Source organism: Spirillospora sp. NPDC000708 (assembly GCF_040299565.1).
Taxonomy (GTDB): domain Bacteria; phylum Actinomycetota; class Actinomycetes; order Streptosporangiales; family Streptosporangiaceae; genus Spirillospora.
This window is the reverse complement of sequence record NZ_JBEPCJ010000049.1, coordinates 1-57671: the sequence shown is the minus strand read 5'-3', so window position 1 is coordinate 57671 and position 57671 is coordinate 1. Positions and strand designations below refer to the sequence as shown.

General features: G+C 73.5%; 47 protein-coding genes, 1 tRNA gene and 1 pseudogene (1 of these 49 running past the window's edge). 23 read left to right on the top strand and 26 right to left on the bottom strand.

Annotated features, from left to right (window positions below; all coding sequences use genetic code 11):
* The 7 genes from ABT299_RS30160 to mscL form a co-directional block, all read left to right on the top strand.
* Positions 1–713 carry the 3' portion of an NAD(P)-dependent oxidoreductase gene (locus ABT299_RS30160; protein WP_500252788.1) on the top strand. 277 nt of this gene lie to the left of the window's left edge, so 713 of the gene's 990 nt are visible here — the last part of the coding sequence; the start codon falls outside the window, past its left edge; the stop codon is at positions 711–713.
* Positions 714–816: 103 nt separating this feature from the next.
* Positions 817–2304, top strand: a complete 1488-nt coding sequence (locus ABT299_RS30155) for a potassium/proton antiporter (RefSeq protein ID WP_190854955.1) — start codon at positions 817–819, stop codon at positions 2302–2304.
* Positions 2305–2490: 186 nt separating this feature from the next.
* Positions 2491–2853 carry an FmdB family zinc ribbon protein gene (locus ABT299_RS30150; protein WP_190854958.1) on the top strand — a complete coding sequence of 121 codons (363 nt, stop codon included), beginning with the start codon at positions 2491–2493 and terminating at the stop codon, positions 2851–2853.
* A gap of 234 nt (positions 2854–3087) precedes the next feature.
* Entirely contained in the window at positions 3088–5217 is a 2130-nt protein-coding gene (locus ABT299_RS30145) for an MMPL family transporter (protein ID WP_500252787.1), read from the top strand.
* Between the two features lie 156 nt (positions 5218–5373).
* Positions 5374–6192 (top strand): S-methyl-5'-thioadenosine phosphorylase, encoded by an 819-nt coding sequence (locus tag ABT299_RS30140; protein WP_190854975.1) that lies wholly within the window; start codon positions 5374–5376, stop codon positions 6190–6192.
* The gene (locus ABT299_RS30135; protein WP_500252786.1) at positions 6189–6809 is read left to right on the top strand and encodes an SAF domain-containing protein; all 621 of its coding nucleotides are present in this window, start codon (positions 6189–6191) and stop codon (positions 6807–6809) included. The genes ABT299_RS30140 and ABT299_RS30135 overlap by 4 nt, the downstream gene beginning before the upstream one ends.
* Before the next feature lie 252 nt (positions 6810–7061).
* Complete coding sequence (gene mscL / locus ABT299_RS30130) at positions 7062–7472, top strand: large conductance mechanosensitive channel protein MscL (protein WP_190868316.1); 411 nt, start codon at positions 7062–7064, stop codon at positions 7470–7472.
* Between the two features lie 4 nt (positions 7473–7476).
* On the opposite strand, the gene ABT299_RS30125 is transcribed toward mscL, so the two are convergent.
* Together ABT299_RS30125 and ABT299_RS30120 are read right to left on the bottom strand one after the other, a co-directional pair.
* Positions 7477–8508: a D-alanyl-D-alanine carboxypeptidase family protein gene (locus ABT299_RS30125; protein ID WP_190868317.1), complete on the bottom strand. Its 1032-nt coding sequence runs from the start codon at positions 8506–8508 to the stop codon at positions 7477–7479.
* Positions 8509–8589: 81 nt separating this feature from the next.
* On the bottom strand, positions 8590–9021 hold the full coding sequence (locus ABT299_RS30120; RefSeq protein WP_500252785.1) for a hypothetical protein: 432 nt from the start codon (positions 9019–9021) through the stop codon (positions 8590–8592).
* Between the two features lie 177 nt (positions 9022–9198).
* Here ABT299_RS30120 and ABT299_RS30115 point away from each other — a divergent pair.
* Positions 9199–9271 (top strand) — tRNA-Arg (locus ABT299_RS30115).
* A 707-nt stretch (positions 9272–9978) separates the two neighbouring features.
* On the opposite strand, the gene ABT299_RS30110 is transcribed toward ABT299_RS30115, so the two are convergent.
* Positions 9979–10221 carry a hypothetical protein gene (locus tag ABT299_RS30110; RefSeq protein ID WP_190868323.1) on the bottom strand — a complete coding sequence of 81 codons (243 nt, stop codon included), beginning with the start codon at positions 10219–10221 and terminating at the stop codon, positions 9979–9981.
* Positions 10222–10481: 260 nt separating this feature from the next.
* The gene (locus tag ABT299_RS30105) at positions 10482–11141 is read right to left on the bottom strand and encodes a cutinase family protein (RefSeq protein ID WP_500252784.1); all 660 of its coding nucleotides are present in this window, start codon (positions 11139–11141) and stop codon (positions 10482–10484) included.
* Between the two features lie 193 nt (positions 11142–11334).
* Between ABT299_RS30105 and ABT299_RS30100 the strand changes: the two genes are divergently transcribed.
* Positions 11335–12855, top strand: a complete 1521-nt coding sequence (locus tag ABT299_RS30100; RefSeq protein WP_500252783.1) for an alpha/beta hydrolase domain-containing protein — start codon at positions 11335–11337, stop codon at positions 12853–12855.
* 206 nt (positions 12856–13061) lie between these two features.
* Here the strand turns inward: ABT299_RS30100 and ABT299_RS30095 are convergent, their stop codons facing one another.
* A complete protein-coding gene (locus ABT299_RS30095; protein ID WP_500252782.1) occupies positions 13062–13277 on the bottom strand; it encodes a hypothetical protein in 216 nt (71 codons plus the stop codon).
* A gap of 80 nt (positions 13278–13357) precedes the next feature.
* Between ABT299_RS30095 and ABT299_RS30090 the strand changes: the two genes are divergently transcribed.
* Together ABT299_RS30090 and ABT299_RS30085 are read left to right on the top strand one after the other, a co-directional pair.
* On the top strand, positions 13358–13738 hold the full coding sequence (locus ABT299_RS30090) for a YchJ family protein (RefSeq protein ID WP_190868327.1): 381 nt from the start codon (positions 13358–13360) through the stop codon (positions 13736–13738).
* 132 nt (positions 13739–13870) lie between these two features.
* Positions 13871–14521 carry a hypothetical protein gene (locus ABT299_RS30085; protein ID WP_500252781.1) on the top strand — a complete coding sequence of 217 codons (651 nt, stop codon included), beginning with the start codon at positions 13871–13873 and terminating at the stop codon, positions 14519–14521.
* A 71-nt stretch (positions 14522–14592) separates the two neighbouring features.
* On the opposite strand, the gene ABT299_RS30080 is transcribed toward ABT299_RS30085, so the two are convergent.
* The 9 genes from ABT299_RS30080 to ABT299_RS30040 all read right to left on the bottom strand — a co-directional run bounded on the left by ABT299_RS30080 (position 14593) and on the right by ABT299_RS30040 (position 26987).
* Positions 14593–15000, bottom strand: a complete 408-nt coding sequence (locus ABT299_RS30080; protein ID WP_190868330.1) for a cupin domain-containing protein — start codon at positions 14998–15000, stop codon at positions 14593–14595.
* Positions 15001–15822, bottom strand: a complete 822-nt coding sequence (locus ABT299_RS30075) for a phosphoenolpyruvate hydrolase family protein (protein WP_500252780.1) — start codon at positions 15820–15822, stop codon at positions 15001–15003.
* The gene (locus ABT299_RS30070; protein ID WP_500252779.1) at positions 15819–17108 is read right to left on the bottom strand and encodes a Tm-1-like ATP-binding domain-containing protein; all 1290 of its coding nucleotides are present in this window, start codon (positions 17106–17108) and stop codon (positions 15819–15821) included. Before ABT299_RS30070 ends, ABT299_RS30075 begins: the two co-directional genes overlap by 4 nt.
* 111 nt (positions 17109–17219) lie before the next feature.
* Positions 17220–17918 carry an ABC transporter ATP-binding protein gene (locus tag ABT299_RS30065; protein WP_190868333.1) on the bottom strand — a complete coding sequence of 233 codons (699 nt, stop codon included), beginning with the start codon at positions 17916–17918 and terminating at the stop codon, positions 17220–17222.
* Positions 17915–18850: an ATP-binding cassette domain-containing protein gene (locus ABT299_RS30060; RefSeq protein ID WP_190868334.1), complete on the bottom strand. Its 936-nt coding sequence runs from the start codon at positions 18848–18850 to the stop codon at positions 17915–17917. Before ABT299_RS30060 ends, ABT299_RS30065 begins: the two co-directional genes overlap by 4 nt.
* Before the next feature lie 57 nt (positions 18851–18907).
* Positions 18908–21559: an FtsX-like permease family protein gene (locus ABT299_RS30055; RefSeq protein ID WP_500252778.1), complete on the bottom strand. Its 2652-nt coding sequence runs from the start codon at positions 21557–21559 to the stop codon at positions 18908–18910.
* Complete coding sequence (locus tag ABT299_RS30050; RefSeq protein ID WP_500252777.1) at positions 21556–24891, bottom strand: ABC transporter permease; 3336 nt, start codon at positions 24889–24891, stop codon at positions 21556–21558. Before ABT299_RS30050 ends, ABT299_RS30055 begins: the two co-directional genes overlap by 4 nt.
* Before the next feature lie 141 nt (positions 24892–25032).
* On the bottom strand, positions 25033–26298 hold the full coding sequence (locus ABT299_RS30045; RefSeq protein WP_500252776.1) for an alpha/beta fold hydrolase: 1266 nt from the start codon (positions 26296–26298) through the stop codon (positions 25033–25035).
* A gap of 59 nt (positions 26299–26357) precedes the next feature.
* Positions 26358–26987, bottom strand: coding sequence for a TetR/AcrR family transcriptional regulator (locus ABT299_RS30040; RefSeq protein WP_190868338.1), 630 nt, complete (start codon positions 26985–26987; stop codon positions 26358–26360).
* Between the two features lie 72 nt (positions 26988–27059).
* On the opposite strand from ABT299_RS30040, the gene ABT299_RS30035 reads away from it, so the two are divergent.
* A complete protein-coding gene (locus ABT299_RS30035; protein WP_500252775.1) occupies positions 27060–27845 on the top strand; it encodes an ABC transporter ATP-binding protein in 786 nt (261 codons plus the stop codon).
* Positions 27842–28612, top strand: coding sequence for an ABC transporter permease (locus tag ABT299_RS30030; RefSeq protein ID WP_500252774.1), 771 nt, complete (start codon positions 27842–27844; stop codon positions 28610–28612). The genes ABT299_RS30035 and ABT299_RS30030 overlap by 4 nt, the downstream gene beginning before the upstream one ends.
* Positions 28613–28688: 76 nt before the next feature.
* On the opposite strand, the gene ABT299_RS30025 is transcribed toward ABT299_RS30030, so the two are convergent.
* The gene (locus tag ABT299_RS30025; RefSeq protein WP_500252773.1) at positions 28689–29630 is read right to left on the bottom strand and encodes a Sco1979 family transcriptional regulator; all 942 of its coding nucleotides are present in this window, start codon (positions 29628–29630) and stop codon (positions 28689–28691) included.
* A gap of 273 nt (positions 29631–29903) precedes the next feature.
* Here ABT299_RS30025 and ABT299_RS30020 point away from each other — a divergent pair, with 273 nt between their 5' ends.
* A complete protein-coding gene (locus ABT299_RS30020) occupies positions 29904–30257 on the top strand; it encodes a YciI family protein (RefSeq protein ID WP_190868343.1) in 354 nt (117 codons plus the stop codon).
* Between the two features lie 234 nt (positions 30258–30491).
* Positions 30492–31748 (top strand): RNA polymerase sigma factor, encoded by a 1257-nt coding sequence (locus tag ABT299_RS30015; RefSeq protein WP_500252811.1) that lies wholly within the window; start codon positions 30492–30494, stop codon positions 31746–31748.
* On the opposite strand, the gene ABT299_RS30010 is transcribed toward ABT299_RS30015, so the two are convergent.
* Entirely contained in the window at positions 31742–32911 is a 1170-nt protein-coding gene (locus ABT299_RS30010) for an FAD-dependent monooxygenase (RefSeq protein ID WP_387027636.1), read from the bottom strand. The two genes, ABT299_RS30015 and ABT299_RS30010, sit on opposite strands and share 7 nt — an antisense overlap.
* A 140-nt stretch (positions 32912–33051) precedes the next feature.
* Complete coding sequence (locus ABT299_RS30005) at positions 33052–33630, bottom strand: TetR family transcriptional regulator (RefSeq protein WP_190868345.1); 579 nt, start codon at positions 33628–33630, stop codon at positions 33052–33054.
* Positions 33631–33839: 209 nt separating this feature from the next.
* On the opposite strand from ABT299_RS30005, the gene ABT299_RS30000 reads away from it, so the two are divergent.
* Positions 33840–34778 (top strand): threonine/serine dehydratase, encoded by a 939-nt coding sequence (locus ABT299_RS30000; RefSeq protein WP_500252772.1) that lies wholly within the window; start codon positions 33840–33842, stop codon positions 34776–34778.
* Between the two features lie 7 nt (positions 34779–34785).
* Here ABT299_RS30000 and ABT299_RS29995 read toward each other — a convergent pair whose 3' ends face one another.
* The gene (locus ABT299_RS29995) at positions 34786–37305 is read right to left on the bottom strand and encodes a DUF7824 domain-containing protein (RefSeq protein WP_500252771.1); all 2520 of its coding nucleotides are present in this window, start codon (positions 37303–37305) and stop codon (positions 34786–34788) included.
* Between the two features lie 38 nt (positions 37306–37343).
* Positions 37344–38069, bottom strand: coding sequence for an SDR family NAD(P)-dependent oxidoreductase (locus ABT299_RS29990; RefSeq protein ID WP_500252770.1), 726 nt, complete (start codon positions 38067–38069; stop codon positions 37344–37346).
* Positions 38070–38116: 47 nt separating this feature from the next.
* Here ABT299_RS29990 and ABT299_RS29985 point away from each other — a divergent pair, with 47 nt between their 5' ends.
* A complete protein-coding gene (locus ABT299_RS29985; RefSeq protein WP_190868349.1) occupies positions 38117–38662 on the top strand; it encodes a MarR family transcriptional regulator in 546 nt (181 codons plus the stop codon).
* Positions 38663–38665: 3 nt separating this feature from the next.
* On the opposite strand, the pseudogene ABT299_RS29980 reads toward ABT299_RS29985, so the two are convergent.
* Positions 38666–39607: pseudogene (locus ABT299_RS29980) on the bottom strand (RNA polymerase sigma factor); the annotation flags it as partial.
* 218 nt (positions 39608–39825) lie between these two features.
* On the opposite strand from ABT299_RS29980, the gene ABT299_RS29975 reads away from it, so the two are divergent.
* Positions 39826–40449, top strand: a complete 624-nt coding sequence (locus tag ABT299_RS29975; protein WP_241756553.1) for a TetR/AcrR family transcriptional regulator — start codon at positions 39826–39828, stop codon at positions 40447–40449.
* Here the strand turns inward: ABT299_RS29975 and ABT299_RS29970 are convergent.
* A complete protein-coding gene (locus tag ABT299_RS29970; protein WP_387027631.1) occupies positions 40439–43810 on the bottom strand; it encodes a pyruvate carboxylase in 3372 nt (1123 codons plus the stop codon). The two genes, ABT299_RS29975 and ABT299_RS29970, sit on opposite strands and share 11 nt — an antisense overlap.
* Before the next feature lie 188 nt (positions 43811–43998).
* Positions 43999–44571, bottom strand: a complete 573-nt coding sequence (locus ABT299_RS29965; protein ID WP_500252769.1) for a TetR/AcrR family transcriptional regulator — start codon at positions 44569–44571, stop codon at positions 43999–44001.
* A gap of 106 nt (positions 44572–44677) precedes the next feature.
* Here ABT299_RS29965 and ABT299_RS29960 point away from each other — a divergent pair, with 106 nt between their 5' ends.
* From ABT299_RS29960 to ABT299_RS29940, 5 genes are all read left to right on the top strand, one after another.
* A complete protein-coding gene (locus tag ABT299_RS29960) occupies positions 44678–45871 on the top strand; it encodes an MFS transporter (RefSeq protein ID WP_387027628.1) in 1194 nt (397 codons plus the stop codon).
* Between the two features lie 84 nt (positions 45872–45955).
* Positions 45956–49429 carry an AAA family ATPase gene (locus ABT299_RS29955; protein WP_500252768.1) on the top strand — a complete coding sequence of 1158 codons (3474 nt, stop codon included), beginning with the start codon at positions 45956–45958 and terminating at the stop codon, positions 49427–49429.
* Between the two features lie 1781 nt (positions 49430–51210).
* Positions 51211–52194 carry a nucleotide-binding protein gene (locus ABT299_RS29950; protein WP_500252767.1) on the top strand — a complete coding sequence of 328 codons (984 nt, stop codon included), beginning with the start codon at positions 51211–51213 and terminating at the stop codon, positions 52192–52194.
* Positions 52194–52496, top strand: coding sequence for a hypothetical protein (locus tag ABT299_RS29945; RefSeq protein WP_500252766.1), 303 nt, complete (start codon positions 52194–52196; stop codon positions 52494–52496). The genes ABT299_RS29950 and ABT299_RS29945 overlap by 1 nt, the downstream gene beginning before the upstream one ends.
* The gene (locus ABT299_RS29940; RefSeq protein WP_500252765.1) at positions 52493–53440 is read left to right on the top strand and encodes a DUF6177 family protein; all 948 of its coding nucleotides are present in this window, start codon (positions 52493–52495) and stop codon (positions 53438–53440) included. The genes ABT299_RS29945 and ABT299_RS29940 overlap by 4 nt, the downstream gene beginning before the upstream one ends.
* Before the next feature lie 5 nt (positions 53441–53445).
* Here ABT299_RS29940 and ABT299_RS29935 read toward each other — a convergent pair whose 3' ends face one another.
* From ABT299_RS29935 to ABT299_RS29920, 4 genes are all read right to left on the bottom strand, one after another.
* Positions 53446–53670: a hypothetical protein gene (locus ABT299_RS29935; protein ID WP_500252764.1), complete on the bottom strand. Its 225-nt coding sequence runs from the start codon at positions 53668–53670 to the stop codon at positions 53446–53448.
* Positions 53671–54405: 735 nt separating this feature from the next.
* The gene (locus tag ABT299_RS29930; RefSeq protein WP_500252763.1) at positions 54406–55515 is read right to left on the bottom strand and encodes a S8 family serine peptidase; all 1110 of its coding nucleotides are present in this window, start codon (positions 55513–55515) and stop codon (positions 54406–54408) included.
* A gap of 93 nt (positions 55516–55608) precedes the next feature.
* Positions 55609–57021, bottom strand: a complete 1413-nt coding sequence (locus tag ABT299_RS29925) for a hypothetical protein (RefSeq protein WP_500252762.1) — start codon at positions 57019–57021, stop codon at positions 55609–55611.
* 22 nt (positions 57022–57043) lie between these two features.
* Positions 57044–57532: a DUF2563 family protein gene (locus ABT299_RS29920; RefSeq protein WP_190868973.1), complete on the bottom strand. Its 489-nt coding sequence runs from the start codon at positions 57530–57532 to the stop codon at positions 57044–57046.
* Between the last annotated feature and the right edge of the window lie 139 nt (positions 57533–57671).

Here is a 57671-nt window from a genome sequence, read left to right as displayed (position 1 = left end):
AGGCCGGCGTGCCTCTGGCGAACACCGCGGGCGCCAACGCGCGCGGTGTGGCCGAGTGGGCGGTCGGCGCCGCGTTCGCCCTGTGCCGCCACTTCGTCTGGGGGGACCGGCATGTGCGCGCGGGCGAATGGCCGCAGGCGGAGCTCCTGGCCCGGGGCACCAGGGAAGTCCATGCGCAGCGCGTAGGGGTCGTCGGTTACGGCGCCATCGGCGCGGAAGCGGCGCGGCTGTTCCAGGCCCTCGGCTGTGAGGTCTCCTACTGGACGAGGCACCCGCGTGCTTCGGCGCCGGTCACCTACAGGGAGCTGGACGATCTGCTCGCCACGTCCGACATCCTGGTGCTCGCCTTGCCGCTGACCGACGAGACACGCGGCCTCATAGGGCCGGAACGTCTCGCGCTACTCCCCGACAAGGCGCTGCTCGTGAACGTGGCGCGCGGCGGCATCGCGCCCGACGACGCCGTCCTCGCCGCACTGGAGTCGGGACGGCTTGCCGGGGCCGCCCTGGACGTCTTCGACGAGGAGCCGCCTGCGGCCGACCATCCCCTGCGCACGAACGAGAACGTCCTGCTGTCCCCGCATGCGGCGGGAGGGACGACGGAGTCGCAGCGGAACATCGTGACGATGCTGCTCGACAACGTCACCAGGGCCGTCCAGGGACACGCGGTGCAGAACGTTGTGAACGGGGTGGATCCGCAGGTCAGACGGAGATAACGGACGTTCTAGGCATCCCGTTCATCAACCGCAAGTATGCATTTGACACACGATTCTGTAGTATTGCTAAAAGTTCAACTTTGACGACCCCGAAGGGTGGGATGTGCATCTCGACATCTGGCTACTCCTCGGGGCCGTGCTCGTACTCAGCGCCATCGTCGCGGTCCGGCTGTCGCACCAGGCCGGCCTGCCGACCCTTCTGGCGTACATGGGCCTCGGCCTTCTCATCGGCGAGTCCGGTCCCCTCCACATCGACTTCGACAACGCCGAGCTGGCCGAGACCCTCGGCCTCGGCGCGCTCGTCCTGATCCTCGCCGAGGGCGGTCTCACCACCAGCTGGCGGCACGTGCGGCCGTCCGTGCCGGCCGCGCTCAGCGTGTCCACCATCGGCACCCTGATCAGCATCGTCGTGGTGGCGCTCGCCGCCATGTGGCTGATCGGCATGGACTGGCGCCCGGCGTTCCTGCTGGCCGCCGTCCTCGCCCCCACCGACGCCGCGGCCGTGTTCTCGGTGCTGCGCCGGCTGCCCCTGCCCTCCCGGCTGACCGGGCTCCTCGAAGCCGAATCCGGCTTCAACGACGCACCCGTCGTGATCATCGTGGCCACCCTCAGCGTCAAGCACGGCGGCGTCCCCAACATCGCCGAGCTCGCGGGCGTGATGGTGTACGAGCTGATCGCCGGCGGCGTGCTCGGGTTCGCGATCGGCTGGCTCGGCGCACAGGCACTGCGCCGCGTCGCCCTCCCCGCGTCCGGCCTGTACCCCATCGCCGTGATGTCGCTGTCCATCGGCTCCTATGGCGCCGCCACGCTGCTGCACGCGAGCGGCTTCCTGGCCGTCTACGTCAGCGCGCTGGTGCTCGGCAACGCGCGCTTGCCGCACCGTCCGGCCACGAGGGGCTTCGCCGAAGGCATCGGCTGGCTCGCCCAGATCGGGCTGTTCGTGATGCTGGGCCTGCTGGCCTCGCCCGGCGCGCTCCCCGGCCAGATCGTCCCGGCGCTCGTCATCGGGTTCGTCCTGCTGCTCGTGGCGCGCCCTGTGTCGGTCGTCCTGTCCTCGATCGGGTTCAAGCTCTCGTGGGGCGAGAAGGTGTTCGCCTCATGGGCGGGGCTGCGCGGCGCCGTCCCGATCGTCCTGGCCACCATCCCCATGGTGAAGGACGTGCCGGACGCCGACCGGCTGTTCTCCATCGTCTTCAACATCGTCGTGGTGTTCACGCTCTTGCAGGGCCCTACGCTGCCCCTGGTCGCGCGCTGGTGCCGCCTCAAGAGCGACGAGCAGACGCGCGAACTGGACGTGGAGGCCGCGCCCCTGGAGGAACTCCATGCGGACCTGCTCGAAGTCCGCATCCCGCCCGACTCCCGGTTGAGCGGAGTGGAGATCTTCGAGCTGCGGCTGCCCGCCGGAGCGTCCATTACCCTCGTCGTGCGGGACGGGGAGAGCTTCGTACCGGAACCCACCACGCCCCTGCAGAGCGGCGACACGCTGCTGGTCGTGACCACCGAGGCCGTACGCGAGACCACGGAACGCAGGCTGCGCGCCATCAGCCGCCGCGGGAAGCTGGCCGGATGGTTCGGCGAGACCGGCGCATGAGCGTCCTGCGGCACGGGCACCGAGACCCGGCCGGGCCCTTGGGGTAGGGCCGGGCTCGGGGGCAAGCTCGGGGCGGCTGGGAACAGACCCGCGGCGAATCCTGTTCCACGGGTGGGTACCATTAGCAGTCATCTAGAGTGAGTGCCAGTCCGGGACGGCGCCGGACTGAGTCAGCGAGGAGGAACCGTGCCGACGTATCAGTACGTTTGCACCGAGTGCGGCGAGCCTCTGGAGGTCGTGCAGAAGTTCAGCGACGACGCGCTGACCGAATGCCCGGCGTGCAAGGGAAAGCTCCGCAAGGTCTTCTCCGCCGCGGGGATCATCTTCAAGGGGTCGGGCTTCTACCGCACCGACAGCCGCGGCTCAGGCAAGTCGTCCTCCACCGTGGGGAGCTCGTCCAACGGCTCGAACGGCTCGTCGTCGAGCGGTGACTCCGGCAAGTCCGACTCGGCGTCCTCGTCGAGTTCGTCGGGCTCGTCGAGCGACTCGTCGTCGTCCTCGTCTTCCGCCTCCTCGTCGAAGTCGTCTTCGTCCGAGAAGGTGGCCTGACCCAGGGGCCACGCCTCACCACCGCGCTTCCCGAAGGCCGGAGGAACCCGAACGGGTTCCTCCGGCCTTCTGCGTGCTCTGGGGGGCATCCCTGAGGCCACCCCTAGCAGGACCCTGAGGCCACCCCGAGATTTCGCGATATAACTTGCCTTCTCTCGCCTTCCGAGAGACTCTGGTCCTGAGCAAGTTTTCGCGTCATATCGCGAGATCCACGGACCTCTCAGGAGATCGACCATGCGCGCACAGAGCCAGGCTCCCCCCCGAACACCGGCCCGCAGGCTCGCCGGGCTGATCGCCGGACGCCGCGGCAAGTGGGCCGTCCTCGCCGTCTGGATCGTCCTGCTGGCCGCGCTCGGCCCGCTCGCCGGGCGCCTGGGCGACGTGGAGGACAACGACGCGGCGTCCTGGCTGCCCGCGAGCGCCGAGTCCACGCAGGTCGTCAAGCAGCAGGACATGTTCCAGAAGGACGAGACGATGCTCGCCGTCATCGTGTACGAGCGTCCTTCCGGCATCACCGCGGCCGACCGCGCCAAGGCCGCCGCCGACAGGCCCGCCTTCGAGCGCCTCCCGGGCGCCGAGAAGGCGCAGGGGCCGTTCCCCTCCAAGGACGGCAGGGCCCTGGAGACCCTCGTCCCGATCAAGAGCGACGACGTGACCGACGCCGTCGACCAGGCCCGCGACCTCGTCAAGCGGGGACCGCCCGGCCTGTCCGCGCACGTCACCGGGCCCGCCGGCGCCGGCTCCGACCAGTTCGGCGTGTTCCAGAGCCTCGACGGCTTCCTGCTCATGGCGGCCGGCATCGTCGTGATCGTCCTGCTGCTGATCATCTACCGCAGCCCCGTGCTGTGGTTCATCCCGGTGCTCAGCGCCGTCTTCGCCCTCGGGCTCGCGCAGTCCGTCGTCTACCTGCTGGCCAAGTACGCCGACCTGACCGTCAACGGGATGAGCTCCGGCATCATGACCGTGCTGGTGTTCGGCGTCGCCACCGACTACGCCCTCCTGCTCGTCGCCCGCTACCGCGAGGAGCTCCACCGGCACGAGGACCGGCACGAGGCCATGGCGTTCGCCCTGCGCCGCGCCGCGCCCGCCGTCATCGCGTCCGCCGCCACCGTGGCCGTCGGCCTGCTGTGCCTGCTGCTCGCCGACCTGAACTCCACCGCCGGGCTCGGCCCGGTCGCCGCTGCGGGCGTCCTCACCGCGCTGGCGGCGATGGTCACGCTCCTGCCCGCGCTGCTCGTCATCTTCGGCCGCTGGGTGTTCTGGCCGCTCGTCCCGCGCTACGACGCCAAGTACCTCGAACCGGAGGCGTACGAGGCCGAGCACGGAATCTGGTCCCGCGTGGCGGGCCTGGTAGGCAGGCGCTCGCGCTTGCTCTGGGTCACCACCGGCATCGTCCTGGTCGGTCTTACCTTCGGCCTCGGCTCGCTCAAGGCGGACGGCCTCTCCAACGCCGGGCAGTTCACCGGACGCCCCGACTCGATCGCCGGGCAGGAGGCCGTGGCGCGGCACTACCCCGCCGGATCCGGCTCCCCGGCCGTCGTCATCGGCAGGGCGTCGGAGTCGACCCAGATCGCCGCCGCGGCCGCGCGCACACAGGGCGTCGCCCAGGTCGGTCCGCCCGCGACCGAGAACGGGCTCGTCATGTACGAGGCGACCCTGCGCGACCCGGCCGACAGCAAGGCGGCCGAGCGGACCATCGACCGGCTCCGGGACGCTGTGCACGCCGTCCCGTCCGCCGACGCGAAGGTAGGCGGCACCACCGCCACGTCCCTGGACACCAAGCGGGCCTCCGTGCGCGACAACAAGGTCATCATCCCGGTCGTGCTGGGCGTGGTCTTCGTCATCCTCGTCCTGCTACTGCGCGCGCTCGTGGCGCCGCTGCTGATGATGGGCACCGTCGTCCTGTCGTTCCTCGCCTCGCTGGGCGCGTGCGCGCTCATCTTCAGGCACGGTTTCGGCTTCGAGGGCACGGACACGGGGTTCCCCCTGCAGGCATTCACCTTCCTGGTGGCGCTCGGGGTCGACTACAACATCTTCCTCATGCACCGCGTACGGGAGGAGTCCCAGACGCTCGGCACGCGGCGCGGCATCCAGCGCGGCCTCACCGTCACCGGCGGCGTCATCACCTCGGCCGGGGTGGTGCTGGCGGCGACGTTCGGCGCGATGGCGACGCTGCCGCTGGTGTCCATGGTGGAGATGGGCTTCGTCGTCGCGTTCGGCGTCCTGTTCGACACTCTGGTCGTCCGGTCGCTGCTCCTGCCCGCCCTGTCGCACGACCTCGGACGGCGGATCTGGGCACCGGGCCGGCTCGCCGCCCGCGAGGCGCACGCCGGCCGGTCCCGCGTCCTCGACCGGGTGGGCTGACGCGAGATCCGCCCTGGTTCGCAGGATGTCCCGTTTCTGGGGATATAGAGGGGTCCGGTGCGGCACCGGGCCCCTCCGCCGCGTCGCCGATCAGGGAGTTATCCACATTTCGCGGCGGGTCGCACGCGCTCCGGCGGGCTGGTTAGTGTCGGCGGCATGTCCACCAACTCCCAGCCCACGGCCGAGATCGCGGTCATCGGCGGTTCCGGTTTCTACTCCTTCCTCGACGACGTCGAGGAGGTGCGCGTCGACACCCCCTACGGCCCCCCGAGCGACGCCGTCGCCATCGGCGAGCTCGCCGGGCGGCGCGTCGCGTTCGTCCCCCGGCACGGCCGCGACCACCGCTTCCCGCCCCACAAGATCCCCTACCGGGCCAACCTGTGGGCGCTGCGGGCGCTGGGCGTCCGGCAGGTCCTCGCGCCGAGCGCGGTCGGCTCGCTGACCCCCGACCTCGGGCCCGGCACGCTGGCCGTCCCCGACCAGCTCGTCGACCGGACGGCCGCGCGCCCGCAGACCTACTACGACGACGGCGCCGCGATCCACGTCTCCTTCTCCGACCCGTACTGCCCGGTCGGCCGGCGCGCCGCCGTCGACGCCGCGAACGCCGCCGGATGGGCGCCCGTCGACGGCGGCACCCTCGTCGTCATCGAGGGCCCCCGGTTCTCCACCCGGGCCGAGTCCCGCTGGTTCGCCGGCCAGGGCTGGACGCTCGTCGGGATGACCGGCCACCCCGAGGCCGTCCTCGCCCGCGAGCTGGCGCTCTGCTACACCCCGCTCTGCCTGGTCACCGACCTCGACGCCGGCATCGAGGAGGGCGAGGGCGTCACCATGGACGAGGTGCTCCGGGTGTTCGGCGAGAACATCGGGCGGCTGCGCGGCCTCGTCGCGGACGTGGTCAAGGCGCTGCCCGCCGAACGCGGCTGCCCCTGCCCCTCGGTCCTGGACGGCATGGACCTCCCGCTGGAGCTGCCGTGAGGGCACGCGCGGCCCGGCTGCGGCGGCCGCTGGCGGCGCTGTCCGCCGCGGCCGCCGCGGGCCTGGCCCTCACCGCGCTGCGGCCGGGGCCGGCGCCCTCGGTCCGCGTCCTGGGCGCGGCGCGGGACCTGCCCGCCGGCGCCACGCTCGGCACGTCCGACCTGCGCGCCCTCGACCTGCCGCCCCCGGCCGTCCCGGCGGGCGCGCTCCGCTCCGGCGCCGCCGGACGGGTCCTCGCGGGCCCCGTGCGGCGCGGCGAGCCGCTCACCGACGCCCGCCTGGTCGGCGACGGGCTCCTGCGCGGCTACGGCCCCGGGACGGTCGCCGCCCCCGTCCGCATCGCCGACGCCGACACCGTCCGGCTGCTGCACTCCGGCGACCGGGTCGACGTGCTGGCCGGCCCGCCCTCCTCCGGTTCGGACGATCTCCCCGGCGGCGGCGGCCGGTGGGGCGCGGCCCGCGTGATCGTGTCCGGCGTGCCGGTGGTGACCGTGCCGCGCCGCGGCGACGAAGGCGGCCGGGAGGGCGCGCTGGTGGTCCTCGCGACCGACCGGGCGCAGGCCCAAGCCCTTGCGGGCGCGGGCCCCGCCCTCTCGATCACCATCACCGGCCCCTGACCACCCGCCCGCCCTGGGCGCTCGGGGGATCGACTTGGCGCAAGGGGTGAACTTTCATTACCATCCGTAGCCGTTCCGTCCGGCTCCGGCCGGACCGGACATCAGTGATATGACGCACGCGGGAGTGAGAACCCCCTCCGATCAGGGCAGACCAGGCGCTGATCGGCCGTGCCCCTCCCCCGCGCCCACAGCCGATCACCGCCAGGAGGGCGTCCGACGGGACGCGCCCCACCGACCCCCAGGAGCACGCACATGGGCGGATTCAAGAAATTCCTCTTCCGCGGAAACCTCGTCGACCTCGCCGTCGCGTTCGTCGTCGGAGCCGCGTTCGCCTCGCTGGTGAAGGACTTCGCGAACTCCTTCATCACCCCGCTGATCGCGCTGATCGGCGGCAAGCCCGACTACACCCGGCTCGCACTGACGATCGACGGCACGAAGTTCCCCTACGGCGTCTTCGTCACCTCGGCGATCGCCTTCTTCATCACCTCGGCGATCGTCTACTTCCTGGTCGTGCTGCCGACCACGAAGCTGATCGAGCGCATGGACCGCGGGAAGGAGGCCACCGAGCGGGAGTGCCCCGAGTGCCTCGCCGAGATCCCCATCAAGGCGCGGCGCTGCCGGTTCTGCACCTCCGAGATCGTCCCGCTGGCACACACCCCCTGACGCGTCAGTACTGGCTCTCGGTGCCGTACTCCCAGTGCCAGGGCTCGAACGGGTTGCTGTAGGCCCACGCCGGGTGGAACCACCCGTACTTCCTGGAGTTGGCCTTCAACCAGTTGAACTGCACCGAGCCCTGGTTCTGCACCCCGCCGCAGACGTCGATGGCCTGGCCCTTGCCGTGGTTGCTCGTGCCGGGGACGGCAGCGAAGCCGGGCCGCCGCACGTAGACGGACTGCTGCTCGGCCAGGCTCCGGTAAGAGTCCGTCAGGCACATGTCGCGGCCGAAGTGCGCCTTGTACGCCGCGTTCAGCTTGTAGAACGCGAGCGCCGCATCCGCGCGCAGCTCGCGCCCCTTCTGCGGCAGCGGGCACAGGTACTTCTGCGGGATCAGTCCGTTGGGGAACTTCTTGGCGTCGGCGGCGAGGCTCTTGTCGCATCCGAGCTCCAGCCGCTTGCTCTGGGGCAGCTTCTTGAGCATCGCGTTCAGCTGGTCGGTGAGCTGCGCGGACCGCTGCCTGAGCCCGTCGATGTCCTGCTGCACGCGCGTCTGCGCGATCGCGCTGCGGGACTGCAGGTCCTGCGCCGTCGACGCCAGCTCCTGCTTGCGCTTCTGCAGCGCGTCGGCACGGTCCACAAGCGCCTGCTGCGACCGGGCGAGCATGCTCACGTCCGCGGTGGCGCGCAGCGCCTGCTCCGGGTTGCCGCCGCCGAACACCGCCATCGACCCGGCGGCGCCGGGCTGCTGGTAGGAGGAGTTCGCGAGCCGGGCCAGCGGCTGCCGGATCTCGTTCAGCTGAGCCTCGGCGTCCGCGAGGTCCTGCAGCGTCGCCTTCAGCTTCGTCTGCGAGGCCGCCAGGTCCTTCTTGCGGCCCTCCATGTCCTTGGTGGCCGACTCGAGTTCGTCGCGAGCCTTCGCGGCGGCCTCGCGCAGCGACTTGACGTCGTCCCCGCCATCGGCCGCCCTGCCGGCACCCTGCGGCACGAGCGTCGCCATCACCAGGACGGCCGCGGCCAGCGCAGCCGACCGGGGGTTCGGCACGGTGGTTTTCCTCCTGATGCCCGAATACGAACAGCGGCAGAACGCTACTACAGGTTCACAGTTGAACAGGGCGCAACCGCATCAGCGGCCGGGGTGACGATGGCGACGGCACCACTGGTCGAGATACGGCACGCCCGCCCACGGGCATGAGGGCCGCACGTCCGGCGACTGCGCGGGCTTCGGCGTCGCCTTCTTCGTCGGCACCGCCTGCGGTGTCACGACGCGCCGCGGCGCCTTGGTCTCCGCCTGCGGCTCGCTCTCCGGCGGGACGTACTGCCCGAACGTCGGCTCCGCCGAGGGCGACCCGTGCGCGGCCCTGGACGTCGACGTCGCCGCGCCGTCCGGCCGTCCCGAGGGCTCCTCACGCAGCGAGAGCGCCACCACGGTCGCCAACGCGACGGGCACCAGGAACGCCCCCGCGACCATCGCGACGCGTCTCCGCCGCGGCGCGCGCTTCTCCGTGGCCTCCCCGGCCTCCCGGTCCTTCGGCTGCCCTCGATGCCGACCCGTCACGGCACCGAAGCGTACCCACACCGACCCCACCCGGCCTAGAGCGCGCGTAAGCCTTATCCCGCCGCACTTTGGCGCTCTCTTGAGCCTCGGCCACCCCCATAACGGGGAGCGCCCAGCCCGCCCCTTCCCCTACCCTGTAGGTGCCGTCCGCTACGCTCTTCCGGCAAGCGACGACATGCCTCCGTAGCTCAGGGGATAGAGCACCGCTCTCCTAAAGCGGGTGTCGCAGGTTCGAATCCTGCCGGGGGCGCCCATCACCTGCGGAAACCTGGTTCCGCAGGTCGAACGCCGCGAGCTTGCCGCACCGTCTCGGCTGTTGCCCGCAGATGCGGTCCACCTCCAGGCGCCGGGGCGTTGTGATGCCTACGCTCGCCGACACCAAGGACAGGCCACGCGAGTACCTCTTTCCGCACCTCCGGCCGCTCGGGGTCGTGGTACTCGGGGCATGGCGCCCGGGGCCATAGCGCCCGGAACCGTGGCGCTCGGGGCCATGGCGCCCGGCTCATAGCGCTCGGGGCCATGGCGCTCGGGGTCGTGGCACTCGGAACCGTGGCGCTCGGAACCGTGGCGCCCGGGGTCGTGGCACTCGGGGTCGTGGCACTCGGGGCGGTGGCGCTCGCGGCGATGGCGCTCGGGATCGTGGGCTCGTGGCGGTGGCGCTCGGCTCCTTGCTGGGTGTTCGGGGTCGTTCGTAGGAGCGGTCTACAGCCGTTTGGCGTGGTGCTGGAGGGCGTCGTGGGCGGACTTCTCGCAGGCGGCGCACTTCCGGCCAGCGGGTGAGTTGAGCGTCCTGGCGAGGTCGACCGAGCAGGCGTAGGAGTGGCGGTCGCTGATCTGGCTGTGCGAGGTGCAGTGATCGAGGTCGGTGTCGTCTCCCTCGGTCGGTTCGCCAGGTCATGAGGCGTGGACACGAGGCGTGGGGCGGTCTTGCTCGTCTCGGGGCGGAGCGTGGGCCTTTCAGGTGCTGCGTGGCTTGGGGCCGCCCTTGCGGGGTTCGACGCCGCGTTCGCGGAGCTTCCGGCGGATGTAGCCGGCGGTGAAGGTCTCGGGTTTGGCGAGCTGGTCGGCGGTGCGGCCGGCGTTGGCGGCGTCGACGTAGGCGGTGAAGAGGTCCTCCAGGAGGGCGTCGGCCTCCTTCTTGGCCTTCAGGTACCTGGTCTCCGCGAGTTCGACTCGGGCGTCCGCTTCCTCGGGATTCATTCGACACAGAGTATCGATACTTAGGAGCGAGTGAAATGGCGACTTCGGGATGCGGGGGCTATTCGTCGCGGCCGTGGATGTACCGCTCGGCGCGGATGCGCGCCTCGGTCTTGCGGAGGGCCATGGGTCTGCTCGTCTTCGCCGGTGTGGGGGTAGCTGCTCCGGTGGGTTGCGATGTGGCCTGATCCGGCACGTCGGGCCGCGAGCGAGCCCCCGGCCTGGGTCGGGGTGGGCCGGGGGCTCGGGTGCGGGAGCGGGGGTCAGCCGTTGATCTTGGCGGCGGCGAACTGGGCGCCCTGGGGGACGGTGCCGTTCGTGGCGTAGGTGAGGTGGGCGGAGATGTCGACGCCGTTGGCGCAGACGGGGTCGCCGGTGTTGCAGAACTCCTTCGCCTTCGGGCCGTAGAGGGAGCTGGCGGTGTTGATGGTCTGGCCGTACAGGCGCAGCGGGTTGCCGTAGACGACGACGGCCTTCACGCGAGAGGCGAGGTTCGTCGGGATGGTGCCGCCGGTGCCGAGGAGGGTCGGGATGCCGATCGCGATGTCGGTGACGCTGGCGCCCTGCGAGTAGCCGCCGAGGACGAACGAGGTGCCCGGGCAGGACGCGGCGACGGACTTGACGTGGTTGCTCATGTCGGTGGCGCCGGGGCCCGCGCTGGTCTGCGCGAGGTCGGCGGCGTAGTTCACCGCGTAGGAGCTCACCGACTTGCCCGGCAGGTCGCCCTTGATGGCGCTGACGAACGGCGTGCCCACGATGCCGAGGCCGGGCAGCTCGCCGCTGCCGCGGGCGAAGACGACGTCGACGTCCGAACAACTGGCGGCGGACGCGGGGGCGGCGGACAGGGTGGCCAGTCCGGCGGCGCTCACGGCGCCGGCGAACGCGACGGCGGTGAGCCGCCGGAGGGACGGGGAGAGGGGCATGCGGGCCTCTTTCTGCTCGCCGGGCCCCGATCGATTCGGGGCCGGTCAGCGCAGGAACGTAGGGGCCCGGGGGGCGCCGCGGCATCGGCAGAATCACCGGCCGGTCCGCCGGACTGGCGATTTCCCCGATGCCGGGAGCAGGGCCGCGGCCGACACTGTGCTTCCCCCCGACCAGTGCTTCTAGGAGGCAACCGTGCGAATACCCCTGCGCTCCCCGAGACGGCGCGCCACCGCCGCGGCCTTGGGGGCGGTGCTCTTCGGCGCCTTCATCGGCGCGGCGCCGACCGCCCGCGCGGAGGCGGACGACCCGGCCGTCAGCGTCCCGCCCGCGGGGAGCCACGGCTTCCCGTTCCTCGCCGCCGCCGAGGACCTCGGCTCGTACGGCTACACCGAGAACGAGTACTTCATCTCCGGCACCGCCCACTCGTACGCGAAGGCGGGACTGTGGGGCCCGGACGGACGGTGGAGCGTGCGCGAGTCCGGCAGCGCCGCGTACAAGACCCGGCTGCTCGTCCGGCGGCCCACGGACCCGGCGAAGTTCAACGGGACGGTCGTCGTCGAATGGCTGAACGTCAGCGGGCAGCTCGACCTGTCGCCGGACTACTGGTTCGAGCGGGACGAGCTGCTGCGCGAGGGCTACGCGTGGGTCGGCGTCTCGGCGCAGGCGGTCGGCGTCAACGGCGGGCTCGGCGAGATCCACGGCCTGAAGGGCTGGGATCCCGAACGGTACGGGACGCTCGTCCACCCGGGCGACGCGTACTCCTACGAAATCTTCTCGCAGGCCGGGCGGGCGCTAAGGGCGCCGGACGGCCCCGACCCGCTCGGCGGGCTGAAGGCGAGGACGCTGCTGGCGGACGGCGAGTCGCAGTCGGCCGGGTTCATGACGACGTACGCGGACGCGGTCCAGCCGGTGGCGAAGGTCTACGACGGCCTCATGATCCACAGCAACAGCGCGGTGGGCGCGCCGATCAGCGGCGAGCTGGCGGACACGCTCACGATGCCGAACCCGTCCCGGATCCGCACGGACCTGCCGGTGCCGACGTTCGTGGTGCTCACCGAGACGGACGTCCCGCTGGCGTCGGCGGCGCGGCAGCCGGACACCGGCAGCGTCGTGCACTGGGAGCTGGCCGGCACGTCGCACGGCGACCAGTGGGCGTACGACCTGGGTGATCCGACGTTGAAGAAGTCGGCCGGGTCGGCGGCGCCGCAGGCGGACTGCACCGCGGGGACGGCGCCGTTCAACGACGGGCCGGGCCACTACTCGATGAACGCGGCGCTGCGCCACCTGGCGTCGTGGGCGCGGGGCGGGGCGCGGCCGCCGAGCGGCGCGCCGCTGAACACGGCGCTGCGCGACCCGCGCACCGGGCTCGCGACGGGCGGCGTCCGGCTTCCGGACATCACGGTGCCGACGCGCACCCTCACCGGGCTGCGGCACCTGGGCCTCGGCGACGGCGTCTTCTGCGGCCTCTACGGCGCCCGGGACCCGTGGAACGGCGACGCGGACGGGTGGGACCGGCACGACTCCGGCGACCCGTCCAACCCGTCGTTCCCGCCGGTCGCCGAGCCGGTGCTGAGCAGGCTGTACCCGACGCACGCCGGGTACGTGGCCAAGGTGCAGGCGGCGGCGCAGCAGTCCGTCGACGGCGGGTACCTGCTGCCGGAGGACGCGGCGGCCATGGTGAAGGCCGCGCAGGACTCCGGCATCGGCGGCTGACCCCGGTGGACGGCGCGCCGGCCGGCGCGGGCGCCCGGCGACCGGGCGTCCCGCCGGCCGGCGCTCGTGCCTGGCCGGTCCCAGCGAGAGCGGTCAGGTGGCGGCGCTCCAACGGCGGTGGCGCTCCAACGGTGGCGGCGCTCCGGCGGTGGCGCTCCGGCGACGGTGAGCCCGTTCCCGGGGCGAGGTCCGGCGCGGTGCTCTGCTCAGCTGGTGTCGATCGAGCGCTGCTGGCCCGGGTATCCGGGCTTCTGGGCGGGGAGCCCGACCATCTCGTCGTCGAGCGTTCCGGCGGTGAGCGGCTCGTCCGGCGGCTCGGGATCGGGGCCGTCGGGCTTCGCGCCGGACGGCGGGGCGTCCACGGGCCCGCCCGCGTTCACCCCCTGCGACTCGACGAGGTCGTCCTCATGCTCTTTGTGCATGTTCGTCCCTTTACCCGCCACGAAGCGGAATAGCCGGACGTCAGGCGGGGACCGCCGCGCGGCTGCGGGAGAATCGCCGCATGGCGAAGAAGTGCCCTTGCGGGACGGGGGCCTCGTACGGGGAGTGCTGCGGCCGGCTGCACCGGGGCGAGGCCGCGGCGCGGACGGCCGAGGAGCTGATGCGGTCGCGGTTCAGCGCGTTCGCCGTCCGGGACGAGGCGTACCTGCTGGAGAGCTGGCATCCGGCGACGCGGCCGGAGCGCGTCGACACCGATCCCGGGACGCGGTGGACGCGGCTGGAGATCGTCCGGACCGAGGACGGCGGTCCCGGCGACGCCAAGGGCGTCGTGGAGTTCCGGGCGCACTACACGGCCGGCGGCCAGGACGGGGTCATGCACGAGATCAGCCGCTTCGTCCGGCACGACGACGCGTGGGTCTACGTCCGCGGCAAGGTCGCGTGACCCCCGCGCGGGGGAGGCCGGACGGTCCCTGAGGGGCAGCGGCTTCGGCCGCGCGGGGGAGGTCCGGGGCCCGCGGCGGCTGCGACGTTGGGGACGCGGGCGACGGTCGCCCGCGGCGAAGGGAGACCCCACATGTCGCATCGGAGGATCGCGGTCGCGGCGGCCGCGCTCGTGGCGGCCGGCGCGGTCGGCGGCGGGACCGCCATGGCGCAGGAGAGCGGCGGGCCGGCCCCGCGCGAGTCGCACGTCACCGGCGACGCCTGGCTGAAGTACCCGGGCGATCCGCAGTACCCGTACCGGCGGTTCGTCGTGGACGCGCACGGCGGGCCGTGGAAGTTCGTCAACGGCAAGATGGTCATGGGCGCCGCCCGCGGGACGGTCCGGTTCGACCATTTCGCTCCGGACGCGCCGGGCGGGCCGTCCACGCACCACTGGGGGACGATCAAGGTCGACTACCTGATGGCGTCCGGGCCGGTGGCGGTCGTGTCGGGCATCCGGCAGGACGACGAGCACGGCATCCCGCCGAACGAGAAGCGGGCCAACCTGACGTTCTACCAGTCGCCGCGCGGCCACCGGTTCGACCGGATGGGCTTCTCGTGGGGCGTGGTGTACGCGCAGTGCCAGCAGATGGGCGGCGGGCCCGCGCCGTTCAGCCCGGCCAGTGCGGGCCCGGACGGCCGCTGGCTGAAGGGCTACACGGTCAAGGCGGCTCCGCTGGAGATCCCCACCGGCCCGATCCAGTCGCCGGACAACCCGGCGGACTGCTCCTTCGCCGACGGGTAGCGCTCCCCCGGCGTCCCGGAACGGCGGCTCAGGCCCGGCGCCACTGCGGCTCAGGCCCGGCGCCACTCCGGTCAGGCCTGGCGCCACTCCGGGACGGTCCCGGCCTCGTGGAGGCAGAAGTCGGGCGCGCCTTCGAGGGCCTTCTCCTCACCGCCCGGCGTGTACGTGACGATGAGGCGGAGCGGCCGCCACGTCGTGTTGTAGGTGGAGTGCCACGCGCCCTTCGGGATGTGGACGGCGTCGCCCTCGCGGATCGTGAACGGCTCGCCGTCGTCCACCATCTGCTCCGCCTCGCCGGAGACGACGTAGATGACCTCTTCGGCGTTCGGGTGGTTGTGCCGCGCGTGCCCCTTGCCGGGGTTGACGATCACCTCGCCGAGGGTGCTGCCCGCGCCCTCGACGGTGGACGGGGTGACGAACCACTTGATCGAACCCCAGTCGAACGCCATCGTGGACACGTCGCCGGGCGTCACGTGCATTCAGATCTCCAGCTTCTTGAAGGCGGCCACCTGCTCGGTGATGGCCCGCTCGGTCGGCAGCCGTTCGACCGAGGAGGCCCCGAAGAAGCCCACGACGCCCTCGGTGCGGGACAGGACGTAGGCGGCGTCGTCCGGTTCGGCGATGGGGCCGCCGTGGCACAGGACGAGCACGTCGTCGCGGACCTCGGCCGCCGCGTCCCGCATGGCCTGCACCTTCGCGACCGCCTCGTCCAGCGTCAGGGCGGTGCCGGCGCCGATGCTGCCCTTGGTGGTGAGCCCGACGTGCGGGACGAGGACGTCCGCGCCGGCCTCCGCCATCGCCCGCGCCGAGTCCTCGTCGAAGACGTAGGGGGCGGTGACGAGGTCGCGTTCATGGGCGAGCCGGACCATCTCCACTTCGAGGTCGTAGCCCATGCCGGTCTCTTCGAGGTTCTGCCGGAACACCCCGTCGTAGAGGCCGACGGTCGGGAAGTTCTGCACCCCGGTGAACCCCATCGCCTTCAGCTGGTCGAGGAAGACGGGCATCACCCGGAACGGGTCGGTGCCGCACACGCCCGCGAGGACGGGGGTGTCCCGGACGACCGGCAGCACCTCGGACGCCATCTCGACGACGATCTGGTTCGCGTCCCCGTACGGCAGCAGTCCCGCGAGGGAGCCGCGGCCCGCCATCCGGTAGCGGCCCGAGTTGTAGATGATGATCAGGTCGACGCCGCCGGCCTCCGCGCACTTCGCGGACAGGCCCGTGCCCGCTCCGGCGCCGATCACCGGCTTGCCCTGCGCGACCGACGCGCGCAGGCGTTCCAGGACGGTCTGACGGTTCACTGCGCTCCCCCTGCGTTCGTCTCGTGCCCGGCGTTCGTCTCGTGCCCGGTGGATGTCTCGTGCCCTGCGTGCGGACCGTGCTCCGTGATCAGCTCGTGCAGCCGGTCGGCCATCGCGCGGCCGAACGACGGGTCGTTGATGTCGACGTCCAGCCGCTCCGTCGCGACGGCGCCGTCCATCGCGGCGAAGCAGGCGGCGTCGGCGTCCGGGTCGTGGAACGGCATGCCGGGCACGTCGAGCGCGGACACGCCGCCGAGCGGGAGGAACAGCACGGTCGGCCCGGTGGCGGCGGCGAGCTTCGCCGCGACCCGCCGCCCGAGTTCCGCCATCTCGTCCGGCGTCGTCCGCATCAGCGTCACGGTCGGGTTGTGGACGTACAGGTTGCGGCCGGCGAACCGCTCCGGGACGGTGTCGCGCGGGCCGAAGTTCACCATGTCCAGCGCGCCCGGCGCCACGACCTGCGGGATCCCGTGCCGTCCCGCCGCGGTGAGCCGGTCCGGGCCGGCCGACAGGACGCCGCCGACCAGGTCGTCCGCCAGCTCCGTCGTCGTGAGGTCGAGGACGCCCGCGATGAGGCCGCTGTCGACGAGGCCCTCCAGCGCGCGCCCTCCGGCACCGGTCGCGTGGAAGACCAGCACCTCGTAGCCGAGGTCGCCGAGCCGCTCACGCGCCGCGTCCACCGCCGGGGTCGTCACGCCGAACATCGACGCCGCGACGAGGGGCCGCTCGTCCGCGGGCTCCGGCGGCGCGTCCGCGCGGGCCTTCGCCATGCCCGCCGCCGCTGCCGCCGCGTTCCCTAGGATCAGCCGGGACACCCGGTTCACGCCCGCGATGTCGACGACGCTGTAGGTCATCGTCACGTCCTTCGCGCCGACGTACGGCGCCACGTCCCCGGACGCCATCGTCGACACGATCAGCTTCGGCAGCCCGATCGGCAGGTCCCGGACGGCGCGCGCCGCGATCGACGACCCGCCGCTCCCGCCGACCGCGAGGACCGCGTCGGCCCGCCCTTCCGCGACCAGCCGGGCGAGGACGACGGCCGCGCCCTCGCCCATCGCCGTGACGGCCGCGCCCCGGTCCCCGGCGCCGCGCAGTGCCGCGATCGTCGTGCCGCCCGCCTCGGCGACCCGTTCCGCGAGCACGTCGGCCGCGACGTCCGCCGCCGGCTCGCCGACCCCGGCGTCCACGAGGACGACCTCGCAGCCCAGCTCGCGGAGCCGGTCGCGCAGCCACGCGTACTCCGCGCCCTTGGTATCGAGCGTCCCCACCAGCACCACGGTCGCCACACCGCACCTCCCGTCCCTGACTCCACCGAGATCCTGCCCTCGCGCCGCTTCCGGCAACCGGCCGGACGCGCCATCCCGACGCACCGTCCCGACGCCCCACCCTGCCGCGGGTCACCCCGCCGCGGGCACCGGCGCTTCGCTGATCTTGCCGTCCTCCAGGTTCAGGACGCGGTCGGCCTCCGACAGCAGCGCCTGGTCGTGCGTGGCGACCAGCACGGTGACGCCCTCCCCGGCGACGATCGCGCGCAGCAGCGGCATGATCGCGGCGGCGGTCTCGGAGTCGAGCTGGCCGGTCGGCTCGTCGGCGAGCAGGAGGCGGGGCCGGTTGGCGAGGGCGCGGGCGATCGCGACGCGCTGCTGCTGGCCGCCCGACAGCTCGTAGGGGCGCTGCGCGGCGTGGTCGGCGAGGCCCACGAGCGCGAGCAGCAGCCGGACGCGCTCGTCCCGCTCGGCAGGCGCGGTCCGGGTCAGCCGCAGCGGGACCTCGACGTTCTCGGCGGCGGACAGCACGGGGATGAGGCCGTGCGACTGGAACACGAAGCCGATGTCGTCGCGGCGCAGCGCGAGCAGGTCGTCCTCGGACAGGGCGCCGATCTCCCGGCCGTCCACGCGGACGGTGCCGCCGTCCGCGGTGTCCAGGCCGCCGATCAGGTTCAGCAGCGTCGTCTTGCCGGACCCGGACCGGCCCCGGATCGCGACGAGCTCGCCGGGCTCGATCCGGAACGAGGCGCCGCGCAGCGCGGGCACCTCGACCTTCCCGGCGCGGTAGGTGCGGACCAGGCCGTCGACGGCGACCATCGGCTCGGTCATGCGTCCTCCTCGCGGGACCGGTCGGGCCAGACGCCGACGTGGTCGTCCTCCAGCGCCAGCCGCACGCGCTCGCGCATGTCCAGCGCCTCGGTGAAGCCGCGCGGGAGCTGGACGCGTCCGGCCCGGTCGAGGACGGCGTACTCCTCGGCGGTGCGGGTGCCGTCCGAGGCGTCGCGGCGGCGGACCTCGCTGCTGGTGCGGCCGTCGCGGATGCCGACGGTGCGGTCCACCCGCTCGGAGACGCCGGCGTCGTGCGTGACGATCACGGTGGTGGTGCCGAACTCCTGGTTGACCCGGCGGAACGCGGCGAACACCTCGGCGGCGGTTGCGGTGTCGAGCTCGCCGGTCGGCTCGTCGGCGAGCACGACGTGCGGCTCGTTGGCGACCGCGACGGCGATCGCGATCCGCTGCTGCTGGCCGCCGGACAGCTCCGCGGGGCGGCGGCCCGCGCAGTCGCCGACGCCGAGCATGCCGAGCAGGTCGGCGGCCCGGGTGGCGCGCTCGCGCCGGGACCGCCCGGCGAACCGCATCGGCAGCTCGACGTTCTGCACGGCGGTCAGGTACGGCAGCAGGTTGCGGGCGGTCTGCTGCCAGATGAACCCGACCTGCTCGCGGCGGAACGCGAGCCGCTCCTTCGCGGACATGGTGAGCAGGTCGGACCCGGCGACGCGGGCGACGCCGGCGGTCGGCACGTCCAGCCCGGACAGGATGTTCAGCAGCGTGGACTTGCCGGACCCGGACGCCCCGACGAGGGCGATCAGCTCGCCCGGGTCGACGAGGAGGTCCAAGCCCTGCAGCGCGACGACCTCGATGCCCTCGCTCTTGTAGATGCGCACGAGGTTGTCGCAGACGATGTGCGCGCCCTCGCCGTAGGCGGGGCCGCGTTCGACGGCGCGGCGTTCGAGTTCCGCCAGGTCCGGTGCGTCTACCACGGCTCCGCCTCCATGCGGGGGCACGGCCCCCGCGCTCCCCGGTTCGCTTCGCTCATCTCAGTCCCCCGTTCTCAGGACGTCGCCCAGGTCCGTGCGGTCGAAGGCGCGGTCGACGGCGAGGGCCGCCGCGGCGGCGAGCAGCAGCGCGGCCAGCAGCCCCAGCAGCGCGGCGAGTCCGGGCGTGTGGCCGGTCGCGGTGAACCCGGACGTGTAGGAGCGCAGGTCGACGACGGGACCGGTGATCTCCGGCAGCAGCAGCCCGAGGACCCAGCCGGCGGCGACGGCGCACAGCAGCACCGGGGCGATCTCGACGAGCGCGAGGGCGCGGCTCTGCCGCCGGTTCAGGCCGAGGACGTGCAGGTGCGCGACGGTCCGTCCGCGTGCGCGCGCGCCGACCACCAGGACGAGCAGGACGGCGAGCAGCCCGTACCCGCCGCCGATCAGGGCCGCGTTCCGGAACGTGCGGTGCACGAGGTCGACCATCGGGACGGCGGTCATGCCGTGCAGGACGTCGCGTCGCAGCTGCACGTCCCTGGGGGCGCCCTTGGGGGCGGCGGCGTCGAGCACCTTGCGCAGCGCGGCGATGTCGACGTGGTCCCCGCGGACGAAGAGCTCCGTGGGGTAGTTGCCGGATCCGAACGTCTTGTACGGGACGACCACGAAGGCGGATCCGGTGTCCATGGACGGGAACCGCTCGATCGTCGCGTCCGGCTTGAACCGGAACGGGTCGATGTAGTGGCTGCTGAGGGTGACCGCTTTGGACCCCGAGTCGAGGATCCCGGCGGCGCCGGGCGAGACGAGCTGCCCGTGCGGCGCGTCCGGGATGCCGGGAACGCCGGGGAACGCCGCGCGGTAGGCGTCGAGGTCGATGCCGAGGACGGTGATGGGGGCGGGCTCGCCCGGCCCGGTGACCTGCGGGACGGCCCGGGCCGGGACGACGGCGGTGACGCCCTTGACCGCGCGCGCCTTGGCGACCACGCCCGGGTCGAGACCGGTGGAGCCGACGCGGACGTCGCCGCCGACGACGCTGTAGGAGGCGCGGACCTGCCCGTGCCGCAGCGCCGTGTCCACGGTCGCGCTGAATCCGGCGACGGCGGCGGCGAGCAGCAGGATGACCAGCGGCAGCGCGCCGATCACGCTCTGCCGGGACGCGCGCGCGAGGCCGACGAACCAGACGGCGCCGCGGCCCCGGCGCAGCAGCGGCGCGGCGGCGCGCAGCAGGTACGGGTAGCCGCGCAGGACGAGCATGCCGAGCGCGGCGCCGAGCAGCACGGGGACGGCCGCGACGAGCGGATCGTCGCCGGACGCGCCGCCGCGCTGCCGCAGCACCACGACACCGGCGACGGCGACGACCACCAGCAGCAGGTCCAGGACGAGGCGGCGCGGCGACGGGCGCGCGGTGGTGAAGTCGTCGCGGCGGGCGCCGCCGGCGGAGCCGAGGCCGCCGCCGCGTTCGCGCAGCACCATCGCGCCGGACAGCGCGAGCACCACCACGACCAGCGCGGCGACCGCGGAGAACGAGCTCGCCTGGGGCGGCCCGGTGTCGAGCAGGAGCCCGGCTGCGGTGCCGAGCGCCGCGGCGGGCACGACGGCGAGGGCGGTGAGGCCCCCGGCGTAACGCGTGAGCTGGCGGAGCGAGGCGCCGCGGGCCCGCATCGTGCCGAGGACGGGCCGGAGCCGTTCGCCGAGGAGGCCGGCGGCGAGCAGCAGCACCCCGGCGCCGACGGCGAGCAGCCCCGCCAGCGCCATCCCGAGAACGGACTGCGCGGTGCGGAGCCGGCCGAGGAAGGCGCCGAGCCGTGCTTCCAGCGGGGTCTCCACCGTGCACGCGAACAGTCCGGCGTGGCCCTGCACGGCGGCGCTGTAGGAGTCGAGGTCGGCGGCGATGGCGCGCGCGCGGCCGGTGTCGACCGAACCGGTCCGCACCGGGAACCGCCAGGTGAAGGTGAAGCCCCGCCGGGAGTCGGCGGCGATCATGGTGTAGCCGCCGGCGTCGGTCAGCGCGGTGCCGCGCAAGACCCTGGTGCCGTCCCTCCCGACGATCCGCTCGATGGGCTGGAGCAGGGAGGCGCGCGACGCCCAGTAGGCGTCGCGGGGGTTCATCGGCGCGTAGAGCCCGGCGATGCGGACGTGCAGCGGGTCGGGGATGTCCTTGTCGGAGAGGTCGAGCCGGGCGCCGACCTTGTAGCCCATGGCGTCGGCGTACCGCTGGGCGACCATCACCTGGATCTCCGGCGTGGAGGCGCCGGGGTTCAGGGGAGGCTGGTTCACCGGCGGGCGCCCGGCGGTGATCATGATGCGCTGGTCGGCCCCCGGGTCCCAGCCGAGGTCCAGTTCCCGCGGTTCGGTGAACTCGCCGGCGATCCCCTGCGGTGAGTCCAGGGCGACGGACGCCTCGGGCGGGCCCGTGACGGTCCGCAGCGCGCCCGGGAGGAGCTGCTGCCAGGTGAACGCGTTGGCGGTGAGCGCGCCCTCGTTCGGGACGGCGCTGGAGGCGCCGGTGCCCTTCGCCTTGCCGACCACCCTCAGGTCGGAGTCGGTGCCGACGGTGGAGGTGGCGTCGCGGTCGTACCCGGCGGCGGTCGCGGCCGGGACGGCGACCGCCAGCACCGCCGTCACCAGCGTCAGCGCGGCGAGCGCGGCCAGCGGCGCCCACTGCGTGCGGGCCAGCCGGAGCCAGGGCCCGGCGTGCAGGGCTCGGCGCATCATTCCTCCCCCGCGCGCAGTCCGGCGCCGACGTCGCGGCGGCGCAGGACCCGGATGACCGGCGGCAGCACGAGCCCGAGGACGGCGGCCGTCCCGGCGAGCATCGCCGCGACCAGCGGCCACTGGACGATCAGGACGGCCGGCGGGTAGGGCTCGGTGGCCTGCACCCCGACGACCAGGTGCGGGACGACCAGCCGCGCGACGATCAGGCCGAGCGCGGTGCCGCCGGCGAGGCCGAGCACGACGAGGAACGCCTGCTCGACGGCGAGCATCCCGGTGACCTGGCGGGGATGGACGCCGAGGGCGCGCAGCACCGCGAACTCGCGGGACCGCTGCCCGGCGGTGACGGCGGCGTTCACGACGAACGCGATGACGGCGAAGGCGAGCGCGGAGCCGAAGCCGAGGACGAGCGCGCCCTGGAGCGCGGCGCCGAGCGGCGCGTCGCGCAGCCGGGAGCGGAGCGCGGCGCGGTCGCCGGTCACCTCGCCCCATTCGCGGTGCGCGCCGGCGGCCTTGGCGGCGGGTCCGGTGCGGTCGCCGCGGACGGACGCCCACCATTCGCCGGGCCGGGTGCTGTCGGGGCCGGCGCGTCCGGCGGCGAGCCGCTCCTGCACGAGGGTGGGCAGGTCGACGAGGACGCCCGGGGCGCCGGGCGCGGTCGTGGGCAGCGCGCTGACGATGCCGATGACCTTGACGGGCTGGTCCCCGTCGACGGTGCTCAGGGTGAGGGTGGCGCCGACGCCGACCTTCGCGCGGGACGCGGCGGCGCCGGTGATGATGCCCGGCACGACCGGCTGGAGGTGCTCGTTCTGGTCGCCGTGGGACGGTGGCGCGCCGGTGCCGAGCACCGCGTGGACGTTCGTCCCGCTGGCGAGCCGGAGGCTGCCGAACACGACCTCGCCGGGCGGGCTCGCGGGGATCGCGATCTCGGCGAGGCCGGGGCCCTTCTCCAGCTTCGGGCGCGACGGGTGGGCGGGGTCCGCCGGCTCGGCGAAGACGTCCCAGCGCGCTCCGGGGGGCATCGCGGCGTCGCCGGTCCCCTCACCGCGGACGTGCTCCAGGGTCAGGTCGAGGGGCCCGCTGTAGCCGTTGTCGTCGTAGGAGTAGTGCAGGGCGCGGACCGACAGGGGGTAGCTCAGCACGCCGCCGGGTCCGGCGAGGGCGGCGGTGTCGACCGCGACGGTGTGGGTCCTGCCGTCCGCGGGGATGCCGGTGAGCTGGACGCGGGCGGTGACGCCGCGGGCGTCGGCGACGGTCGCCTGGGCCTTGTACGCGTCGACCGGCGGCGGGACGGTGCCGTCGGGCAGCGGCGGGGCGGAGCCGGTGCGCTTCAGCCGGACGTCGAACAGCAGCCGTGCGGGCCTGCCGGGGACCGTGAGCGCGGGCGCCTTGGGGCGGGCCGCGGCCAGCTCGCTGAGCGCCAGGCCGTCCCGGAGGTCGGAGCGGATCCGCAGCATCGTCCCGAGGCGCTCGGCGTCGGCGGCGAGCATGGTCGCGGACGCGGTGCCGACGGCGCCCTCGACGCGCAGGACGCCGGTCACGGCGGTGACGCCGGGCAGCGCGGCGACCCGTCCGCCGCCGCCGAGCGCGGTCGGCGCGAAGACCCCGACCGGCGCGCTGACGCGCAGGTCGGCGCCGCTCTGGAAGTCGGCCTGGTCGGTCTGCGAACGCCGCCAGGTCGCCATCGTGGTGACCGACAGCACCCCGACGGCGATCGCCATGACCAGCAGCAGGACGGGTCCGGCGTAGCGCAGCGGGCGGCGGCCGACCTGCCGGGCGCCGAGCGCGGGGGCGAGGCCGCGGCCGCGCGCGGCGACGCGTTCGGCGGCGCCGGACGCGACGGGCACGACGCGCAGCAGCAGGACGGCGCCGGCGAGCAGCCCGAGCGCGGGCCCGGACACGATGACCGGGTCGACGCCGGACGCGCCGCCGGACGCGCCGGTCCCGTCGACGCCGTACCGGGTGAGCTGCCAGATCGCGAGCGAGGCGACGAGGAGCAGCGCGAGGTCGGCGCCCGATCCGACGAGCCCGCCGCGGCGGGTGCGGCCGATGCCGGCCTGCGCCTCGACGAAGGTGCGGTTGGCGCCGCGCAGCGTCGGGACGGTGAGCGCGACGGCCCCGGCCAGCGCGGTGGCGACCGAGACGCCGTACAGCGGCGCGAGGGGCCCGGCGTCGAGCCGCAGCCCGGACGCGCGGATCGCGGGCGCCCATCCGGCGAGGTGCAGCAGCGGCCCGGCGAGCAGCGGACCGCACACCGCGGCGGGCAGCACGATCAGGGCGCCCTCGGCGACGCCGAGCGCGGCGAGCTGGCGCATGCCGAGGCCGCGGGTGCGCAGCAGCGCGACCTCGCCGCGCCGGTGGTCGGCCAGCAGCCGGGCGACGAGCATCCAGGCGCACCCGGCGAGCAGGATCAGCTGGAGCACCGGGATCAGCATCGTGGACCGGGTGACCCGGACCGCGTCGGCGAGCTGGGAGGCGAGCTTCGGCAGGCTCGTCACGACGGTGTACTGGGCGCCGCCGGCGGCCTTCTGGACGATGGCGGCGCTGCGGGCGGCGCGATCGCCGAGCCCGTCGAGGTCGCCGGTGTCGATGCGCCGGAGGTCCGGCATGACCGTCCACCGGACGTCCACGCCGGTGCCGGTGAGGCGGGCGGCGAACACGTCCTGCGGGACGACGAGCGGCCCGTAGGTGGTGTAGTCGCCGTGCTCGGCGCCGGTGGTGACCAGCTGGTCGCCCTGCCAGAAGTAGTCGTCCGGGCGGGGCACCTCGAACAGCCCGACGATCCGGGCGCGCACGACCGACTTCTTGTCGACGCGGCCGTGCAGGGTGAGGACGTCGCCGACGGAGGCGTGCACGGACCGGGCGGCGGCGGCCGGGAGGGCGGCCTCCATCTCGGCGTCCTTGCCGGCTCCGGCGCCCGGCGAGGGCCAGCGCCCCTGGGCGAGGCGCGCGTGCCGCTCGATGCCGGTGTAGGTCGCGAACGCGGTCAGCTGGGGATGCTCGATCTTCTCCTGCCCCGGCAGGGTGTAGGAGTCGCTGCGGACGCCCATCGAGACCGTCAGCGGCACGTCCCGGTAGATCTGCTTGAGCGCGCCGTCCACCTGGTGCTGGGCGGTGGTGAGGCCGCCGGCCGGGACGTTGGTGCCGAGCGTCGTGCCGACCGTGGCGAACGTCGCGTCGGCGAGCGTGCGCCGCAGGCCCTCGCGCGTCACCGAGCCCGCGTAGCCGACGAGGGCCGCGAGGACGGTCGTGGCGAACAGCGCGGTGGCGCACGCGGCCAGCACCAGCGTGCGGTCCGCGGCCATGCGCCTGACGACGAGCCCCCGTTGCCCCATAGCCGCACATGATCAATGGGTGTGATCCGGACAACAAGAGCTGACGTTGTTTCTTTTACCTATCGCAACATTTCCGGTACTTCACCATGATCTGGACAGATCGCCCATGTCTCCGGCGGACCGGCCCACGCGCGCGGGCGCTCACGCGTCGCCGTTGCGGAGGGCGATGAGGCGGTCCAGGACGTTCGCGTCCGCCGACAGGCCGTTGTGCGCGTACTCGCTGGTCACCCACGTCCGGACCCCCGGGATGGCGGCGGCCGTCGCCATCGACATCTCGCGGTCCACGTACATGTCGTCGTAGTAGACGGCCGCCGCGACCGGAACGGTCGTGGACGCCAGCCGTTCCGGGTCGTAAAGGGCGGGCCATTCGTGCGCCGCCACGAGGTCGGCGCACTCCCGTAGCGGGACCAGCGCGGGGTCCTCCTCGAAGAAGGACGGGAAGATGGTCTCGCCCAGGAAAAGGAACGGCTCGGCCTGCGGTGCGAACTCGGGGAACTCCTCGGCCACGCGGGCGGCCGACCAGTTCGACGCCGTCCCGTTGCTGACGCACGATTCGTGGATGAGCGCGTAGAGCGGCTGCGCGGCGAACGACACGATCGCGTTCACGCCGTGCAGGAACGTGTCGGAGAGCCGGCCGTCCGCGATGAACGCCTCTTCCATCAGGTAGTGCAGATTGTCGAACTGCGCGGAATGGCCGAGCCCGATGCCGACGCTCTGGAAGCGGCGGGGGGTCAGCCGCTCCCCGCCCGGCAGGCGCTCGTCGGCCCGGTCCAGGTGCGCGGCGATGCGGCGCGCGACGTCCTGGTCACCGGGATAGCGGGCGAAGTAGCGCGCGTTGGCCGCCGCGATCCGCCGGTACGCCGCCCGGTACCAGTCGTCGGGCGTCGCCGTCAGGCTCGGCAGCCCGCCGGTGACGAACGCCTCGCTCAGCCCCTCCGGCGCGATCGACAGGTACGTCACCGTGCAGAAGCCGCCGAAGCTCTGCCCGAGAACGCTCCACGGCCGGTCCCCGGCCAGGTGGCGGCGCAGCAGCTCCGCGTCCCGGACGATCGAGTCGGCGCGGAAGTGCCGCAGGAGCTCGGCGGCGGCCTTCGGGTCGGCCGGGAGCGTCTGCCGGTTCAGCGGCGTGCTGCGCCCGGTGCCGCGCTGGTCGAGCAGCAGCACCCGGTAGTCCTGGAGCGCGCGGGCGAGCCACGCCGCGGGCATCGCGCCGGGGCGCGGCGACTTGTTGCCGGGCCCGCCCTGCAGGTAGAGCAGCCACGGCAGGTCCGCGGCGCGCTTCCCGGGCGCGACGACCTCCCGCGCGTAGATCCGGATCGCCGGACCGGACGGGTCGCCGTGGTCGAGCGGCACGTCCAGGAAGTGGTCCGTGCACGCGTACCCGGGCCGGGTGAACGAGTTCGACATCCCCCCACTATCGCCGACCGCCGTGCCGGGGCCGACCGCCGTGCCGGGCGGCGGGACGGTCAGGGGCGGCGGGCGTAGTCGAGGACGCGGGGGCCGAGGACGTCCTCGATGGCGTCGAGGAGGCGCAGGAGGGCCGCCGCCGTCCTCTCGGGGTCCTCGCGGGCGTCGGTGCGCCTGCCGACCTCGCTCAGGACGTGCGCGTGCAGCCAGCCGATCTGGCCGGCGACCAGCGCGGGCAGCGGGTCGCCGGAGGCGGCGCCGGTCTCGGCGGCCAGCAGGTCGGTGAGGGACGCGGTCATCCGCACGGCGATCTCGTCGAGCCGCGCGATGAGCGTCGGGGCGGCGCGCATCATCGCGTAGAAGCCGGCGAAGCCGGGGGTGAGGCCGAGGGACGGGTCGCGGCGCCCGACCTCCTCGCGGAGGCGCCGCAGGACGGCCTCGGCGGCGGACTCCCCGCGCTCGCGCTCCCGGACGATCCCGGCGAGCCGGTCGCCGTGGTGCGGCGGGAGGACGAGGTCCTCCTTGGCGTCGAAGTAGTTGTAGACGGTGTTGACGGAGACGTCCGCGGCGGCGGCGACCTCGGCGATCGTCACCCGGTCGAAGCCGCGCTCCACGAACAGCGCGACGGCCGCGTCCGCGATGCGCCGCCGCGTCTCCCGCTTCTTCCGGTCCCGGAGCCCCTCCGCCATGCGGACACTGTAGCGGGACGCAAAGTTTAAGTCGATTGCAAATTTGTAGTCCGTTATGGTTTTATCGCCGCCATGTCCACGCCAGTCATCAGCGCCCGCGGCCTGACCCGGACGTTCGCCCTCAAGTCCGGGCCCGTGCACGCGGTGCGCGGCATCGACCTGTCCGTCCCGTCCGGCGAGATCCTCGGGTTCCTCGGGCCGAACGGCGCGGGGAAGACGACGACACTGCGGATGCTCACCACGCTGCTGCCGCCGACCGGCGGCGAGGCGGAGGTGGCGGGATGCGACCTGCGCCGCGACCCGGCCGGCGTGCGCCGCGCGATCGGGTACGTCGCGCAGGCGGGCGGGCTCGACCCCGCCTGCTCGGCGCTGGAGGAGCTCGTCACGCAAGGGCGGCTGCACCGGCTGGGCCGCGCCGAGTCGCGGGAGCGGGCCGAGCGGCTGGCCGGCGACCTGGCGCTCACCGACCTGCTGGCCCGGCCGGCCGGCGCGCTGTCCGGCGGGCAGCGGCGGCGGCTGGAGATCGCGCTCGGTCTCGTCAACCGGCCGGCGGTGCTGTTCCTGGACGAGCCGACGACCGGGCTGGACCCCGGCAGCCGCGCCGAGCTGTGGGACCTCGTCCGCCGGGTCCGGGACGAGCACGGCACGACCGTCTTCCTCACCACCCACTACCTGGACGAGGCCGACGCGCTCGCCGACCGCATCGTGGTCGTCGACGCGGGGACGGTCGTCGCGGAGGGCTCCCCCGCCGCCCTCAAGGCCCGCTACGCGGGCGACCCCGCCGCCAGCCTCCAGGACGCGTTCCTCGCCATCACGGGGCGCGGCGCCCCGGACGAGCGCGCACCCATCGCGATATGAACCGGAGAACCCTGATGCGCGAGCTCCTCGCCGACACCGGCGTCATCTTCGGCCGCTGCATGCGGGCGACGACGCGCTCCAAGACGAACCTGCTCTTCGGCATGCTGCAGCCGCTGCTCTTCCTCGCCCTCTTCGGGCCGCTGCTCACCCGGCTCGGCCTGGACGTGGACGGATCGTCGTGGCAGGCGTTCGTCCCGGGCGTGCTCGTCCAGCTGGCGATCCTCGGCGGCTCGTACGTCGGGCTCGGCATCATCGTGGAGCGCGGCCAGGGCGTCATCGACCGGATGCGGGTCACGCCCGTGCGTCCGGCGGCGCTGCTCCTCGGCCGGACGCTGCGGGACGTGGTGCAGCTCGCGGTCCAGGCGGCGCTGCTGGTCCTGCTCGGGCTCGCGTTCGGGTTGCGGGCCCCGGTCTCGGGCGTGCTGGTCGGGTTCGCGTTCGTCGCCGTGCTGTCGGCCGCGCTGTCGGCGCTGTCGTACGGGCTGGCGATGAACGTGCGGACGCCGCCGGAGTTCGCGGCGATCGCCAATACGGCGGGGATGCCGCTGATGCTGCTGTCCGGTCTGCTGCTGCCGATGACGCTGGCGCCGGGGTGGCTGGACGGCGCGTCGCGGGCCGTCCCGTTCCGGTACACGGTGGACGCCGTCCGGCAGGCGTACCTCGGGCACTACACGAGCGGGACGTTCGCGGTCGGCGCGGCGGTGACGGCGGCGTTCGCGGCGGTGTCGCTGACCGCCGGGACCTGGCTGTTCCGGCGCGGCGGCTGAGCCCGGACACGAGCGAGGCCGCAGGGGCGGCCGCGCAGGCAATGGCCGGCCCGCAGGAGTCGGCTAGCGGGCAGGGTCAGATGCGGGCGAGGACGTCGGCGATGACGTCGGGCGTGCGGGCGGGCGGCTCGGCCTGCACGCCCAGCCGGTTCAGCGCGTCCCGGTACCGGGTGACGTCGGACGCGCGGTCCGGGTACAGGGCGCCGGTGAGCTGCTCCAGGTACACGACGTCCGGCAGCTCCGGCTCGGCGAACCGGAGCAGGGTCACCGGACCGCTCTCGGCGGCGTGCCCGCCGGCGGCGAACGGCAGCACCTGGACGGTGACGTTCGGCAGCCGCGAGATCTCGATCAGGTGCCGCAGCTGCTCGCGCATCACCTCGGGGCCGCCGACGACGCGGCGCAGCGCGGCCTCGTCCAGCACGGCCCACAGCTTCACCGGCTCGGGCCGCTCCAGCACGAGGCGGCGGCGCATCCGCAGCTCGACGCGGCGGTCGATCTCCTCGGCGCTCGCGCCGGGGTACCGCGCGGCGATGAGCGCGCGGGCGTAGCCGGGGGTCTGCAGCAGGTCCGGGACGTTCTGGACCTCGAACACCCGGATCAGCACGGCGCCCTGCTCCAGGCCGAGGTACGGCTCGAACCAGCCGGGCACGACGTCGGCGTACGGCTGCCACCATCCGGGCCTGTTCGCCTGCTCGGCCAGTTCCAGCAGCGCCTCGCGGCGGACCGGGTCGTCCACCCCGTAGAGGGTGAGCAGGTCGGCGACGTCGCGCTCCTTGAACCCGACGCGGCCCAGCTCCATCCGGCTGATCTTGGAGTGCGAGCCGCGGATCTCGTAGCCGGCGGCCTCGGTGGAGATCTCGGCGGCCTCGCGGAGCCGGCGCAGCTGCGCGCCGACGACCATGCGGAGCACGGTCGGCCCCGACGCGGCGGTGCCCGCCGGAACGGTGCCGGACGGGACGGGCGCGCCGGGCCCGGACGCCTCGGGCGGCGCTTCCGGTCCGAGTCTCGGGTCTCCCACGGGACGCCTCCTCCGGCGCACGGCGACGTGCCTTCCGCAAAGAAGTTACCCGTCCGCGGGCGCGTTGCCCAATGCACTCCGGCGGACCGTTTTGTGAGATTCTCAGGCGATTCTTCCGGCGCATCGCGGGCGAAACGGCGCTGACCTGGCAGGATACGAGCCGGCAAGAAAATCCCGAAAAAAGTCGCGGCGGATGTCGATCTGGCCCGCTCCCGGTCGACGCGTCAGTGAGGGCCGGGAGGGACCCGGCCCGCCAGGACGACGGAGGCACCGATGCGCTTCATGATGATGACCACGGACGACGGCGAGCAGCAGGGCGCGCCCGACGAGGCGATGATGGCGGAGATGGGCGCGTTCATCGCCGAGATGTCCGCGGCCGGCGTGCTGCTGGCGACCGGCGGCCTGGAGCCCGGCGGCACCCGCATCAAGGCGTCCGGCGGCAAGGTCACCGTCACCGACGGCCCGTTCGCCGAGGCCAAGGAGGGCGTCGTCGGCTTCGCGCTGGTCGAGGTGCGGACCCGGGAGGAGGCCGTCGAGCTGTCCAAGCGCTTCTTCCAGATCGTCGGCGACGGCGAGGGCACCATCCAGCAGGTCTTCGGCCCGGGCGACGAGGTCCCCGGCGCCTGATCGGCCGACCGCCCGGCCCCCTCCTGGTGGTGCCGGCGGTGACCTGCGGGGAGGCGACGTCCGGGTTGCGCGGCGGGCGGCGCGGGTGCTGTCATCGGCACCGTGACGCCATCCGCCGCCCCCGACGCCCCGGACGCGCGCGACGCGAGCGACCCGGGCTCGTCGGGCACCCCGGGCTCGGGCGCCCCGGAACCACCGCGCGCGCCCGCCGCGGGCGCAGGCCGCCCGGCGGGCGTGCACGCGAGCATCGACGCGGTCTGGAGGCTGGAGTCCGCCCGCATCATCGCCGGGCTGGCCCGGCTGGTGCGCGACGTCGGCCTCGCCGAGGAGATCGCGCAGGACGCGCTGGTCGCCGCGCTCGAACAGTGGCCCGAGTCGGGCGTCCCGGACAACCCGGGCGCCTGGCTCATGGCCGTCGGCAAGCGCCGCGCCATCGACCGGGTCCGCCGCGAGCAGCGGCTGGAGACCAAGCTGGAGGAGCTCGGGCACGGCCTGGAACCCGAGGCGCGCGAGGCGCCGCCCGAGTTCGACCTCGCCGCCGACGACGAGCACATCGAGGACGACGTGCTCCGGCTCGTCTTCACCGCCTGCCATCCCGTGCTGTCCACCCAGGCCAGGGTCGCGATGACGCTGCGCATGCTCGGCGGCCTCACCACCGAGGAGATCGCCCGCGCGTTCCTGACCTCCGAGCCGACCGTCGCGCAGCGGATCGTCCGGGCCAAGCGGACGCTGTCGGAGGCCGGCGTCCCGTTCGAGGTGCCGGAGGGCCCCGACCGGGCCGCCCGGCTGTCGTCGGTGCTGGAGGTCGTCTACCTGATCTTCAACGAGGGCCACGCGGCGAGCGGCGGCGACGACTGGGTCCGCGCGGACCTGTGCCAGGAGGCGCTGCGCCTCGGCCGCGTCCTCGCCCACCTCGCGCCCGGAGAGCCGGAGGTGCACGGGCTCGTCGCGCTGATGGAGATCCAGGCGTCCCGCATCCGCGCCCGCACCGGGCCGTCCGGCGAACCCGTCCCCCTGCACGAGCAGGACCGCGCCCGCTGGGACCGGCTGCTCATCCACCGCGGCTTCGCCGCGCTGCTGCGCGCGCGCGAGATCGGCGCGCCGCCCGGCCCGTACGTCCTGCAGGCCGCGATCGCCGCCTGCCACGCGCAGGCCGCCACCGCCGCCGACACCGACTGGGCGCAGATCGTCTCGCTGTACGGGCACCTCGCGCGGGTCGCGCCGTCCCCGATCGTCGAGCTGAACCGGGCCGTCGCCGTCGGCATGGCGGACGGTCCCGAGGCGGGTCTGCGGCTCGTCGACGCCATCGCCGCCGAACCGGCGCTGCGCGGCTACCCCCTGCTGCCCGGCGTCCGGGGCGACCTGCTCGCCCGGCTCGGCCGGACCGCCGAGGCCCGCGCGGAGTTCGAGCGCGCCGCGGAGCTCACCCGCAACGCGCCCGAACGCCGCGTCCTGCTCGACCGGGCCGCCGCCCTGCACGGCGCTCAGTAGTCCTTCACCGTGAACGCGTTGACGATCTCGCCGAAGTCCTGGAAGTCGATGACCTCGGTGTCCTCACCCATCTCGGCGTCGCGCTGCGCGTCCACCCGCGCCTTGTTCGTCAGCGCCAGCTCCTGGTTCGCCGCGACGTACCCGCGCAGTTCCCGCTCGTAGGCCGCGAACGCCGCGCGGTGGTCGCCGCCCGCCGCCTTCAGCTCGCCGGCGAGGACGTACGCGCCGACCATCGCCATGCTGGTGCCCTGCCCCGACAGCGGCGACCCGCAGTACCCGGCGTCCCCGAGCAGCACGACGCGGCCCTTCGACCACGCGTCCATGTGGATCTGCGCCATCGCGTCGAAGTGGAAGTCCGGCGCGTCCCACATCGTCTCCAGCAGCCGCGGCAGCTCCCAGCCGCCGCCCGCGAGCGCGTCCGCGAGGATCTTCTTCTGCGCGGCGGTGTCGCGGTAGTCGTAGGCGATCGGCTCCTTCGACTCGAAGCCCAGGTAGACGCGGACCTCCTTGTTGCCGCGGACGCTCATCACACCGCCGCCCCATGCGCTGCCCGGCATCTGGTGGAAGACCTGCCAGCGGTCCAGGCCGAGGAAGTTCGGCGCCGTCCACACGCCGAGGTAGGTGCCGAGGTGGGAGATGAACCGCTCCTCCGGCCCGAAGACGAGCCGCCGCGTGTGGGAGTGCGCGCCGTCCGCGCCGACGACGAGGTCGAACGTCCGGGTCGTGCCGCTGCGGAAGGTCACCCGCACGCCGTCGTCGTCCTGCTCCAGCGCGGCGATCGAGTCGCCGAACAGGTACTCGACGCCGTCGCCCGCCGCGTCCGCGAGGATGCGCGAGAGGTCGTCGCGGAGGATCTCGACGTCCGGGCCGTCGAGGTCGCCGGCGGTGATGGTGCGCTCCTCGCTGCGGTACAGCTCGGCGCCGTCGGCGTCCACCATCGACATCCCGCGCATCTGGACGCGCCGCTCGCGGACCAGGTCCAGGATCCCCATCCGCTCGGCCACCTCCAGCGCCGGGCCGCGCACGTCGATCGCCTGCCCGCCGGCCCGCAGGCCCTGCGTGACCTCGACGATCGTGACCTCGAACCCGTGGCGCCTCAGCCAGTACGCCAGAGCGGGGCCGCCGATGCTCGCGCCGGAGATGAGGACCTTGGTGTTCTCCATGAGTGACTCCCTCTCAGGGGCGGGAAGTGCTTCCCGCCGTCACTCGGGAGACTGGCGGCGCCCGCTGACCGCGCCCGCACCGTCCGCTGACGGGCCGGGCACGGGCGCGCGGTCACGAGGGGGCGGTCACCGGCGGGCGGTCACGAGCGGGAGGCGGCGTGGGCGGCGTCGATCTGCTCCCAGGCGACCTGCAGCAGGGCGGCGCGCTTCTCCTCCGGCGTCCCGTCCATGGACGAGATCGCGAAGGTGCCGAAGTAGACGGTGAACAGCGCGCTGAGCGACCGGACGCGGTCCAGGACGGGACTCTCCGGGTCGGTGAGCAGCGCGCCGAGGTCCTGCATGCGGTCGCGGAAGGTCTTCGGCGCCGTCCGGCCGCGCAGCGCCGCCTGGTTCTCCTGGAGGAACTGGAAGACCGGGGCCCACTCCTCCAGCGCCTCGTTCAGGCGGCGCAGCAGCTCGCGCCGGGTCTCCAGCGTCGGGGGCTGGGCGCGGGCCCAGGCGATCAGCTCGTCCAGCCGCTCGCCGATGCCGCCGACGAGGGCGTCGAGGATGTCCTCCTTGGTGCGGAAGTGGTAGTAGAGCGCGGCCTTGGTCACGTCGAGCCGCTCGGCGATCTCCCGCAGCGAGGTCTGGTCGTAGCCGCGTTCGAGGAAGAGCTCCAGCGCGACGTCCAGGATGCGTTCCCTGGTGTCCTTGCGACGCGTCTGCGGCTTGCCCACGGTATGCCTCTCCTCCGGCCGTCCTGCCCCGTCCTCCACCGTATCGCGGCAACTTACTTGACGCCCGGCTAGTTAGCGCGGCTAGCGACCGGGCCCGGCCGCCGCGGGGGCGCCGGGGACCCCGCGGAACGCGCCATCCGCCAGGGTCGTTCGGCCGGAATGGTACTGATGATGGATGCGGACGCCGCGTCCGCGGAGAGGAGCCCCCCGTGATCGCGCTTCCGGACGTCCGGGCCGCCGCCGGCCGCGTCGCCGGCCGCGTCCGCGAGACGCCGCTGCTCGGCGTGGACCCCGGCCCGCTCGCCCCCGCCGGGCGGATGTGGCTGAAACTGGAGCAGGCCCAGCACACCGGGTCGTTCAAGGCGCGCGGCGCGTTCAACCACATCCTCGCCGCGCGGGACGGCGGCCGGCTCCCGGCGGCCGGCGTCGTCGCGGCGTCCGGCGGCAACGCGGGCCTCGCGTTCGCCTACGCCGCCGCCGAGGTCGGCGCGCCCGCGGAGGTGTTCGTCCCCGAGACGGCCCCGCCGGTGAAGGTCGCGCGGCTGCGCGCGCTCGGCGCCACCGTCGTCCAGGTCGGCACCCGCTACGCCGAGGCGCAGGACGCCGCCACCAAGCGCGCCGCCGACACCGGCGCCCTGTTCTGCCACGCCTACGACCAGCCCGAGGTCTGCGCCGGCCAGGGCACCCTCGGCCTGGAGATCCTCGACCAGACCGGCGGCGAGGTCGACACGGTCCTCCTCGCCGTCGGCGGCGGCGGGCTGATGGCGGGCGTCGCCGCCGCCCTCGAAGGCCGCGCCCGCGTCGTCGGCGTCGAACCGGAGACCATCCCGACCCTCGAACGCGCCCTGCACGCGGGCCGCCCGGTGGACGTCCAGGTCTCCGGCGTCGCCGCCGACTCCCTCGGCGCCACCCGCCTCGGCGACATCGCCCACGCCGTCGCGACCCGCACCGGCGTGGTGCCGGCGCTGGTCTCCGACGACGCGATCATCGACGCGCGCCGCTTCGTCTGGGAGGAGTACCGGCAGGTCGTCGAGCACGGCACCGCCGCCGCCGTCGCGGCCCTCCGCACCGGCGCCTACCGCCCGTCCCCCGGCGAGCGCGTCGTCGTCGTGCTGTGCGGCGCCAACACCGACCCCTCCGACCTGTGAACCCGGCCTAGCGCAGTTGCGCCGCGAGCGTCCGGGCCGCGCGGAGGAGGTTGGACGTCCCCTTCCGCGCGGCCAGTTCCTCGATCTCCGGGACGGGCGCGGACGCCTTCGCCCACCGCGCCGTCCTGGCGCCGAGCGCGATGAGCCGGTCGTGGGCGAACGGCGGCCGCCGCCCCGGTTCCGGGTGCAGGAGCGGCAGCGCGGCGGCGATCGTCTCCCAGACCTCGGCGTACGCGCCCGCCTCCGCCGCGCGTTCCAGTGCCTCGACCACCCGGACCAGCTTGATCTCCCCGGCGAGCGCCAGCCGCCCGATGTGCCGGCCGAGCGCGGCGGCGGGCAGGTCGCCCCGCGCCGCCAGGACCAGCAGCGTCTCGCCGGCCTCCTCGTCGCCCGGAAGGGCGAGCTGGCAGGCGAGGAAGAACGCGACGGCCTCGGCGAGCGCCCCGGTCCCCGGCGTGCGGTCGATGAGCACGGAGACCGGCATGTTCACGCTGGACCATTCGCGCCGCCGCCGCAGCCCGGGGACGAGGTGCGCGGCGACCACGTCGGGATGGGACGGCAGCAGGCACGGCCAGTACGTCCAGTGCCAGTTCCAGGCGGTGTGGACGCACTTCTCGGGCGCGGTGAAGACGGCGTCCACCAGCGGCAGGCCGGTCGGCTCGGCGCCGATGACCACGTCGGGAGGGCCGTCCGCGACCGGGCTCACGGCCACGTCGACGCGCGGCGCCCCGCCCTCGGCGAGCCAGCGGGCGGCGGTGCGTCCCGCCTGCGACACCAGCCGGCCCGCCCGCCGGGCCGCTTCGGCGTCGGGCTCGAGCGGCAGCCTGAGCAGCGCCTGCTGGAGGTCGGCGGAACCGGGCTCCACGCCCGCCGCCTCGCACTCCTCCAGACGCTCGACGAGCGCGAGCGGGTCGACGTGGCCCGTCGGACGGGTCGGAGTGGCCAGCAGCACCGGTGGCGGCGTCCCGTCCTCCAAGGCGCGGTAGACCTCCGCGAACCGCGACACGAAGAGCCGGTCAAGGGGCGGCCCCTGCACCCGCGCGGCGAGCCGGCGGCCGTTGTGCCGGACCGGCGAGCCGATCAGCAGGCGCCCGATGCCGACCAGCCACTCCTCGGGTGCGAGCCAGAAGTCCAGGCGTTCGAGGTACGGATGGAAGTCCCTGTGCAGTACGGGGGTCAGCGCGGCGCGCAGGGCGTCGCGGTCCTGCCGGATGAGGCGGACGTAGGCGGCGAGCAGCTGCTCGCTCACCGCCCAGCCGATCCCGTCCTGGAGGGCCTTGGCCAGCTCGACCGGAGTCGTGATGGGCGGCGGCAACGGCTCCGGCGCCGGTTCCGGGACCCGTCCGGGCACGGCGAGGGCGGGCGGGGCGGGGTCGTCGTCCACCGGGTCCGCTTCGGAGACCTCGCCGCCGAAACGGGCGACGACCTGCGCCGCGAGGTCGGGCGGCAGCAGCGGCACGGCGTCGCGCAGGGCGGCGCCGTCCGTCGCGGCCGGGAGCTTGAGCGCGACCCGCACGGCCCGCTGCCGGACGGCGTACGACTCGTGCCCGAACGCGCGCGCGAGCGCGGCGGCGCAGCCGTCCGCGAGGTCGGGGCGGCGCCGCACGGTCCGCTCCAGCCACGACAGGCCCGTCCGGACGAGCCCGGACTCGGCGCGGAACAGCAGGCCGTCCAGGGCCTCGACCACGAGGTCGGGCGGCAGGTCGTCGCGGTCCTTCAGCAGGTCGAGGGCGGACTCCGCGACCGGGCCGGGCGCGGCGGGCAGCAGCCGCGCGTAGTCGCGGGCGCGGGCGCCCGCCTCGGCGTCCGACGGGGCGAGCGCGTCATGGAGCCGGACGAAGAACCGCAGGTCGAGGGCCGTCCCGCCGCGCAGGAACCGGCGGACGCAGCCGTCCAGCAGCATCCCCCGGTCGACCTGGCCCCGCGCGGCGAGCGTGGCGAGCCCCCGGACCCAGCGGTCGCTGTCGCGCAGCTCGCGGCCCACGCCCTCCGCCTCGAAGATCCGCGGCAGCAGCACCGGGAGCAGCGGGTCGCGGGTGCGCGGCGGCGCCGAGGCGACCCAGCCGACGACGAGCGGATCGTGCTCGGGCGGTTCCGCCCCGGTCGCCCTCAGCAGGGCGAGGACGAGGTTGAGGCCGGTGTGGCGCGGCCCCCGCAGCCGCAGGGCGAGGCGCCGCGCCAGATCGGCGAGCCAGGCGTCGTCGTGGCCCTGCCAGAGGCCCATCAGCAGGGCGGTGTCGTGGTGGTCGTCCGTCCAGCGCGAGTTGAACTCGCGGCGGCCCAGCCAGGACGCGACGGCCGACGCGCCGCCGAGCGTGCCCGCCCCGGCGGCGCGGAACGCCGGCGCGAAGTCGTCGATGCCCTCCCAGGTCTCGCGCCGCGACCGCACTTCGCGCACGTGGCCGGGGAGCGCCTCGGCGACCTCGCGGCGGCCGGCGGCGTCGAGGGAGAGGACCGCGCCGGCCACGGCGTCGGCCTTCCGCGCGTCGATGAGCGCGGCGATCTCGTCCCACGCGGTCGTCGTCATGCCCACGAACATTAGGCCCGCTCACCGACATTCCGGAGTCAGGCTCCGAAATAGGCGCCGCCGTTGAGGTGGAGCACCTGCCCGGTGATGTGCCCGGCGCCCGGCGAGGCGAGGAACGCGGCGAGCGCGGCGACGTCCTCCGGCGTTCCGGCGCGCTTGGTGGCGGTCTGCCCGACCAGCATGGCGCGCCGCTCGCCGGTCATCTGGTCGCCGAAGAACTCGGTGTCCTCGACGAGGCCGGGAGCGATCACGTTGGCGGTGACGCCGCGCTCGCCGACCCGCGCGGCCAGCTCGATGTTCCAGACGCGCATGCCGGCCTTCGCCGCGCCGTACGATCCGCCGCCGCGGCCGCCCGCGATCGAGCCCATGCTGATCACGCGGCCGCCGCGGGCGAGCCGCGGTTCCAGGGCGGTCGTGACGAGGACGGTGCCGACCAGGTTGACCTCCAGGTTGGCGAGCCACGCGTCGCGGACGCCGGCGAGCCCGGACGGCGCGGGGCGTCCGGTGTCGGTGTTGCCGCCGGCGTTGTTGACGAGCACGTCCACCGTCTCGGGCAGCTCGGCGAGGGCGGCCTCGACCTGGCCGGGGTCGGTCACGTCGAAGACGACGGGCCGCACGCGGGGGCCGAGGCCGGCGGCGGCCTCGGCGAGCACCTTCTCGCGCCGGCCGGTGATGACGACGTCCAGGCCGTCCGCCGCGAGGGCCGCCGCGACGGCCCGGCCGATGCCGGTCCCGCCGCCGGTCACCACTGCGCTGCGGGTCATGGGGACCTCCTTTGTTTAGGTCTAAACTTCGCCCTAAGCTAGACGCCGTGGAGGACGAACGCAAACACGGGGACCCGGTCGACGCCATCGCCGAGGCGTGGGCGCGCGAGCGTCCCGGCACGCCGGTCGCGTCCATCGGGATCATCACCCGGGTGTGGCGCGCGGCGAAGTTGCTCGGCGACGAGCGGCGCCGCACGCTCGCCCGGCTCGGCATCGACACGGCCACGCTCGACCTGCTGTCCACGCTGCGCCGGCGCGGAGCGCCGTACGCGATGACGCCCGGTCAGCTGCGCGAGGCGTCGCTGCTCACCGCGGGCGCGATCACCCAGCGGGTGGCGCGGGCGGAGCGGGCGGGGCTGGTGGAGACCGAGCGCGGGCCGCGCGGCCGGACGTCGTCGGTGCGGCTGAGCGACGCGGGCCACCGGCTGATCGAGGACAGCGTGAACCGGCTGCTCACCTACGAGGACTCCCTCCTCGACCACCTGGACGAGGAGGAGCGCGAGCGGCTCACCGAGCTGCTGCGCCGCCTCCTGGACGGGCTCGTCGAACGGCTCGGGGCCGACGCCAAGCCCGGCCAGGTGGGCGAGCGCTGAGCGTCAGGAGAGCAGGTCGGCGAGAGTCTCCCGGCGGGACGGGTGGCGCAGCTTGTGCATCCCCTTGGACTCGATCTGGCGGATGCGCTCGCGGGTCACCCCGTAGACCTTGCCGACCTCCTCGAGCGTCTTCGGCTCGCCGCCCGCGAGACCGAACCGCATCGAGATGACGCCGGCCTCGCGCTCGGTGAGCGTCTCCAGCACGGCGTCGAGCTTGCCGCGCAGCATCGAGGACGCGACCACGTCGGCGGGGTCGCCGCCCTCGGGGTCCTCGATGACGTCGCCGAGCTCGCCGTCGCCGTCCTCGCCGAGCGGGGTCTGCAGGGACAGCGGCTCGCGGGCCTGGCGGCGCAGCCACTCGACCTTCTCCGGCGTGACGTCCAGCTCGACGGCCAGCTCCTGCGCGGTGGGCTCGCGGCCGAGGTCCTGCATCATGCGGCGGCGGATCCGGGTCATCCGGTTGAGCACCTCGACGACGTGCACCGGGATGCGGATCGTCCGGGACTGGTCGGCGAGGGCGCGGCTGATCGCCTGCTTGATCCACCAGACGGCGTAGGTGGAGAACTTCAGCCCGCGCCGGTACTCGAACTTCTCCACGGCGCGGATCAGCCCGAGGTTGCCCTCCTGGACGAGGTCGTTGAGCGGCAGGCCGTGCCCCATGTACCGCTTGGCCAGCGACACGACCAGGCGGAGGTTGGCCTCGACCATGTGCTCCTTGGCGCGGCGCCCGTCGGCGGCGATCCAGGCCAGGTCGTCGCGGTCCTGCGGGGACAGGGCGTCGCCGAGGGTCTCCAGGCGTTCGCGCGCGAACAGCCCGGCCTCGATGCGCTTGGCCAGCTCGACCTCCTGCTCTGCGGTGAGCAGCGGGGTCCGGCCGATGCGGGAGAGGTAGTCCTTCATCGGGTCGACGAGGTCGCGGCTCGCGGACACGCCGCGGGCGGAGGCGCCCCGGGCGGCCGTGCCGCGCGCGGACGCGGCGCGGGCGGGCTCGGGGGTCGCGACACGGGGGGTGCTGGCGTTCAGGGCGGTGTCCTTTGCTCGTCCGGCCGGGAGGGAACGGGTCACCCGATCTCGGTACCCGGCAGCCCGGCGGCATAAACTTAGGTCGAGCCTAGACATGTGCCAACTATAAATTTATGTCGACCTATGAGAGGATGCCCGGCATGGGTTTGCGGGAACTGAAGAAACAGCAGACGCGGCAGGCCATCTCACACCAGGCGACGCGCCTGTTCCTGAGGCACGGGTTCGACCGCGTGACCATCGCCGACGTCGCCGCCGCCGCGCAGGTCGCGAAGATGACGGTCACCAACTACTTCCCGCGCAAGGAGGACCTGGCCCTCGACCTGCACGAGGAGTTCGTCGCCCAGCCCGCCCGCACGGTCGCCGAGCGCGCGCGGGGCGAGTCCGCGCTCGCCGCGCTGCGCCGCGCGTTCCTCGACGCCGTCGACCGGCGGGACGCGGTCATCGGCTTCTCCGGCGCCGACTTCGCCCGCATGATCACCGAGAGCCCCGCGCTGGTCGCGCGGCTGCGCGAGTTCCACGAGGAGCGCGAGCACGCGCTCGCCGCCGTCCTCGCCGAGGAGACCGGCGCGGACGCCGGCGACGTGGTCGTCCGCGTCGCCTCGGCGCAGCTCATCGGCGTCCACCGCGTCCTGTTCGAGGAGACGCTGCGCCGCACCATCGCCGGTGAGGACCGCGACGCGATCGCCGCGGCCCTCACCGGCTCCGCCGAGAAGGGCTTCGCCCTCCTGGAGCCGTCCCTGGGGGACTACGCCGTCAGGCGATGACGAGGAGCAGGTCGCCGGCCTGGACGGGGGTGGCCGCCGGGACGGCCAGGCGGGACACGGTCCCGGCCACCGGGGCGGTGATCGCGGCCTCCATCTTCATCGCCTCGATCGTGGCGACCGTGTCGCCGGCCTCCACCCGGTCGCCCTTCGCGACGCGCAGCGTCACCGAGCCGTCGAACGGCGCGCCGACGTGGCCGGGTTCGGCCGGGTCGGCGCGCTCCACCGGCGGCGCGTCCGACGCGACCGACTTGTCGCGCACGGACAGGGTGCGGAGCTGGCCGTTCACCGTGCAGATGACCTGCCGGACGCCCGCCTCGTCGATGTCGCCGACCGCTTCGAGCCCCGCCAGCACCCGCACGCCCGGTTCGAGGTCGAACGCGACCTCCTGCCCGGCGCGCATCCCGTAGAGGAACGCGCCGGTCGGCAGGACGGACAGGTCGCCGTACGCCGCGCGGGCCTCGCGGTACTCCTTCGCGGGGCCAGGGAACAGCAGGCGGTCGAGGGTGTCGCGGACCTCGGGCCCGGCGAGCGCCTTCTCCTCCGCGCCGTCCAGCTCGGCGCGGGCCGGGGTGTACTGGCGCCCGGCGAGCGCCTTGGTGCGGAACGGCTCGGGCCAGCCGCCGGGCGGGTCGCCGAGCTCGCCGCTGAGGAACCCGATGACGCTGTCGGGGATGTCGTAGCGCTCGGGGTTCGCGGCGAAATCGTCCGGGTCGGCGCCGGCGGCGACGAGATGCAGGGCGAGGTCGCCGACGACCTTGCTGGACGGCGTGACCTTGACGAGCCGGCCGAGGATGCGGTCGGCGGCGGCGTAGCAGCGCTCGATCTCCTCGAACCGGTCGCCGAGGCCGAGCGCGACGGCCTGCTGGCGCAGGTTCGACAGCTGCCCGCCCGGGATCTCGTGCTGGTAGACGCGTCCGGTCGGCGACGGCAGGCCCATCTCGAACGGCGCGTACAGCTTGCGCACCGCCTCCCAGTAGGGCTCCATCACGGTGAGGGCGTCGAGGTCGATGCCGGTGGCGCGGCCGGTGAAGTCGGTCGCCGCGACGATCGCCTGCAGGGGCGGCTGGCTCGTCGTGCCGGAGAGGGGCGCGGCTGCGCCGTCCACGGCGTCCACACCGGCTTCGATGGCCGCGATGTAGGTGCCGATCTGGCCGCCTGCGGTGTCGTGGGTGTGGAGGTGGACGGGCAGGTCGAAACGCTCCCGCAGAGCGCTCACCAGTGTGCGCGCGGCAGGAGCGCGCAGGAGACCGGCCATGTCCTTGATGCACAGGATGTGGACGCCCGCCTCGACCAGTTCCTCGGCGAGGCGCAGGTAGTAGTCGAGGGTGTAGAGGCGCTCGTCCGGGGACGACAGGTCGCCCGTGTAGCAGAGGGTGCCCTCCACCAGCGCGTGCGTCTGCAGCGCCGCGTCGATCGCGGGACGCATGCGTTCGACGTCGTTCAGCGCGTCGAACACGCGGAAGATATCGACGCCCGTACTGGCGGCCTCCTTGACGAACGCGCGCGCCACCGAGTCGGGGTACGGCGTGTAGCCGACGGTGTTGCGGCCGCGCAGCAGCATCTGGATGCACAGGTTCGGTGCCGCTTCCCGGATGGCCGCGAGCCTGTCCCACGGGGACTCGCCCAGGAAGCGGAGCGCGACGTCGTACGTCGCGCCGCCCCACGCCTCTATGGAGAGGAGCTGCGGAGTCATGCGGCCGAGGTAAGGCGCCGCGGCGACGAGGTCGTGCGTGCGTACCCGGGTCGCCAGCAGCGACTGGTGCGCGTCCCGGAACGTGGTGTCGGTGACGGCAAGCGCGTTCTGCGCCCGCAACTGCTCGGCGAACGCGCGCGCGCCGAGAGCCAGAAGGCGGTCGCGGGAACCTTCCGGGAACGGGTCGTCGAGCTGGAGCGGCGGGAGCTTCGTCGCCGGGTCCAGGGCCGTGGGCGCCTCACCGTGCGGCTTGTTGACGGTGACGTCCGCGAGGTAACGGACGAGCCGCGTCGCACGGTCGCCGCTCGACCGCGCCGTCAACAGCTCCGGATGGTCGGCGATGTAGGACGTGCTGACGCCGCCCCTGCGGAAGTCCTCCTCGTCCAGCAGCGCCTGCAGGAACGGGATGTTCGTCGCGACGCCCCGGATGCGGAACTCGGCGACCGCCCTGCGCGCGCGCCGCACGGCCTCCTCGAACGTCCGGCCCCGGCATGTCAGCTTCACCAGCAGCGAGTCGAAGTGCGGGGACACGATCGCGCCGCCGTGCGCGGTACCGGTGTCCAGGCGCACCCCGGCGCCGCCCGGCGACCGGTACGCCGAGATCTTCCCGGTGTCGGGGCGGAACCCGTTCGCGGGGTCCTCGGTCGTGATCCGGCACTGCACCGCGAACCCGCCGACCACCACGTCCTGCTGGGAGATGCCGAGGTCGTACAGGGTCTCGCCGCCCGCGATGCGCAGCTGGCTCTGCACGAGGTCGACGCCCGTGACCTCCTCCGTCACGGTGTGCTCGACCTGGATGCGCGGGTTCATCTCGATGAAGACGTGCTCGCCGCGGTCGTTCACCAGGAACTCGACGGTCCCGGCGTTCACGTAGCCGATCTCGCGGGCGAACTTCACCGCGTCCTCGCACAGCCGCTCCGCGATGGCCGCGTCCAGGTGCGGCGCCGGCGCGATCTCCACGACCTTCTGGTGCCGCCGCTGCACCGAGCAGTCGCGTTCGCGCAGGTGGACGGTGTGCCCCGCACCGTCGGCGAGGACCTGCACCTCGATGTGGCGGGGCCGGTCCACCGCCTGCTCCAGGAAGACCGTCGGGTCGCCGAACGCGCTCTCCGCCTCGCGGCGCGCCGTGTCCACGGCGGCCTCCAGCTCCTCGCGGTGGTCGACGCGGCGCAGCCCCCGCCCGCCGCCGCCCGCCGCGGCCTTCACGAACAGCGGGAACCCGACCTCGTCGGCCGCCTCCAGCTCCCGTCCGGGCTCCGGCGTCGCCGACCGCAGCACCGGCAGGCCCGCCCGCCGCGCCGCCGCGACCGCCTCGATCTTGTTGCCGGCCAGGCTCAGCACCCGCGACGGCGGGCCGACGAACGTGATGCCGTTGCGCTCGCACGCCTCCGCCAGCTCCGGGCTCTCCGACAGGAACCCGTAGCCCGGGTAGACGGCGTCGGCGCCGACCCGCAGCGCCGTCTCCACGATGCCGTCCACGTCCAGGTAGGCGCGGACGGGGTGGCCGTGCTCGCCGATCTCGTACGCCTCGTCGGCCTTCTGCCGGTGCAGCGACAGCCGGTCCTCGTGGGCGTAGACGGCGACGCTGGCGATGCCGAGTTCGTACGCGGCGCGGAACGCGCGTACGGCGATCTCGCCGCGGTTCGCGACGAGCAGCTTTGTGATCACGTGTTCTCCCAGGAGACGGCTCGGGCGCGTCCGCCCGCACCCGACGGCCTCCCGGGCTCGGCGCTGAGCGTCGGAGGAGCATGGGCCGGTCCGGCGGGCGAACCGAATCTTCGGATACCTACCCAGTTGACCGGCCGGGCCCCGCCCGGGATACCCCGTCCCCTTGTGAACAAAGTGATAGATCGCGGTTACCGCGAAAAAGGCTCTTTCGTTCCGTCCGCGGCGAGGAGGGTCTCGGCGATCGCCCTGGCCCGGAGCGCGGGCGCGGCCGACCGCTCGCGCAGCGCGGTCACCAGCGCGCCGTCCAGCAGCAGGACGAACTGCCGCGCCAGCTCCGCGGCGTTCGCACGGTGCCCCGCCTCGGCGAGCAGTCGCTCGAAGAACGCGGCCACCGCCGTCTTGTGCGCGTCCGCGAGCCGCCGCACCCCGGCGTCGCTCCCGGCCGTCTCGGCCATCGCGTTGAGGAACGAGCACCCGTGGAAGTCCGCGCTCTCGAACCGTCCGGCCATCACGTCGAAGACGTCGAGGGGGTGCCCGCCGCGCTCGGCGACGGCCTCCTCCAGGCCCCTGCGCCACGTGCAGTCGCGCTCGCCGAGGACGGTCGCGACCAGGTCCTCCTTGCTCTGGAAGTGCCGGTAGAAGGACGCGCGGCCGACACCGGAGGCGGCGAGCAGCCGTTCCACGCCGACCGCGCGGACGCCCTCGGCGTAGAAGAGCTCCTCGGCGGCCTGGACGAGGCGGTCGCGCGCACGGGTCGGCATGCCGCCAGCGTATCCGGCTTTGACGGAAAACGGAACCGACCGGTACCGTCTCGAAAACGGAACCGATCGGTACCGTTCTGACGCCGCGCCAGCCGAAGGAGACCGCATGGCCGTCACCGCGCCGCCGGAGAGCCCGCCCACCGGGGTCCCCGCCCGCACCCTCGTCCTCGCCGCCGGCACCTTCGCCGTCGGCACCGACGCGTTCGTCGTCGCGGGCGTGCTGCCCGAGATCGGCCGCGACCTGCACGTCGGCGTCGCCGCCGCCGGACAGCTCGTCACCGTCTTCTCGATCGCCTACGCCGTCCTGTCCCCGGTCATGGCCGCCCTCACCGGCACCTGGCCGCGCCGCCGCGTGCTGCTCACCGCCCTCGCCGTCCTCGCCGCCGGCAACGCCGCCACCGCCCTCGCGCCCGGCTACGGATGGGTGCTGGCCAGCCGCGTCATCGCCGCGGGCGGCGCCGCGATGTTCACCCCCATCGCCGGCGCCACCGCCGCCGCGCTCGCCGGCCCCGCGCACCGCGCCCGCGCGCTCTCCTACGTCACCGTCGGCCTCGTCACCTCCACGGCCCTCGGCGTCCCGATCGGGACGCTGCTCGGCACCGTGATGTCCTGGCGCGGGACGATGTGGTTCGCCGCCGCGCTCGCCGCCGTCGCCGCCGCCGGGGTCGCCGCGCTGCTCCCGCACGTCCCCGCGCCGCCCGCCGTCGGCCTGCGCGCACGCCTCGCGCCCCTCGCCGACCGCCGGGTCAACGCCCTCCTCGCCACCACCGCGATCCTGTTCACCGGCATCTACCTGCTGCAGAACTACATCAGCGTGGTCTTCGAGCCCGCCACCGGCGGCGGCGGACGCTCCCTGGCGGTGCTGCTGTTCGTCTCCGGCTGCGCGGGCACCGCCGGCAACCTCATCACCGGCGCGTGGGCCGACCGCTTCGGGCCGCGCCGCGTCATCACGGGCGTCGCCGTCGTGCTGGCCGCCGACCTCGCGCTGCTGCCCGTCACCGGGACGACCATGGCGGGCGCCGCGGCCGCCGCCGCCGTCTACGGGTTCACCGCATGGGGCGTCATGGTCCCGATGCAGCACCGGCTCATCGCGGTCGCTCCGGACGCGTCCGCCCTCCTCGTCTCCCTCAACGCCTCCGCCGTCTACCTCGCCGTGTCGATCGCGGGCGGCGCGGGCGCGCTGTGGCTGCGGGCCGCGGACGCCACGTCCCTCGCCTGGGTCGCCGCCGCCGTCACCGTCGCGGGCCTCGCGGCCTCCGAGGCCGCGCACCGGCTCACCGCCGCCTCCCGCACCCGATGACCGCCTTCATCCGGCCCGCCACGCGGACCTGCCGGACGCTCTAGGCTGTTCGGTCGGGTTTCGTGTGCTTGTAGGGGGAACAGGGTGCGGCTGCCGGAACATCTCGAACTTCTCGTCTCCGACGAGCCCGTCCTCGACGTGTACTCCTACGGGCCCTGGCGCGTCCCGGACGGCCTGTACGACGAGATCCGCGCCCGCATCGACACGCTCGCCGCCGACCCGCGCTGCAAGGACGCCACCACCAGCGAACACTCCCTGCTCACCGCGCCCGCCCCGCTCGTCGTCGCGGAACTGCTCCTCACCCTCGACTTCCTGCTCGGCGCCGGAGCCGTCAACGCCGGCACCCACTCCCGCCTGCAGTACCAGTTCTTCAACCGCTACCACAACGAGCCCCGCGACCCGCTGCGCGACGCCGGCGGGTGGGGCGTCAGCCGCGGCTCCTTCCAGCCCCTCGAATGGCTGGAGGACTGCGGTGACCAGGACCTCGCCCTGACGCTCGCCCGCGAGTCCCTCGACGTCTTCGAGGGACTGGAGCCCATCGAGCAGCGCCGCCAGGCCCTCATCAAGCTGTACGACGACCCGCCGCCCGCGCTGCGCATCCAGACGCCGCTCGCCGAACAGCGCGCCCTGTGGCTCGCCCACGCGAGCGACGACATCGTCACCGTCCTGCCCGAACTCGCCGGACCCATCGGCTACCTCGAATGGGTCTGCTCCGGGCTCCTGCCCGTCCACGAGCACCTGCGCGAGGTCGCCCCGCACGACGAGACCGCCGACGAGCTGCTCGTCCACCTGCTCCTCCAGGGCGGCCTCAAGCAGGTCCCCGCCGAACTGTCCGTCGTCCTCACCGAGGACCGGTACGGCGAACTCCTCGAACGCTTCGCCCGCGACCGCGACACCTTCGAACCGAACCCCTGGTACCTCAACGAATGGGGATGGCTCGGACGCGCCCTCGGCGCCGGCGCCATCGACGCCTGCCGCGGCTGGCTCGACATGGCCATGCGCTTCACCGGCTGCGTCCAGGGCCTGCCCAACGAGCCCCGCATCCCCGACCCCGAATGGATCCCCGTCGGCGAGTTCGGCGCCGACGTCCGCCGCCTGTTCACCCCCCGCCGCCGCATGGTCAACCCGCTCGCCGCCGGCGTCGGCACCGCCCCGTCCCGCAACCGCCGCACCCGCCGCGCCGAGGTCGGCTCCGGCCTCGTCGGGCAGCCCGACGTCGTCGCCGCGCTGGAGACCATCGCCGAGACCGGCGGGCCCGTCCGGCTGATGCTCGTCGGCCCCGACGGCACCGGCAAGCGCGACGCCGCCCAGGAGATCGCCCGGCTGCTCCGCGAGCACCGCATCGTCGAACCGCCGCTGTGGCTCGCCGACGACTTCTTCGCCGGCAAGGAGGTCTCCTCCGCCACCACGCAGCTCTACAGCGAGGCCCGCGACGCCGCCGGCAACCGCCTCATGGTCATCGACGGCCTGGACGACATGTCCCGCGACGGCCGCAGCGGCGAGGCCATCGTCGAGGAGCTCCACCGCGCCCTCGACGTCCACGACGACCTCCACGTCGTCGCCCTGTGCGAACCCGGCGGCGACGAGCGCATCCGCGAGGTCAACCCCGGCCTCTCCCTGCGGTTCCAGGTCGTCCGCACCCACCCGTTCGACGCCGACGGGTACGCCGAGCTGTTCAACCGCGCCCTCCAGCAGCGCGGCGCGCGCGCCCACAAGCGCGCCCTCACCGCCGCCGGGCAGCTCCTCGTCCGGACCCCGCCCATCCGCAACCTCCGCAACGCCCGCCTCGCCCAGCGCCTCGCCGACATCGTCGTCGAGAACGTCCGCGCCAGCACGCCCGCCGGCGAGGAGCTCGTCGTCAAGCGCGCCGACGTCCCCGCCGCCTTCGACACCGCCGGCACCCCGTCCGACCCCATGGCCGAACTCGCCGCCCTCACCGGCCTCCGCACCGTCAAGGCGGAGATCGAGCTGCTCGTCGCCGGCGCCAAGGCCGCCAAGCTGCGCCGCGAGGCCGGCCTGCCCTCGCCCGCCGCGCCCGCCCGGCACATGGTCTTCACCGGCGACCCCGGCACCGGCAAGACCGTCGTCGCCCGCCTCCTCGCCCGCATCTTCAAGGACCTCGGGCTGCTGTCGTCCGGCCACCTCGTCGAGGCGTCCCGCTCCACCCTCGTCGGACGCTACGTCGGCGAGACCGCCGTCAAGACCCGCGGCGTCGCGCAGAGCGCCGTCGGCGGCGTCCTGTTCATCGACGAGGCCTACGCCCTCACCGAGACCAGCATGTCCGACGACTACGGCCAGGAGGCCATCGCCGAGCTCATCAAGGTGATGGAGGACCACCGCGACGACCTCGTCGTCATCGTCGCCGGCTACGAGCGCGAGATGCAGCGCTTCATCGCCTCCGACCCGGGCCTCGCGTCCCGCTTCCCCACCACCGTCCGGTTCCCCGACTTCACCGACGCCGAACTCGTCGAGATCTTCACCGGGCAGGCGGCCGCCGCCGGCCTGTCGCCCGCCCCCGCCGCCCTCGACAAGATCACCGAGCTGCTCCGCCGGGCCCCGCGCGGCCGCTCCTTCGGCAACGCCCGCGTCATGCGCAACCTGTGCGAGCGCGCCATCGCCCTGCAGGCCCGCCGCGTCACCGCGCTCCGCCGCCCCGGCCCCGACGACCTCGCCGCGCTGCTGCCCGAGGACATCCCCGACGGCCTCACCGGCGCCGGACGCGTCGTCCCCGCCACCGACCCGCTCGCCGAGCTCGACGCCCTCATCGGGCTCTCCGCGGTGAAGGAGGAGGTGCACCGCCTCGCCGCCGAGGCCCGCGGCGCCGAACTGCGCCGCGCCGCCGGCAAGCAGGTCACCGTCCCCACCCGGCACATGATCTTCACCGGCAGCCCCGGCACCGCCAAGACCACCGTCGCCCGGCTCGTCGCGTCCGTCTACGGCCACCTCGGTCTGCTGTCGTCCGGCCACCTCGTCGAGGTGTCCCGCGCCGACCTCATCGGCCCCTACCTCGGCCAGACCGCCCCGCGCGTCCGCGCCGCCGTCGAGCAGGCGCTCGGCGGCGTCCTGTTCGTCGACGAGGCGTACTCCCTCGCCGGCGACGCCTACGGGCAGGAGGCCGTCGCCACCCTCGTCCAGCTCATGGAGGAGTACCGAGGCGACCTCGTCGTCATCGCCGCCGGCTACGCGCGCGAAATGGACGCCTTCCTCGCCGCGAACTCCGGCCTGTCGTCCCGGTTCCCCAAGCGCATCTCCTTCCCCGACTACACCGACGACGAGCTCGCCGCCATCTTCGAGCACCTCGCCGCCGCCGAGGGCCTCACCCTCGCCCCCGACGTGCCCGGACGCCTGCGGGCCGTGCTCCGCGACACCCCGCGCGGCCCGTCCTTCGGCAACGGCCGCCTCATGCGCAACCTGCTGGACGCCGCCGTCGCCGCCCAGTCCGAACGCCTCACCGCGTCCGGCTCCCCGTCCGACACCGAGATCATCACCCTGCGCGCCGAGGACCTCCGCACCGCCGCCCCCGCGTCCTCGGAGAGCGCCACGGGCCTGTACCTGTGACCCGTCCACAGGTGGTCTGACGGCGCAACACACAATTGGTCGGAATCTCCCGGCTGCGCCTGTCTAGACTCGTCTCGCCCAATCAATGCGGAGCTGGAAGGGGCTCGGTGTCCGATCGAGACTGGCAGCACACGGTGCTGCGCGACCTCGGCGCACTGGAAACCGGCCTGGTCCCGCCAACCCCGCGCCCAACCCCACCAGCGTCCCCTGCCCCTGCCGGTGCCGCGACCGGTCCACCCGCACCCGCCGAGACCAGCCCACCCGCAGCCCCGAACACACCACCTACAGCCGCCGCGCATGCAGCCGCCGAAACAAGGCCACCTGCAGCCGCCGAGGCCAGACCGCATGCGGCCGCGAGCACATCACCGCCCTCCCCCGCCCGCAATTCCACGCCGCCCGCAGGCACCCGCACGCCCACAGCGCCCTTCTCCCGGACCGCCGTCCCGCACCCGACCCCGGCCACCGCCCGGACGGCCACGCTGCCTCCCACCCCAGCACCGTCCGCCTCCACGGGATCTGCCGCACGGCCAACTGAGGCGCGCCCCGCACCCCAGAAGCCACACCCGGACGAGCCACCCAAACCACACGCGGACAAGCCGACCAAGCCAAACGCGGACGAGCCAACCGAGCCAGACGCGGACGAGGCAATCGGGCCACACGCGGAGGAGCCGACCAAACCACAGGCGCCCCCGTCCGCTCCCCCTCAGCCTTCAACAGCTGCGAGCGCAACCCAGACGCCTGCCCCGTCCTCCACCGCGCTCGCGGACAAAACCGCAGCACCCGTCCCGTTCGCCCCCTCAACAGAAGCCGCCTCCTCCAGCACCACCGGCTGGCCGATCACACCCCCGCCCTCACCTCCACTTCACCCCTCACCGGCTTCAAGCTCCGCGAGCGCGGCAGAAACGCCTGATCCCTCCCCCTCCACCCTCGCGGACAAGAGCCCCTCGCCTTCCCCGTCCGTTCCCTCAACGGAGCCCGCCCCCTCCAGCACTCCTGGCTGGACGATCACGCCCCCGCCTACACAGTCGCTCCCGCCTTCGCCCCCACATCCGTCTTCGCCCTCGACCACAGCAAGCCCTCCACCAAGGCCGGGCCTGGCCACCTCCGACAAGGCGACACCGCTTCCCACCCCGGAGCCGCCCGCAACCTCGAACCGCCCCTCCGCTCCCGAAGACCGGATGACCCCCCAGCCACCCCCCGCCACCTCGGCACCAGCACCGCCCTATACGCCCCCAAAGGACGCCGCACCTCCCGTCCAAACACCGACCCCCCACGTCTCCGCGGACATCGAGCCTCCACCCCCTCCCGCAACAGGCTGGACGATCACTCCGCCGGTTGGGGCATCGCCTGCCGCCGCGCTCCCTCCGCCCACGCCCGGGCCACGGCCGCACGAGGCGAGTGCATCGCCATCCGAGCCGTCCAGCGCCACCTTCCCCGTCGCCTCACAACCTGGGGAAGCGCCCCCGCAGCCAGAGGTGTCTCCTCAGCCGAAGATGCCGCCTAAGCCAGCACCGTTCGAACCGCTCCCGCACATGCCGAACCCACCGGCATCCGGGCCGTCCCCGAGCGTGCCCCAGCCTTCGACCATTCCGCCGCCGAGCACGCCAGCGCCCTCAAGCACGCAACAACCGTCAAACACACAGCCACCTCCGGCCACGCAGCCGCCCCCGGGCACACAGCCAGCTCCAGGCACGCCACCGCCTCCGAACACTCCGCCGCCTCCGAACACTCCGCCGACCTCGGGCATGCCGCCGACCTCGAACACTCCGGCGTCAGCGGGCATGCCGCCGCACAGCGTCCCCGAGTCACCACAAGTCAGGCCGTCCGCACCCACCGGAGGGTCCAACCGGTTCGCCACGCCGCCCGGCGGCGTCCCCGCGCCCGACGACCTCGTCCGGCGCAATCCGCACGGCGACCCGATGGCCCGCCGGCTCGGACGCGGCGTGCGCCGCGCGATGGGGGCGTCGGCCGCCGGGCAGGTCCGGGAGCTGTCGCAACTGGCAGCGCAGATCGGCGTCCCGGTCCCGTCGAGCCGCCGGATCGCGGTGACCAGCATCCGCGGCGGCGCGGGCAAGTCGACGATCGCCGCGCTCATCGCGGGGATCCTCCGGCAGTACCGCCCGGACCGCGTCCTCGCGATCGACGCCGATCCGGGCCTCGGCTCCCTCGCCCTGCGCATCGGCGTAAACGCACCCAGCTCGCTCCGGGACCTCGCCGCCGCGCGCCCCCAGTCCTGGGAGGAGACGGCCGCCCACCTCGGCCGGACCCCCGAAGGCCTCTTCGTCCTGCCCGCCGCCCCGAAGGGCACCGTCGCGGACGATCTCGACCACGCGACCTTCCAGCACGGTACCGGCCGCCTCGGACGCTACTTCTCCACCACCGTCATCGACTGCGGCGGAGGGCTCGTCTCCGAGTTGCAGCGCGGGATCCTGCACGGCGCCCACGCCCAGGTGTTCGTCACCCCAGGCACGCCGGACGGTGCCCTCAGCGCGCGCGCCGCCCTCAACTGGATGGCTCTGAACGGCTTCGGCCCGCTCCTCCAGCGCACGGTCGTCGCCTTGGTCTCGCATACCCCGAACCCGGACGCCGACCTGGACCGCGCCGCCCACCTCCTCAGCAGCGGCACGCTCCCCGTCACGCTCCTCCCGTTCGACCGGCACTTGGCGGCCGGCATCGCCATCGCCCCCGAACGCGTCAGCATGCCCACCCACGCCGCCGCGACCCGGATCGCGGCGGACGTCTTCACCCGTTCCTTGAGCGCCTGATGAGCCGCGAACTGATAGTCCTCACCTCCGAGAAGCCGTCCTTGGACCTCCCAGCCCTGGCCCCACCGCCCCTCTACTCGGCAGGGAACGACATCTTCGACGCCAAAGGGCGACTCCTTCTGCGCGTCCAAGAGCCCGTCCTCATCACCATCGCGGGCGAAGTCGAACGCCTCCTCGGGATCGACTCCGCCGTCCCTGTCTGGTGGACGGAGATCCACGCCGCGACAACCGCTCCCGAGGCGCGCCACCTGGCCGAACGCTGCGCCGAAACCCTCGACGGCACGATCTGGACGGCTCGATGACGGAAACCGCAGGCGGCGCCGACGTCCTCACCGGCCAGGCCATGGTCATGTTGAACGACCGTCCCGTCGTCCCCCTTTCCCCCGCCATTTCCCAGGCCCTCGCCGAATGCGAGCGGACGAACCGCACCCTCCAACTCGTCACGCCCGCCACCAGCCGCCTGACCCTCCCCCTCCGAGCGTCCAAGGCCCAGTGGCTGGTCCACGACGACGGCTACTACGAGGGCCTTACCGGCCGTCCGATGCACTGGAACGGCACCGCCTTCGTTCCGCTGCCCGACGCCCGCGACTACGCCCCCACCTACACGACGCTCCCGGCCGAGCCCATCGGGAGCCAACTGGTCCTCACCTTCCAGGCCCGCCATGCCCCCGAAGCCGTCCTCGGCGCACACACCGAGAAGCTGATGCGCCTCATTACCGGCGAACCCCCGAAAGGCTGGGGCACCACCGAACCCCTGCAACACCCTTGGAACCCCGAAGAACTCACGACCCACATAACGAGCGCAGCCACGTCCCGCGTCATCGCCATAGGAGCAAGCAGCCGCCCGGCAATGGCCACTTCGGACTTCTCTCCCCTCGTCTCCCCGGCCTCCGGCATGGCCGAGATGACGACGCTCACCATCGGCTACACGGACGACGAAGACCCCCCGATCCCCCAGCTCCCGTCCTTCATCGACCTCCTCTCAGCGGACCACCCCCTGACCGCACTGCTGGCCCAGCTGATCCCCGGCCGCCCCGACCTCACCACCGAACCGCGCTGGACGGGCTCCTCCGCCCCCATCGGCCTCGCTTCCGCCGGCGCCTACACCGGCCCGCCGGGCTTCTCCCGCAAGCGCCTAGGTCCCCCAGACGCCCCCATCACCTGGTTCCAGCTGGGCGACGGCTACTCCCCCGAATACTGGCAACGCCACCAAGACCTCCTAACCCACCTCCGCCGCACCCCCTGAGCCCTTCATGCCCGCGCCCGGATCTCGTTGATGAGCTTCTGCATCGTCGCCTTCTGATCCGGAGGGCCGCTTAACTGCACGACGACGCCCGTCCCGTCGTGGGCATGCGTCATGGCAACACAGACGACGCGTTGCTCATCGTCGTCCTCACCAACGACTTCTGCGTACATCGTGGACGAGTCCGTGCGGCGCCAATCCGCCGCATCCACGACGAGCGTCTTGCTTCTCATCGCAGTTCCCGGAGCACTGCTTGACCGCGACCACGCACCGGCGCCCGAAGTCGCCGCCGCCGTCGGGCTCCTCTTGGCCGCCGACCCGGAAGGCTCAGGAGTGGGCGAAGACGACGCTGGAAACGGCGGTTCCGCTGACGGTAGCGGGCTCGCACTCAACGGCCGCTTCGGGCTCTTAGCGCCCCGCCGTTCAGCCGCCCCGGTCGAGAACACGAGCCAAACAACGACTCCCATCAACAGGCACGAGGCGCTCACCGCCACCACCACTTGCCAACGCGGCTCTTCTCAGCAGACGCCGCGGTTCTCCAGCCGCCGGTTGAGTCTGCGGCCCATCCACCCAATGCGGCACGAAGCCGGGCCACGGAACCCGCGTCTGAGGTGAGGGCCGCTCCTCTAGTACCCGCACACACGCCTCGACGTCCGAGAACGCGGCTCACGCCACCAGCCCTTGCGGCTCCGCAGCGGCCGCGCCAGCGATCAGGTTCCCGAGCCCCCTCCCACACCCGGATCCGACCCCGCCGCCGCGCCCAGCACCACGACGAACGCCTGGTCGCCGGACCGCCCCTCCGCCCTGAAGACCACCCCCGCGTCTCGCTCGGCTCCCGCGCGACCAATCAGAACGCCCCGAGAATCCGGGGATACGAAGCTTCCAACGCCCCTTTCACAGCCACCCGGTCCCGAGACGCGACCACTGCATCAGATGACCAGGGACGTCATCTCTTCACCGCAAGAAGGTCACCCTTTCCGAATCTTTCGCCGCCGCGCGAACACCGCGCCCCCAGCCCCCAATCCACCCACCACAAGGACGACCACAGCGATCACCAGCCCACCACTGCCGCCGAGCCCTGAATCACGAGACTCACTGGCGGCCCCCGTCCGCCTTGCCTCCGACACCGCCTGACCGGACCGCCCTCGACCCCCGGACCCGAGATCGTCGTACACCGGATTGGGCGCGGTCTTAGGAACATCAGCCGTCAACGCCTTGTAAGGAATGATGGCGCCGTATCCTGTTCGCTTGTCCCAGCCCGTCGGCCCCACATCCTTGGCCGTGGCCAGCAGACGCTGCACGACCTCACGAGCCGACATTTCCGGAAAGCGAGACCGCATCAAGGCGACCACCCCCGCCGCAAGCGCCGCCGCCTGACTGGTCCCACTATTGTCCGCCGTGAACACCCCGTCTCGGCCGATCGAGCCGACCATGGCGCCGGGCGCAGCCAGCATGACGTTGTCTCCCGGGCTGGTCTTCGACCAGACATCGAGATGCGCGCCGACGGCCCCCACGGCGAGCACGCCCTTGCAGTTGGCCGGGGTGTTCGTCGACTCTTCCAGCGGATCGTTCCCAGCGCTCGCGACGACGACCACGTCATGATGGACGGCATAAGAGACCGCGTTCTCGATGCCGCTCGGGCAGTACGCGCCGGGACCGCCCTGCGATATATCGATGACCTTTGCCCCGCGATCCACGGCAAAGTGGATCGTGTCCTCGTAATTTCCCAGGTCCGCGCTGATCGGCAAGATCCTGCTCCCGGGAGCGATGCCGACCATGCCTGAGCCGAGGCCCTGGCCGGCGATGAGAGCGGCCATCGCGGTGCCATGCCCGTTCAACTTGGCGTCATCGTCGGCACGGCCGTCCTTGCTCGAAGCGTCTCCGTACCCTTTACCGGGCAGCACGACGCCCTTCAGGTCAGGGAGCCCGGCTTCCACACCCCGGTCGATCACCGCGACCGTCACTCCGGCCCCCCGAGTCATGGGCCAGACCTTTCCAGGGATCTCCCACGCGTCGAACCACCATTCCTCGGCGCGAGGCTTCGGCATCGCGAGGGCAGGCGTGAGGTTGGACGCCATCACGGTGATCGCGGCAGCGAGGGCGGCGGCTCGACCGAGGAACCGGACGTTTCGGCGAAGCTCATAGCGCCGACTTCGCTGGAGTCCCACGATTCACCCGGTTCCGCCGATGACGCGCGGCGCGACGTCGGCATCGTCATGCCAGAGGTCGGCCTCCTCTAGGAGCCGCACCTCTCTTGTGCGCTCGGCGTTCCTGCCTGCAGCCGCTCCCATTCCTCCCAGCGGCATACCTCCTGCGTTTTCCCTGGCGCCGTATCTCGTTCCGACGGGTGCCTGGCTCCCGGCTTCGCCGATGGGGAGGCGTTCGTTCCCAAGGACGCCACCTGATGGCAGGCGAGGAACTCGTTCACCCCGGAGAGAGCCGGCCGGGCCTGCTCCTGTCTCTCCCAAAGATGGAGCGCCGTTTCGTCCGATGACACCACCCGCGCTCAACGGACCCATGCCCGGCCGCGTCGGCGGGATACCTCCGTCCCCGGGAATTCGCATCGACGGGAGCCGCGGCGCCGGGCTGCCGATCGTGGGGGACGGCCGTGAAGGCGGCCTTTGGCTGAAGCCGCCATCGTTGGGCAGCGGGTACCCCACTCCACCAGGACTGGTCGGGAAGCTTGGGCTCGACGGCCTTTCGGGGCCGGTACCAGGCCCAACTGAAGGCGGTGAGGTGGGTTCGGGGGCGTTGCCCAAGCCGGGCCGTGTACCGGCAAGGTCGGAGCCGCCCCTCCCCGGACCGTCGCCGAGTCGTGGCCCATTGCCGACCGGAGGCCCAGCGGATCCGCTGTGAGGCGCGGGCACCGCATGGCCGCTCGGAGCTCGAGAGGCTGGGCCGCCGCTCGAATCCGCTCCGCCGGCCCCCGCTCCGCCGCCTGCCGCGCCTCCTGCCCCTCCGCCCGGCGTTCCAGGGCCGTTCGCCGCAGGAACGCCAGCACTCGCCGGGGGCTCACCAGATGCCGTTCCTCCGAACTTCTTGGCCCCCTCACCGGTCGTCGAGAGGTCGAAGGTCACGGAGGACGGGATCTGGTCGAAGGCGGAGGTTAGGGCGGTGTTGGTTTTGGCGAGGTGTTGCTGGGCGGCTTTGTCGTCGGCCAGTTTGGTGGCCATGGCCTCGGCGGGGTTGGTGCTGGGGAGGGTGCCGAGCGGGGTGGAGGTGGGCGGCATGCTGTGCTGGGAGATCTTCATCGCGGTGTAGCCGCTGTGCATGGCGGTGGAGAACTGGCCGCTGGCCGTGGCGAGGGTTCCGGTGGCCTCGGTGAGCATGCGCATGTCGGCGATGCCGAGTTCCTTGGCGCCGCCCTTCCAGATCATGTTCAGGCGCTGCACGTGCTTGCCGAGGTTGCCTTCGGTCTCGCCCAGCGCCTTCTGGACCATGGCGTAGGCCTCCGCTACGCCGCCGAGGCCTTCCGGCCGGGCCTGCTCGAGGTAGCCGGCGATCGTGGCGTAGTCGTATTGCGCCGGGTTCCCGTGCCCCAGCGTCCCGGGTCGGATCCCTTGGTGGAACGCCTGCCCGCCCAACTGTCCTCCGCCTTTCTCGGTGCTACTGGTCCTGCCAGGGGGTCACGTGCGTGGGCGGCCGCCCTGCGCCGCGGGCGGCGTCGGTGGCCTTCTGCTCGCTCTTGCCGTAGTTGTGCGCCGCCTCGGTGATCCTCTTGATCGCTGCGGCGTAGGCGGCGCAGTAGCGGTCCAGCGCGGAGATCATGTTCTGGTGCGCGGTCTCCACCTTGGGGCCCATCTGCTGCGCGACGTCCCAGTGGCCGACCTCGCCGACCTGCACCTTCAGGGCCGTCAGGGTGCGCTGCAGGTTGGAGAGGTCATCCCCCATCGCCGCGGCGACCTGCAGGAGCTGCCGGCGGTGGACCTCCACCGTGCCGGCACCGGAACCGGCGGGTTTGGGGTCGGCGGTCGGGTCCAAGCCGGTGATGATCGGATCGAGGCCGTTGCGACCGCCCGGGGACGGCGTGACCGGTGCCGTGGCGCCCGGGTGCAGGAGTTGGCTGAGGTCGGGCGGAGGGTCTTGGGGAGGCATGCGCGGTGGTCCTTACCGGTGCGGGGTCAGCCGCCCCACATGGCGGTGTTCTGGCGTTCGGCGCCGAGGTGGATGTCGTGGGATTCGCCGATGACCTTGCTCATGCCGGAGACGGCGGTGGCCATGCGCTGGGCGGCGA

Coding starts and splice junctions, on each gene's coding strand:
- ABT299_RS30055 (WP_500252778.1), bottom strand. CDS start 21,559: ATGATGCGCCGAGCCCTGCACGCCGGGCCCTGGCTCCGGCTGGCCCGC.
- ABT299_RS29960 (WP_387027628.1), top strand. CDS start 44,678: ATGGCCGTCACCGCGCCGCCGGAGAGCCCGCCCACCGGGGTCCCCGCC.
- ABT299_RS30080 (WP_190868330.1), bottom strand. CDS start 15,000: ATGCACGTGACGCCCGGCGACGTGTCCACGATGGCGTTCGACTGGGGT.
- ABT299_RS30020 (WP_190868343.1), top strand. CDS start 29,904: ATGCGCTTCATGATGATGACCACGGACGACGGCGAGCAGCAGGGCGCG.
- ABT299_RS29965 (WP_500252769.1), bottom strand. CDS start 44,571: ATGCCGACCCGTGCGCGCGACCGCCTCGTCCAGGCCGCCGAGGAGCTC.
- ABT299_RS30105 (WP_500252784.1), bottom strand. CDS start 11,141: ATGCCCCTCTCCCCGTCCCTCCGGCGGCTCACCGCCGTCGCGTTCGCC.
- ABT299_RS30040 (WP_190868338.1), bottom strand. CDS start 26,987: ATGGCGGAGGGGCTCCGGGACCGGAAGAAGCGGGAGACGCGGCGGCGC.
- ABT299_RS30035 (WP_500252775.1), top strand. CDS start 27,060: ATGTCCACGCCAGTCATCAGCGCCCGCGGCCTGACCCGGACGTTCGCC.
- ABT299_RS29935 (WP_500252764.1), bottom strand. CDS start 53,670: ATGAGAAGCAAGACGCTCGTCGTGGATGCGGCGGATTGGCGCCGCACG.
- ABT299_RS30145 (WP_500252787.1), top strand. CDS start 3,088: ATGCGCGCACAGAGCCAGGCTCCCCCCCGAACACCGGCCCGCAGGCTC.
- ABT299_RS29920 (WP_190868973.1), bottom strand. CDS start 57,532: ATGCCTCCCCAAGACCCTCCGCCCGACCTCAGCCAACTCCTGCACCCG.
- ABT299_RS30140 (WP_190854975.1), top strand. CDS start 5,374: ATGTCCACCAACTCCCAGCCCACGGCCGAGATCGCGGTCATCGGCGGT.
- ABT299_RS30030 (WP_500252774.1), top strand. CDS start 27,842: ATGAACCGGAGAACCCTGATGCGCGAGCTCCTCGCCGACACCGGCGTC.
- ABT299_RS29940 (WP_500252765.1), top strand. CDS start 52,493: ATGACGGAAACCGCAGGCGGCGCCGACGTCCTCACCGGCCAGGCCATG.
- ABT299_RS30050 (WP_500252777.1), bottom strand. CDS start 24,891: ATGGGGCAACGGGGGCTCGTCGTCAGGCGCATGGCCGCGGACCGCACG.
- ABT299_RS29995 (WP_500252771.1), bottom strand. CDS start 37,305: ATGACGACGACCGCGTGGGACGAGATCGCCGCGCTCATCGACGCGCGG.
- ABT299_RS29945 (WP_500252766.1), top strand. CDS start 52,194: ATGAGCCGCGAACTGATAGTCCTCACCTCCGAGAAGCCGTCCTTGGAC.
- ABT299_RS30065 (WP_190868333.1), bottom strand. CDS start 17,918: ATGACCGAGCCGATGGTCGCCGTCGACGGCCTGGTCCGCACCTACCGC.
- ABT299_RS30090 (WP_190868327.1), top strand. CDS start 13,358: ATGGCGAAGAAGTGCCCTTGCGGGACGGGGGCCTCGTACGGGGAGTGC.
- ABT299_RS29930 (WP_500252763.1), bottom strand. CDS start 55,515: ATGGCGTCCAACCTCACGCCTGCCCTCGCGATGCCGAAGCCTCGCGCC.
- ABT299_RS30045 (WP_500252776.1), bottom strand. CDS start 26,298: ATGTCGAACTCGTTCACCCGGCCCGGGTACGCGTGCACGGACCACTTC.
- ABT299_RS29950 (WP_500252767.1), top strand. CDS start 51,211: ATGCCGCCGCACAGCGTCCCCGAGTCACCACAAGTCAGGCCGTCCGCA.
- ABT299_RS30110 (WP_190868323.1), bottom strand. CDS start 10,221: ATGAATCCCGAGGAAGCGGACGCCCGAGTCGAACTCGCGGAGACCAGG.
- ABT299_RS30095 (WP_500252782.1), bottom strand. CDS start 13,277: ATGCACAAAGAGCATGAGGACGACCTCGTCGAGTCGCAGGGGGTGAAC.
- ABT299_RS30085 (WP_500252781.1), top strand. CDS start 13,871: ATGTCGCATCGGAGGATCGCGGTCGCGGCGGCCGCGCTCGTGGCGGCC.
- ABT299_RS29975 (WP_241756553.1), top strand. CDS start 39,826: ATGGGTTTGCGGGAACTGAAGAAACAGCAGACGCGGCAGGCCATCTCA.
- ABT299_RS30010 (WP_387027636.1), bottom strand. CDS start 32,911: ATGGAGAACACCAAGGTCCTCATCTCCGGCGCGAGCATCGGCGGCCCC.
- mscL (WP_190868316.1), top strand. CDS start 7,062: ATGGGCGGATTCAAGAAATTCCTCTTCCGCGGAAACCTCGTCGACCTC.
- ABT299_RS29990 (WP_500252770.1), bottom strand. CDS start 38,069: ATGACCCGCAGCGCAGTGGTGACCGGCGGCGGGACCGGCATCGGCCGG.